The organism is Collinsella sp. wc0583 (genome assembly GCF_046116915.1).
GTDB lineage: Bacteria > Actinomycetota > Coriobacteriia > Coriobacteriales > Coriobacteriaceae > Collinsella.
The window spans coordinates 1-56575 of record NZ_JBJXBN010000010.1 but is presented as its reverse complement, the minus strand read 5'-3'; the positions used below and the strand labels follow the sequence as shown (position 1 = coordinate 56575).

Sequence of the window (56575 nt, the reverse complement as noted above, 5' to 3'; positions counted from 1 at the left end):
CGGGCAAGTGCGTCCGCGTGGGAGAGGTTGCCGTCCATGTTGGAGCTCAAAGGTATTTGCAAAAGGTACGTCACACAGTCGTTTACGCAGGTGGCGCTCGATAACGTGAGCCTGGCTTTTCGCGATAACGAGTTCGTGGCCATTCTGGGTCCCTCGGGCTCGGGCAAAACCACAATGCTCAACGTTATCGGTGGGCTGGACCACTTTGATTCCGGTGACCTGTTGATTGACGGTATTTCGACCAAGGACTTCCGTGACCGCGATTGGGATGCCTATCGCAACAACCGCATCGGCTTTGTGTTCCAAAGCTATAACCTCATTCCGCATCAGACCATTTTGGAAAACGTGGAGCTGGCGCTCACGCTCACGGGCGTGGGGCATGCCGAGCGCCGCCAGCGTGCGCGCGAGGCGTTGGAGAAAGTCGGCTTGGGCGAGCACGTTAACAAGCGCCCGAGCCAGCTATCGGGCGGACAGATGCAGCGCGTGGCCATCGCCCGCGCCCTGATTAACGATCCCGAGATTGTGCTGGCAGACGAGCCGACCGGCGCCTTGGATTCCACAACGTCCGTGCAGGTCATGGACTTGCTCAAGGACGTGGCGCGCGACCGTCTGGTTATTATGGTCACGCACAATCCCGAGCTGGCGTACCAATACGCCACGCGCATCGTCAACCTGGCGGACGGCAAGATCACCGACGATTCCGATCCTTTCGATGTCGCTGACGCCACGCGCCGCGAGGCAAAGCCTACGCGCAAAACCTCGATGAGCTTTGTGACGGCGCTGGGGCTTTCTGCCCGCAACCTCATGACCAAAAAAGGCCGCACGGCCATGACTGCTTTTGCGGGCTCGATTGGCATTATCGGCATCGCGGCGATTCTGGCGCTGTCCAACGGCGTAAACGGCTACATCAAAAAGGTCGAGGAGGATACGCTCTCGAGCTACCCGCTCACCATTTCCAAGCAGGATTACGACCTGTCGTCCATGATGGGCGGACAGGGGGCCACGGATGACGAGGCGTCCAACGGCGAGGATTCGTCCGACGACGGTACCGACGGCAAGGCTCAGGGAACCGATAAGATTCCCGTGGTCACGGCCGTAAAGGATATGTTTGCGAGCGTTAAGTCCAACGACATGACAAGCTTTAAGGCATGGCTTGACGACGGCGGCGATGGTATCGACAAAGAGGTCAACGCCATCCAGTATGGCTACGGTGTATCGCCGGTTGTCTATCGTGCCGGCAAGGGCGATGAGAAGCCTGTCCGGCTGGTGCCCAACGCCATGACCGAGGCCATGAGCGGAGGCGCGAGCTCGGCGGCAACGGTGAGCATGGAATCCATGGGAACCTCGGTCTTTAACGAGATGATTGAAGACCAGAGCCTGCTCGACAGCCAGTACGATGTCGTCGCCGGTCATTGGCCCACGACCGCAAACGAAGCCGTGATGGTGCTTTCGAGCCGCGGTACGGTGGGCGACTATACGCTCTACAGCATCGGTGCGCTGGATATCGATGAGCTCAACGATCTGGTAAACAGTGCCATGACGGCCGACGGTAAGATCGAGACGCCCGAGACCGGCACCGACTTTACCTACGATGATGCGTTGTCCACGACGTTTAAGGTGCTGTCGCCGGCCGATGCCTATCGCAAAAACGAAGAGACCGGCATGTGGACCGACATGTCTGGCGACGCCGACTTTATGGCCGCCAAGGTTGCCGATGGTATTGACGTGCGCATTGTGGGCGTGGTGCGACCTAACGAGACAGCCAATGCGAGTGCGTTGTCTCCGGGCATTGCCTATACGCATGCACTGACTCGCCAGCTTATGGAGCGCGCCGCCGTTTCGCAGATTGTGCAAGAGCAGCTTGCGCATCCCGAGACGGATGTCTTTACGGGCAAGTCTTTCGATGAACTGCAGAGTGAGGCCAAGCAAGGCGTGGATCTGGGCAGCATGTTCAGTGTGGACGAGGCGGCGCTCAAGAGCGCGTTCTCGTTTGATGCGTCTGCACTCTCGGGTGCGGCCGGCGGTATGGACCTGTCGGGTCTTGACTTGTCCGGGCTGGACATTGACCTTTCGGACGTTGGCAAGGATATCGACTTCAGTGACATCATGGCAAAAGCACCGGCCCCAGATTTCTCGGGCATCTTTGACGGTCTGGAGCTCACACCCGAGCAAATGCAGCAGGTGGGAACGCTTGCCAACCAACTGTTTGAGGGCTTTTTGCGGTCTGATCAGTTTAGGGCGCTGTCACCCGAAGATCTTAAAGACGCGTCAAAGCTCGCTGCCGCATTCTCGACGTATCTTGAGAATGATGCCGCAGCCCAGCAATACCTGGCTCAGCTCAAGGCGCTCGGCGGCGATGCCCTGGCCGAGCGCCTGCAGCAGACGATGACCGACTATGTGCAAAAGCAGCTGGCTCCGTATCTGCAGCAGGCTATGGATCAGGTGATGAAGGCAATCAGCGAGCAGATAGCGTCGACGGTATCGTCCCAGCTCAAGGCGGGCGCGGCAGGGCTCATGGACCAGATGGCGACGCAGATGTCTTCGAGTTTTGCCAACCTGGCGAGCGCCATGCACGTGGATGCGAGTGCCTTTGCTCGTGCCATCCATTTCAACATGGACGCCGAGGACCTGAGTTCGCTCATGATGAGCTATGCCAAGGCATCGAAGCTCACCTACGACAACAATCTGACCACGTTGGGCTATGCGGATGAGGCAGACCCCATCTCGGTTAAGATTTTCCCGCGCGACTTTGAGGCCAAGGAGCGCGTGCTCGATCACATCGATGCGTACAACAAGCAGGTCAAAGCCGCTGGCCACGATGAGCAGGCAATCTCGTACACCGACTACATGGGCATCATCATGGGCTCGGTGACCGATATCGTGAACACCATCAGCTTGGTGCTCATTGCGTTTGTGAGCATTAGTCTAGTGGTGAGTTCCATCATGATCGGCATCATCACCTACATCAGCGTGCTGGAACGCAAAAAGGAGATTGGCATCCTGCGCGCGATCGGCGCGTCGAAGCGCAACGTGGCTAACGTATTCAATGCCGAGACCTTTATCGAGGGCCTCATCGCCGGCGTCTTTGCCATTGTCGTGGTAGTACTCGTGAGCTTCCCGGTCAATGCCTGGGCGCTTGCGGCCAAACAGGTCCCCAACCTGATGAGCCTGCCCGTGCAGGATGCGCTGGTGCTCATTGCGATTTCGGTGCTGCTGACGGTTGTCGCTGGCCTGCTGCCGGCCCGCAGCGCGTCCAGGAAGGATCCCGTGGAGGCCCTGCGCTCTGAATAATGTGACAAGGGACGGTCCCTTTGTCACATTGAGCGGCTTGTGAATTCGAGGCCTAATACTTTTCCGAGAAGTGAACGAGTCAAAATGGACCCCCGAAGTATCGACACTTTTAAGATGCAATTTCCTGCGGTTTTGGCGTCAGAAAATGTCGATGCTTCGGGGGTCAAAAAACGGTCGTTCACTTCTTGGAAAAGTATTAGACCTCGAGATATAGACGGCGTTTGCGAGCGGAAATTAGAGCGTAAGCCTTTAGTTCTTCTTTGCAGAGAGCATGAGCCTAATCTCCGGACGGGTGTACTTGTCGAACTCTTCTTTGGGCTTGGTGTCAAAGGTGTAGTACGACTTGATAGATTCGTCCTCCGTCTTGATGCTGATTTCTTCATATAGGGATCCGGCTAAAAATGCTTGCTTAAATTCATCCGACAGGCTGCATGGCGCGAGGAGGCCCGGCGTGGCAACAGAAATGTCTAGCCTGTTGAGCGGGGCGCAGAGCGTCGCGATGTCCTGCTCGGCGCGAGCGAGGTTGTCTGCAAGACTTGCCTCGGGGTCGATCTGACTGGTGTAATCGACGTCCGTGAGCATGCCATCTGCATCGAAAGAAAGGTAGACATAGGCTACTTGAGCGCCGAGGTCATTATCGCGCAGATAGCCGATTATGCGGTAGCCGTAGTCGTGATACGACTCGTATGGGTCGTCTGTTGCGACGCGTTCGCACACGGGCTCCAAGGCATCTTGCGCGATGGCGAGCTGCTCGGCGGCTGCAGCCTTTCTTACCTGAAGCTCGTTATTCCCCTGGACAAACTGCGGGATGTAGACGCCAAGCAGCACAATGGCGGGCGCCACTGCGAGAGCTATGATCTGCTTCTTGACGCTTGGAATCGTCACGTCGTATGCGGCCGCCATGGCCTCGGCATTGCTCGAGGTTTCGGCTAGCACGTCCGCCGCGGTGGCAACTGCCCCTACGGCGCCGGCAATCTCTGCGGCGCCGCCCAGGTTGCGTGCGAGATCGTTGTCACTGTTCTTGAGCAGGCGGCCGGCAGCTTGCGTGGCGAGCACACCGGCGACCTCCGCGGAACGGTCTTTGTTGGTTTGGGCCACCGCAAGCCTGCTCTGCAGCTCCTTCCACTGTTTGCCCTGCATTCCAAAGCGCGGCGCAAGAGCGCAATAGCAAAAGATGGCGAGTTCGATTGCGGTGAGTGCGATGGCGGTATATATGCCCGCGGGTTGGAATTCCTTTTGGTGGAACGCGATATCGTTGATCATTTGGAGTGGCAACATCAGCAGGCATGCTACGAACGACATGACGAGTGCGGTCGCTGCGATTTTGGGGTATGTGCAGTACCGCCGGATGCGTTTCTTTTCTTGTTCGGTGAGCTGCTGCATGGGGCCTCGGCTCTCATCGTTATTCGGGGGCGATGCGCGCATGCTCTTGAGTATAGATGAGTGAAGGACGTCTGTTGTTCATATAGCGGTCAACAGCGTGCTGTTGGTGATCGTTTGATCGCGAACGTCGTCTTTTGGAGCATGAAGCCGCTGCCGATGCCCACAAACAGCAAATCGAAGGTGAATGGTTTCCCGAGAAGTGAACGACCTAATTTGGACCCCTGAAGCATTCGCACTTTTGGATGCAAAAACCGTAGGATTTGAGCGACAAAACCGCAGGAAATGCCTCTCCAAAAGTGTCGATGCTTCGGGGGTCCGATTTCACTCGTTCACTTCGCGGAAAACCATTCGCCTTCGTTGCGTGAGGCGACGGATGGAAGGGTGATTATCGTCAAGCTGCTACCTCTGCCTTGTGAATCATCTGGAGCACAAGGCATAATGCATGTGACAAAGGGGCGGTCCCTTTGCCGCATTGATCTGAGAGCAGATGTTGATGATTCTTTCGCTTGCCCCCATGGAGGGGATTACCGGGCATGTGTTCCGTCGCGTGCATGCGGAGTGCTTCGGCGCGCTCGATTGCTATTACACGCCGTTTTTGCCGCCGCCGCGGGTGGGAAACCGCTTTGGCGGCAAGGCGTTTAAGGAGATCGATCCTGCCAATAACCAGGGGCTCAACGTAGTGCCTCAGCTGATGTCCAAGAACGCGGACGAGTTTGTGTGGGCGGCACAGGTACTCGCCGACATGGGATATCGCGAGGTCAATCTCAACTTGGGTTGCCCCTCGGGGACGGTTGTTGCCAAGGGCAAAGGATCGGGCTTTTTGCGCAACTTGGACGAGCTTGAGGTGTTCTTGAGTGACGTGTGTGAGCGCTCTCCGCTGCCGGTATCGGTCAAGACCAGGTTGGGGTTGGAGAGCGACGACGAATACGAGCGCGTACTCGATCTATATTGCCGCATGCCGCTGGCAGAGCTGATCGTGCATCCTCGCGTACAAAAGGACCGCTATACGGGCACGCCGCGCAAGGAGTTTTATGGCGAGACGCTGGAGCGCGCGCCGTTTCCGGTGGCATACAACGGTGACATTTTTGATCTTGAGGACATGGGTGCGCTGGTGGAGGCCTATCCCGGCACACGTCATGTGATGCTGGGGCGTGGCTTGCTCGCGAACCCAGCTCTGGCTCGCATGGTCAACGGCGGTCCCGCTGCCACGGCAGCCGAACTGCAGCGCTTCCACGACACGCTGTTTGCGGCCTATGCAGAAGAGATCGGCGGCAACGCGGTCTTTCGTATGAAGGAGTGGTGGTTCTACGCCAAGTGCGCTTTCGCCGACCCCGCTACCGTTCACAAGCTCGTACGTAAGACTAAAAAGGTTGACGAATACCGCGCCGCCGTCGAGCGCGTCTATCGCGAGCAGCCACTTGCACCCATAGCCCGCTTCCACGGCTAGTTAGTCGTTGGGGACGTTCTTTAACGACTAGTCATTTAAGAACGTCCCCAACGACTACCCGTGCCGAACCCATACAAAAACTGTACGCCAACATCCAAAGATGTCGAAAAATGTCGACTTTGGATGCTGGCGTACATGTTTGGGTCGGCGGGGGAGTGGAGTCTAGGCAATCATTGCATCGAGCGTGATGAGCTCTCTGAGTCGCTCCGTGCGTGTTTGCCCATGGCGCTTTGCTTTTGCGTCAAACGCATCAAGAACAGACTCACCCACACGTGCCGATAAAACAACGCTTGGCTCATCGGAGATCGACGGCCTTCCCAGCTTGATGGTGCGACCCTTCGGTCACTCATCTTTTTCGTATGCCTCCGCGGCTTTCTCCAACTCTCCGGGGGCAAACCCCATCATCTTTTCGAGCTGCTTAGCGTCCATAGCGCCTCCTATCGATTGGCATAATGTCGAGCGCTGGTTCTCGGAATCTATTTTTGTATACAGTTTTGTAGACAAAAATACAAGCAGTTTATCAAGCTAATTAGCTTGTGTTGACTAGTTTTTCCGATAGGAAATGAGCGTCGATGGCTTCGATATTTCTTCATTTTTCAGTTTGGAACATGAGCGCTCATTGAACTTGCAGGGGGGCACTTTAACAAACTATCGAGATTCTGGCCAGGAGCTTTCACTGGTCTTCGGTGGTGAGACCAGCTTAATTCGCGACACAGTGTGTCGCGAATTGGAGTAGTCGCTGAGTGTTCTTTAACGATTAGTCATTCAAGAAGAGAACGTCTAAGTGCCGGATTTGTCATTTTGAGTCGTCTCTAACGACTATTCAGGAGGGCTGTGTGCAAAAAAGGCAAATATGAGTACTGCTGCCATTATGGTTGCATTTATTCTGCTCAAAAATGAGACCCCTGATGAGATTTAATACCATTAGGAGTCTCTTTTATTGAACATATGCGGAGAAATAACGACGTCTGCGGACGCTTGGGGCGTTGGATGATCCCTGAAATGATTAAAATCGCTGTTACTAAACAAGTAACAGTACTCATATTTGCCATTTTTTGAACACTGTCCTCTAAGGAACCCTTTCCAGAGACGTCAGGCGGCCTCAAACAACCATAATCCAAAGGCCATCTCAAACAACTAGTCATTTAAGAACGTCCCCAATGACTACCTCTGCAAAAAACTGTACACCAGCATCCAAAGATGTCGAAAAATGTCGACTTTGGATGCTGGTGTACATGCTTAGACCGTATGGGGTGGGGCCTTGGACGGACGGGATGCGCGTGCTAGAGCAGGTTCTTCTGTACCCATGCGATGATGTCGCTCGACTCGTAGAGCGGCTTGCCGTCGATGAACAGGCAGGGAACCTGGCGTTTTCCGCCGACGGCGATGAGCGTCTGCTCGGCATCGGGGTCGGTCGAGATGTTGCGCTCAGGGATGGTCACGCCGTTATCGGCCAAAAAGCGCTTGACCTTTATGCAATACGGGCAGCCGGTCATAACGTACAGAGCGAGCTCGTGATCAGTAGCCATAGGTCTCCAATCGGTTGAGGTTTTGATTGAAATACCCAAAGCTGCCGCGGTCTATGCGCGCGTCAACGACGACTCGATGGCCTGCACCAGAAACGCCGTGGCTCCGGTGCCGCAGGGCTTGTCGTAGTAGTCAACAAAGCGCTGGTCGGCAAGATAGCCGTGGGCGAGGCCCAGGTACGCCTCGTCTTGGGGCTCGCATCCCCAGTTGAGAGCAATCCAGCGACGATGCATCGCGACAAGCTTACGAGCCTCGTTGCTCTCTGGGTCGCCAATGCCCATGGCAATCGAAAGCTGGCCCAGAACAGCGCGTTCAAGTTCCTTCATGTCGTTCCATGTCTCGGGGTCCATGTCCAGCAGCGTTTCGTTTGCCGCATCGATGGCCTCATCGCCATAGCGCGCCCGCGCTTCGGCGCCGTAGCGCTCCTCGTTTTCCTGCACGGTGCGCCAGCGCTCCAGTTGCGGCAGGACGGCGCCCATGAGCGAGACAGCTTCGTCGAGCGACATACCGGTGTTTTGTGCCAGGCGCGGGGCACAATCCTCAATCATTGCCTCCATGGTGGTCTCGTAGGTGTACTTGCCGCGGTCGTAGCACCACTTGCAGTAATGATTGGTCGCGGTGCCCGTGGCATCGGTGCCGCAGTCGTCGGGCGTGAGTATCATGCCGCAGCTCTGGCAATAGTGCTCGGGCATTTCGAGCAGGTGGGACAGCGGTTCTCCGGTTACGGCGGCGATGAGCTTCATCATGTCGATGCCCGGGGTGACCTCGCCGCGCTCCCAGCGGCTGATGGCCTGGCGTGTGACGAAGAGCTTAGCGGCAAGCTGCTCTTGGGTAAGGTGATGGGCGCGACGGACAGCAATGAGCTTTTCTGCAAAGGCCATAGCGGCTCCTTTCTGCTGGTTGATGGCTTAAGCATACGCGGCAGCAGGTGCCCTTCCAAGCAACCGTTGGTTGCATGACGGGGGACCGCGGCGAAGAATTGCGCGCAACGCCCCACACCTTCATGCCGTACAATGGCCGGCATGGAACCTATTGCACACATACATACCGACCTGCCGCAGAAGTTCGGCATTCCGCGCAACAGCTTTTTGGCGCCCCATCTGCAGGGACGCATCGTCTTTAAGCCGGAATTTGCCTCCAATGCAGCGGTTGAGGGCCTAGACTCCTTCTCTCACCTGTGGCTGCTGTGGCGCTTCGAAAACGGAACGCCCGGCGGCACGGCTAAGGATATTGCCGTCGACGCTAAAACGCAGGACAGGTCCGGAACCAACGCAAAATGGTCGAAAACCGTGCGCCCGCCGCGTCTGGGCGGAGCCGAGCGCGTGGGCGTCTTTGCCACGCGCAGTCCGTTTCGCCCTAATCCCATCGGTCTCACCTGCGTTAAGCTCGACCGCGTGGAGCTTACCGACGATGGCCCCATCATCCATGTGCTGGGGGCCGATCTGCGCGACGGCACGCCCATCTACGACATTAAGCCCTACATTCCGTTTGCGGACTGTCACCCGGATGCGACCGGCGGCTGGATTGAGGATGCTCCGTGGCAAGAGCTCGACATCGAGTTCCCGCAGACGCTGCAGGATATGGTCCCGCCCACAAAGCTCCCCGGCCTGGTCGAGGTCCTGCGCCAAGACCCGCGCCGCGCAGGCAGCAAGCACGAGCCGAACCGCGTCTATCATCTGGCCTTCGCCGGGCTCGACATATCGTTTACGGTCGATGAAACCCAGCTAACCGTAGTTGCCGTCAACGACGCGCGAGACTAACCGGCCATTCGTCCGCACCCGTCAAATTAAGCGCCAAACCCCATGCCAAAACCGCCCACGCTGGTGGACAATAACGCCTATCGAAACAGTCTACTTTGCACGGGAGCTCAGCATGAAATACGACTTCAGCTCGCTAATCGATCGCCACGGCATGGACTCCATCGCCGTTGACTCCTGGGGCGAGATCCCCGGTATGGCTCCGAACGCACCCGACGAGGGCTACGACCGCATTCCCATGTGGGTGGCCGACATGAACTTTGCCACGGTGCCCACGGTCCAGGAGCACATCATTCAGCGCGCCCAGCACCCCATGTTTGGCTATTTCAATCCGCGCCCCGAGTACTTCGACCGCATCATCGAATGGCAGAGGCGCCGCAATGGCGTTGAGGGCTTGGCACCGGAGCATATCGGCTACGAAAACGGCGTGCTGGGCGGCGTCGTGTCGACGTTGCGCGCGTATGTCCAGCCGGGCGATGCGGTGCTGGTCCACAGCCCCACCTACATTGGCTTTACCAAGTCTATCGAAGCCGCGGGCTATCGCATTGTCCACAGCCCGCTTAAACTCGACGACCAGGGCGTGTGGCGTATGGACTTTGAGGACATGGAGTGCAAACTCGCCCAAAACCACATCCATGCCGCGGTGTTCTGCTCGCCGCACAATCCCTGCGGCCGCGTATGGGAGCGCGACGAAATCGAGCGCGCCATGGACATCTATCGCCAGCACGATTGCGTGGTGATTTCGGACGAGATTTGGTCCGATATCATCCTGCCGGGGCACAAGCACATCCCGACGCAGTCGGTGAGCGAGGATGCCCGCATGCGCACGGTTGCCCTCTATGCGCCGAGCAAGACGTTTAACCTGGCGGGCCTTGTCGGCAGCTACCACATTGTCTACAACGAGACGCTGCGTGACCGCATCTGCGCCGTGTCCAACAAGACCCACTACAACGAGATGAATGTCCTCTCCATGCATGCGCTTATCGGTGCCTACCAGCCGCAGGGCTATGAGTGGGTGGACGAGCTCAACCAGGTGCTTGCCGGCAATATCGAGTGCTTCTGCGATTACGTGGACGGGCATTTTGAGGGCGTGTCCTATTCGCGTCCGCAGGGCACGTACATGGTGTTTCTGGACTGCACCGAGTGGTGTCGCGAGCATGGCCGCGATATTCAGTGGCTGCTCGACGAGGGGGCGCGCGTGGGCGTGGGATATCAGGACGGCCGCCCGTTCCACGGGCCCTGCCACATTCGCGTGAATCTGGCGCTGCCGCTTTCGCGCGTAAAGGAAGCGTGCGACCGCCTGGACCGCTACGTTTTTAATGCACGGTAAGTGAGCACTGCATGCGGGGCCTTCTGCCAAGCCGGCTGGAAGGTCCCGCATGGTAAAACGTCTGTAACCATTGGGCGCAGACCTGCTGCGGAGGTTTATTTTTCTTGAATCTGCTTGCCGCAAAGATGCTCAATCGTAATCTCGTAGAGCTGGACGCCCTTAATGTCCTTGGCGATTTCCTCTTCGACTTTTTCGGCAGAAGGGTAGTACTTAAGCGCGAGCTGGCGAACTTTATCCTCGATAAACGCGGGGGTGTCATTCGCCAGGCGACAACGGCCAAAGACTACGGTACTCATAACGTAGGGAGCCCAGTCACCGTCCTTGTACCACTCGTTGCCGTAAACGGTAAAGCAGACCTTGTCATCGCGCTTGAGTGCGTCGACCTTGTGGCCAGCCTTGGCGCCATGGAAATAAATCTTGTCGTGCTCGGCGTCAAAGAAGTAGTTGACGGGAATGGCGTACGGGTAGCCATCGTCGCCGTTGACGGCAAAGACGCCGCGCTTGCAGGTAGCGAGCAGTTCGCGCGCTTCCTCGTCAGTGATGGCGCGTTTCTTTCGACGTAAGGGCCTAAACATCGTTGGTTTCCTTTCTGGTCGTGCGTGGTGGTTGAGCACAAACTATAGCGAAACGGATCCGTTTTTCTTGATGCGGGCGAGTATGTTTTTGAGCTTGTTAAAGTCGAGCGGTTTGGACAGATGGGCGTTCATGCCGGCATCGTGTGCCGCCTTGGCGTCCTCGGCAAAGGCGTTGGCGGTGAGCGCGATGATGGGGATATCGGCTGCATCGACCTTCTCGCTCAGACGAATCGCGCGGGTTGCCTCATAGCCGTCCATGCCCGGCATCATGATGTCCATCAGAATCGCATCGAAGCTGCCGGCGGGATGTGACAGGTACAGATCGACGACTTCGTTGCCATTGGCGGCGCAGGTGACCACGACGCCCTCGGATTCTAGCAGCGTCTGGGCAATCTCGGCATTCAATTCGTTGTCTTCGGCGAGCAACACGTTCATGTCGGCGAGCGAGCAGTCGAGCACCCTCTCGACCGTATCTGCCCGCGCCTGAGGGTTCTTGTCGATATCGAGCGGAATCTGGACGTTGAACGTACTCCCCACGCCAACCTCACTCGAAATCTCAATCGTACCGCCCATCAGTTCAATAAGCGACTTGACGATTGGCATGCCCATGCCGGTTCCTTGGAACTTGCTGCGCGCATCGTCACCTTCTTGGGCAAACGGCTCATAGATATGCTTTAAAAACTTGGGAGTCATGCCAATGCCGGTATCCGAAACGCTAAAGCAAAAGAGCGCGCGCCCGTTATCGAGTGGCTTGGTCTTTGAGCTAAAGGTGACGGAGCCGCCGTGCTTGTTGTACTTAATGCTGTTGTCTAATAGGTTGATCATGATCTGTCGGATATGGGTGGGACTGCCGATCATGTATGGCCCCGTGGCGTACGGCAGACTATTGTCCTGCATGGTGATGCCGTTACTGGACGCGCGGAGCTTGCACAGCACCAGCGTATTATCACAGAGCTCTTTGAGGTTAAAAGGCGTATGCTCCAGTGTTAGCTTGCGGTCTTCGATTTTGCCCATCTCGAGGATGTCGTTGATCAGCGAGAGCAGGTGATTGGCGGCAACGCGCGCCTTGGCACGGCTCTCGCGGGCGACCTGGATATCGCCTTCCTTCAATTCCTCGATCTCGATAAGGCCCAGGATACCGTTGAGCGGCGTTCGGATGTCGTGGCTCATGCGCGTGAGGAATGCCGTCTTAGCGGCGTTGGCAGCATCGGCTTTCTGCTGTTCTTTCTGCGCGCGGTGAAGCGACCAGACAAGGATGACGATGCCGGTGAGCAAAATGCAGATGACGACTGCCGCAATGACGATGCGGTTGCGGTAGAGAAGTCGAAACGCATCCGATTCTTGCGCCGAGTACGATGTGGGGGAATAACTGCTTGCAGAGAGCGATTCGCCAGCATTGACGATGCCCTTATTAATGATTCCCAACAGCACGGGCTTGCCGCGCGAAATCAAACACGATAGCTGTGCCGTGTCGGTGAGCTCCTGTGTTTGGAAATCCTCGATATCGTAGGTGTCGCGGATGGTTTTCAAGCGCGTGCTGGGGACAATGATGCAACTTGCCTCCCCCTTATTGAGGGCTTCGCGTGCCTCGTTGTCATTCGGATGCTCGGTTACCTTTGCGTCGGGGAATAGGTTTTCGAGCTCAAAACGGTTGACGATCGCGTCTGCTGTGCAAGCGATGTTCTTAAGGTCACTGTTCAGGTTGCTGCTGCTGTGAATGGCGGCTAGGGAAACCGTTCCCATCGGGTTTGACAGGATGACCCCTGCCTGCTCGGCAAGCCAGTAGTCGCGAAACAACGGTAGGGCGACATCGATGGTCCCTGTGGAAAGGGCTTTGGTCATTTGCTCGTTGTTCGAGAACGCTACTGTTGCAACCGTAATGCCAAACTTGTCGTGCAACGTCGTTGCAAGCGAGGCGAGCGACCCTTCCATTTCGCCGTCGTCATTTTGCGTGCAGTAGGGGAGTTTGTTTTTAAGATAGCCGATCGTGATGGTGTTGTCGTTTGCTTTGAGCCAGGAGCGCTCGGGGCCGGTGAGCGATGATGAGCCGCTGTTTTGGGCCGAGTAATTCGCCTTGACCTCGTCGTTATAACGTGGGTTGACGCGGGCGATTGCCGTCATGGCGGCATTGATATCGTTCATCAGGTCGGGGCGGCTTTTGGGGACGGCAAAATAGTAGTCACTCGAGCCAACGTAGAACATGGGCGACGCATCGGGTGACGAGATGGTGTCGTTCATGATGACGGCGTCGACTTCGTCGTTTGCGAGTGCGTCAAAGAGCATGGAGCCTCCGTCATACTCCCTGTATGTGCAGGTGATTCCTTCGTTGGCGAGCCACTGCTGGCCAACGAAGGTTTGCATAACACCGGAGTTGCAACCGATGGTAAGGCCCTGGAGCGCTTGGAGGTCACCCTTGGCCAGGTCGTCGCGATCGGGCTTGGCGTAGATGTAGTAGCGCTCGGTGCCCTCGGGGTTCGAGGAAAAGAGCAGCTTTTGGGTGCGTTCCTCGGAGTAGGAGATGTTGGGCATGAGGTCGATTTCGCCTGCCTCGAGCATGTCCATAAGCTCGGTGAAGGTGCCGGAGACGTATTCGTACCGCCAGCCGGGCGTGTAGTACGACAGGGTCTGGAGGTACTCGTAACCCCATCCCGATAGACGCTCGCCGGGGGTGCCGTCCTGGAAGCCCTCGTTGTTGACGAGCCAACCAACGCGGACCGTCTTGACTGGCTGGCTAGAGTCAGCGGCAAAAGCCTGGACAGGCGCGATAGAACTCAGCACGGCAAGCGCGGCGAGCACAATGGCCAGGGCGCGACATATAACTGAACGAAGGACAGTGGCAGCTCTCACATGCAATCCTAACGAATCGAGACATTACCGCATAAGGATACCAGCCCAGCCTGCCCAGGCGGCAGCTGGTAGTCATTGGGGACGTTCTTAAACGACTAGTCATTGGGGACGTTCTTGTTTGACTAGTCATTTAAGAACGTCCCCAATGACTAGTTTCGTTTGCGGGAGAGGCGTGGGACAATACCGAGCGAATGTGATTGGACGTCTGAGAAAAGGGGTCGCGATGAAAAAGCTGAGGACGCTTGCCGATGTTTTGCGCCAGGCCGGTTTCGTGCGTATCACGGGCCTGTTCCTCGTCTTCTATCTGCTGTGCTCGACGGCTGTCTGGCTGTCCGAGCCCACGACCCTCACGTTTGGCGATGGTCTCTGGTTTAGCTTTGAGACGGTCTCGACCATCGGCTTTGGCGATATCCCGGCCGAAACGCCGGTCGCTCGCGCTATTACCGTCGTCCTGAGCGTCATCAGCATCTTCTACATCGCCATGCTCACGGGTGTGGCGGTGAACTACTGCAATATGCTCATCAAGCTGCGCCAAAAGGACACCATGGCGCGCTTTATGGACGATCTGGAGCATTTGGAAGAGCTCGATCGTGACGAGCTCGCCGACCTGTCGCGCCGTGTGCGCGAATATCGCCGACGCCAACGCTAGAACGGGCGCCGCGCGTCACGACGAGGGGGACTGAATATGAATATCACGGTATACCTGGGCGCCAGCGTCGGCAATGACCCGGCGTTTCTGCCTGCGGTGCAAGAGCTGGGCAACTGGATTGGCTCCAACGGGCACGCGCTGGTATACGGCGGGTCCAAATCGGGCCTGATGGGCGCGCTCGCCGATAACGTACTCGAGGCAGGTGGACACGTGACGGGCGTTGAGCCGAGCTTTTTTATAGAGGCCGAGTTTCAGCACGACGGCATCGATGACCTCATCGTGACGAGCGATATGGCCGAGCGCAAAGCCAAGATGATTGAGCTCGGCGATGCGTTCATCGCCTTTCCCGGTGGGACGGGCACGCTCGAGGAGATTGCCGAGGCCATGTCCGCGGTGTCGTTGGGGCACCTGAGTGCTCCGTGCATCCTGTATAACCTTGACGGTTACTACAACGACCTCAAGGCGCTGCTCGGGCACATGATTGATAAGGGGCTTTCGAGCCCGAGGCGCCAGCAAGGCATCTACTTTGCCGACGATTTGCGCGAGATTGTCTCGATTATCAACGGATAAGTCTTGAGCCTGCCCCACTATGACTCCCAATAGTGCCGTTTGTGGCGCAGATGGTTGGCTTGTCTGGGCAACGCTCGCTCTACAATAAAACATAACTATGTCGACTTTGACCGCGGGAGGACCCGATGGACAACCTTGCCAAACCCACAAACCGCGTGCTGTTTTTAGTTAGCGTTGCCGTGACCGGTGCGTTCGCAGGTGCCGCGGTCTGGCTGTTCTTTTTTGCGATGGAGCACGGTATCGACTATCTGTGGACCGAGATCCCCCACATGCTGGGCGCGGCGTCGCCCGAACTCGCCAGCGGCCCGTTCGGTTTTCTGCCGTATCCGTTTTTCGTCTGCCTGCTGGGCGGCCTGCTGATCGGCCTGTACGAAAAGCTTACGGGCACCAAGACCGACGACCTCAACCAGGTGATGGCTAAGGTTAAGCAAGACGGGCGCTACCCGTACGACAACCTGGGCAAGCTTTCGCTCGCGGCATTGCTGCCGCTGCTGTTTGGCGGAAGTATTGGACCGGAGGCCGGCCTGACCGGCGTTATCGCGGGTCTGTGCAGCTGGGTCGGCGACCGCATGCGCCGCTTTGGCGCCGAGTTCAGGGAGCTCACGCTGTTGGGCACCCAGGCCGCGCTGACGGCGCTCTTTACCGCGCCCGTCTTTGGCTTTGTGGCGCCGCTCGCCGGTAGCGCCGACGGCCAGGGCGAAGACGCCGGCGATGGGTCCGCGTCCGGCGAGATCACCATCAAACTGCCCAAGGCACAGAAGACTGTGGTCTACGGTATTGCGATTGCCGGCGGCCTGGGCACCTATCTGCTGCTCGGCCAGGTTATGGGCGGCGGCATGGGCATGCCCAGGTTCGAGGCCGCCGAGGTGGGCAACCTGGAGCTTGCCTGGCTCATCCCGCTGGCGTTGGTTGGCACCGTTTGCGGCTGGCTGTACTTTGTCTCGGAGCACGCGAGCGAGGCGCTGTCCCATGCAATAGGGGAGCGTCCTGTCGTCAAGGCCATGCTGACCGGTCTGGCGCTCGCCATCTGCGGCACGGTCTTGCCCTACACCATGTTTGCCGGCGAGACCCAGGCCGATGTACTTATGGAGACCTACCTCACCATTCCCGCCGGCGTGCTTATCGCGACCGGTCTTGTTAAGGCCATGCTGACGCCCGCCCTCATCAACCTTGGTTGGCGCGGCGGCCACTTCTTCCCCGTTATCTTCTCGGGCGTAAGCCTGGGCTATGGCCTTGCCATCCTCACCGGCGCAGATCCGGTCTTTTGCGTCGCCGTCTGCACGGCATCGACGATGGGCGCCGTCATGCGCCAGCCTGTCATGGTTGTGGGCCTGCTGCTTATGTGTTTCCCACTCAAGGGTATCGTCTGCATGATCATCGCCGCAGTCATTGCCGCTGGCATTCCACTGCCCAAGCCGCTGCGCAAGTAGCGCGGCAGCGCGCGGTCAGTACAAACATCTCAAGTCCGGTGCGGGCGCTGTGTCACGGATTTGCGGGTGGACTGGATTTCGTTCAGTATCGGCGCTATTTCCAAATCGCGAGCGCGGCGGTGCCCAGTACGATGAGGGCGAGACCGATGGCGCTGCGCCGCGAGACCTTTTCGTTGAATGCCAAGCGCGCAAATAGTACCGATACGACAATCGATAGTTTGTCGATCTGCACCACGACGCTCACCTGGCCTGCGGCGATGGCATAGTAATAGAGCAGCCACGATGCTCCGGTCGCGATGCCCGATGCCGCGAGAAATACGAGCTCGTAGCGGTCTACGTGCACGGCTTGGCCCATCTTGCCTTTAGCTGCCACGATTGCCCATGCCATAACCAGTACCACGCAGGTGCGGATTGCCGTGGCCAGGTTTGACTCGACGCCTTCGATGCCGATCTTAGCGAGGACGGAGGTGAGTGCTGCGAACATGGCGGCGCCGAGGGCGTAAGCGAGCCAGGTCCGGTCTTGCTGCTGCTCGGGTCCGGCGGATTGCTGCTTTTCGGTCATTAAAAACGTGCCGAGGGTAATGACGGCGGTTCCCACGAGCTTAACCGCAAGGTTGCTCGTCTCGCCAAAAAGCACGATGGCGATCAGCGCGGCGAGCACGGTGCTCATCTTGTCGACCGGTACGACCTTATTGACGTCTCCGATGCTCAACGCCTTAAAGTAACAGATCCACGAAGCGCCGGTAGCGAGTCCCGAGAGGACGAGAAAGAGCCAGGATCTGGGTTCGATGCTGCCAATGGTTCCAATGGATCCAGAAATGCCCGCCATTGCCCAGGCGAAAACGAGCACCACGCAGGTGCGAATGGCCGTCGCGACATCGGAGTCGGTCTGCTTGATGCCGCATTTGGCCAAGATGGATGTGATGCCGGCAAAGAATGCTGACGCAAATGCTGCGACAACCCACGACACGGGTGCGGTGCCTCCTTGGATAATGGGTTTATCCTGCGAGTTTTATGGACATGAGGATACCGCCCCACCATGAAGGTTTGATATGGCCGCGGCGAGACGGGGGCCATGTTCCGGGGAACCATTTGGTTGAGGCTCGAATTGTCGATATGCTGTCGGCTTCTCTTTGGTTGCCAAGATTTAAACGGCATGCCGTGAAGGGCGGTAGCGACGTTGTCGCTGCTTCGTCTTATCTAGTAAATGAGGTGGCGTGCAGCCCAAGCCCTTTGGCTGTCGATTACAGGTCGCGTGCCCGATAGACCTTGGTGCTGACGGCGCAGCTGATTGCACATAGCGCGAGGGCAAGTGCGGCGATGCCTGCACACAGACAGCTCAGAACGGCAGGATCGGGATTCGCTCCGGCAATCGACATGAGCCAGTTGCTGATGGGGTTGGAGGAGCTCAGCGTGGCCATGGCAAGGCATCCGAGCATGGCAAACAGACCAACGGACAGGCGCAGTGCCTCCATGTGTCCAAAGCGAAAGAACAGCGGCTGCGCCAAAAACACCATCATGAGGGAGATGAGCATTGATGCTGCTGAGGCTATTGCAATCTCAAAGACAATCTGTCCCGTCAACGGGATACCCGCGCTGTTGAAGAGCGGGAAGGAGACGATGCTCAGAAGCGCGGCGGCGCACGCCATGACGGCGGAGAAGACAATAACGCTCAGGTAGCGTGCGCGGATGATGTCTTTGCGCGAGAAGGGCAGCGTTGCCCGGTAGCGCTCCAACCGTTTTGATTGTCGAAACCGGCCAGTGAGTTCATGACTATGATGGGCGACATGGCACTGACGGCGCAGGCGCCGGCGCTCATACCGGAATCGCCATCCGACGCGTTGACGAGCGTCAGCACAACGAAGATGAACAAGCCGACGCCCGCAATGCTCGGGATGAGCGTGCGAACGATGGCGAGTTCGGACATAAAGGCGCGTTTCATTTCGAAGCCCCTTTCAGTATGAGGCGCAGATAGTCATCAATGGTTGCCCGATCGCAGGGAATCTCGGGAAAGGCCTCGAGCGTTTCGCGACGGTTGGGTACGAGTACGTCCACGCTGTAGGCGTGACGGGCGGCACGGGCGCCTTCGACGCAAGCCATAAGCTCGGCAGCCTGCGATTGGGTGCAGTGGGCGATGCCAGCGCGGTCGGTAATATCCTCACGCGGCAGGTCAAAAATAATCGAGCCATTATCGATGCAGATGACGCGATCAGCGGTGCGATCGAGGTCGGACGTAATGTGACTCGAGAGCAGCACGCTGCGCTGACCGTCGGCGACAAAGGCAAGCAGCTCATCGAGCAGCTCCTCGCGTGCCATGGGATCGAGGCCCGCGGTGGCTTCGTCCAAAACGAGCAGCTTGGCCTTGTGGCTGAGCGCACAGGCAAGCTGAAGTTTCATGCCCATGCCGCGGGAGAGGTCCTTGACCTTTGTCTTGGGATCGAGGCCAAATCGGTTGATGAATCCGGCGAACGTTTCGCGGTCCCACGTGGGGTACGCTGGGCCTACGAGCGACTCGATCTGGCCCACCTTGAGCGTGGAGGGGAAGGGGCACGTGTCCAGGACAAGACCGACGCGGGAGCGTAGATGGCGTTGCGACTCATCGGGCGCGTCGGCGCCACAGCGCTGCCCAAACAGGTGCACTTCGCCGGCATCGAGCTTTATAAGCCCGAGAGCAGCTCGAATCGTCGTTGTTTTGCCAGCACCGTTGGCACCAACAAAGCCGATGATCTGGCCAGGCTCCACGGCAAGCGTGACGTCGCGCAGCGAAAAGCGGTCGCTTACAGCGTGTGAGATGCCTTTGAGTTCAAGCAAGTTTTGCATGGTATAGCCTTTCTTGCAGATGGCTACTGCATGGTTTCGGGGGCTACCAGGTCGAGCATCTCGTGCAGTTTGTCGCGCGTGACGCCCAGGGTTTCGGCTTGGCTCGCCGCTTTCGCAAGTAGCTCTTCGATATGGCAGAGCTGGTTTTCGCGCAAGAGTTCCTGGTTGCCCTCGGCGACAAAGCAGCCCTTGCCCTGCACGGTGCAGATAAACCCGAGTTGCTCTAGGTCGGCGTAGGCGCGCTTGGTGGTGATGACGCTCACGCCAAGATCGCTCGCGAGCGCACGGATGCTGGGGAGTTTGGCTCCCGCAGTGAGCGTGCCCGAAAGGATTTGAGCTTTGACCTGCGAGGATATCTGTTCGTAGATGGGCTTATCGCTCGAATTGGATAGGATGATGTCCACAGCGGCTCCTTAGCTGTTGGGCTACACGTGTATATAACCGGTAAGCACAGTATATATACACTATGCACAGTTATGCAAGAGCTAAATGTGGAATAGACCATCGGCGCCGCGCTTGCTCCAAAACAATCTCAATCTGTAACATCTGGGTCCGTTTTTGGTCGCCAGCTGTTACAGATTGAGATGTTATTTTCCCGCCTGCCTATTTGTCTCAATCTGTAACAGTAAGAGTCGATTTGCGCGGCTAGATGTTACAGAACGAGACATTGGCTGCCTGCCTTTCCGTTTATCTCGATTTGTAACAGCTAGACCCAATTTGGGCGGTCAGGTGTTACAGATTGAGATTGTGCCGGCGGACAAGTTCGTTTGTCTCAATCTGTAACATCTGGGTCCGTTTTGAGTCGCCTGCTGTTACAGATTGAGACAGTCTGCTGCAGAATACTTTCGATAACTAGCCGTTCACGTTCTGACTGATGAATTTGTCCTGATAGGCGCCCTAGAGCGAGATTTCGCGGCTACAATAGTGCGGTTACAACGACGTAATGCACTCAATGCAAGAAAGGATCCGCATGGCAAGCCTGTCGGATGAAATCTCGTCGCGCCGCACATTCGCGATCATCAGCCACCCGGACGCCGGTAAGACCACGCTTACCGAGAAGCTGCTGCTCTATACCGGCAGCATCCAGACCGCCGGCTCGGTCAAGGGCAAGAGCTCGGCCAAGCATGCCGTTTCGGACTGGATGGACATCGAGAAGGAGCGCGGCATTTCCGTTACCTCCTCGGTGCTGCAGTTCACCTACAACGGCGCCTGCGTCAACATCCTCGATACTCCCGGCCACCAGGACTTCTCGGAGGATACCTACCGTACCCTTATGGCCGCCGACGCCGCGGTCATGGTCATCGACGGCGCCAAGGGCGTCGAGGCCCAGACCAAAAAGCTCTTTAAGGTCTGCACGCTGCGCCACATTCCCATCTTTACCTTTGTGAACAAGCTCGACCACGAGGCTCGCGACCCGTTTGAGCTCATGGAAGAGATCGAGAACGTCCTGGGCATCAATACGTATCCTATGAATTGGCCGATCGGCAGCGGCCGCAACTTCCGCGGCGTGTTCGATCGCCAGACCCGTCGCGTCATTGCCTTTGAGGGCGATGGTCACGCCAACGCCACCAAGAAGGTCGCCGAGGTCGAGGCCGAGCTGGGCGACCCCGCCATGGATGAGCTCATTGGCGAGGAGAACCATAAGAACCTAATGGACGATATCGAGCTGCTCGATGGCGCCGGCGACGAGCTCGACTTGGATGCCGTGGCCTGCGGCAAGCTGAGCCCGGCGTTCTTTGGCTCGGCGCTCACCAACTTTGGCGTGGAGCCCTTCCTCAAGGAGTTCCTGCGCCTGGCCCCGACGCCGCGCGCCTATACCGATACGCTCACCAGCGAGCCGGTCGATCCCTGCCGCGACGACTTTAGCGGCTTTGTGTTTAAGATCCAGGCCAACATGGACAAGAACCACCGCGACCGCATCGCCTTTGTGCGCATTTGCTCGGGCAAGTTCGAGCGCGGCATGGATGCCTTCCACGTGCAGGGCAACCGCAAACTCAAGCTTGCTACGGGCACGTCGATGATGGCCGATGACCGTGCCATCGTGGACGAGGCGTACGCGGGCGATATCGTGGGCCTGTTCGACCCGGGTATCTTTAGCATCGGTGACACCGTGTGCTCCGGCAAGCGCCACGTGCAGTATCCGCAGATCCCGACGTTTGCCCCCGAGATGTTCGCTCGCATTACGCAGGTCGACACGCTCAAGCGCAAGCAGTTCGTCAAGGGCATGGAGGAGCTTGCCCAGGAGGGTGCCATCCAGATCTTCCGCGAGCTGGGTGCCGGTATGGAGAGCGTCATCGTGGGCGTGGTCGGCGTGCTGCAGTTTGAGGTGCTTGAGCGCCGTCTCAAGGCTGAGTACCGTGTTGAGGTTCGTCGCCAGCCGCTGCCCTATACAGACATCCGCTGGATCCAGAACGACCCCGACACCATCGATATCCCGGGCCTTTCGCTCACGCGCGACACGCTGCGCGTCGAGGACATGCGCGGCGGCAAGCTGCTGCTGTTCACGAGCCCGTGGAACGTGGACTGGGCAACCGACCACAACCCCGACCTTATCCTGTCGGAGTTTGGCAACGTGGCCTTTTAACGCATCGGCGCGGTGACCCTGCGGGGCTGCCGCGCCATTTACTTGCCTGATGCCGTGTGAGCGGCTATCATACCCACCGTCGTCTCAAGACCGGGGCGTCCGAGCAGTTCGGGTCCGATATCCTGCTCGTTAAACCTAAAACCAAAGGAGTACATAATGATCAAGAAGGTCATGGAGGACTACAAGGTCCTGTTGCGGAGCATTCCCGCGGCAACGGTTTCGCTGTTTTTCGTGAGCGTTATCATGATGAACCTGCTGGCCAACAAAGAGCTTATCAGTCTGCCATATCTGGCACTCGATTGCGGCTTTGTGGTGAGCTGGGTTTCGTTTTTGTGCCAGGACATGATCTGCAAGCGCTTTGGCGCCAAGGCATCCATCAAAATTTCTATCCTCGCACTGCTGGTCAACCTGGCCGTGAGCCTGTGCTTTTGGGCATGCTCGCTCACGCCCGGCATGTGGGGCGCTTACTACGACACGGGCATGATCGAGGTCAACACTGCTCTCAACGCCACCATCGGCGGCACCTGGTACGTGGTGCTGGGCTCTTCGCTGGCGATGCTCGTTTCTGCCGTGGTTAACTCCACGCTCAACCAGTCGCTCGGCCGTATGCTCAAAAAGAATAATTTTGCGAGCTTTGCCTTCCGCTCCTATGTGTCCACGGGTGTTGGCCAGTTTATCGACAACCTGGTCTTTGCCATTGTGGTGAGCCACACGTTCTTTGGTTGGACCTGGGTGCAGGTCCTTATGTGTTCGCTGACCGGCGCTGTCGCCGAGCTGCTGTGCGAGGTCTTCCTGAGCCCCGTGGGCTACAAGGTCGTGCGCGGCTGGGAGCGCGAGAATGTGGGTTCCGAGTACCTCGAGCGCCACGCAACCGCCTAAGGAGCAAGTATGCGGGTTTTGATCACGGGCGCTTCGGGCGGTATCGGAGCCGCGTGCGTGCAGCGCTTTTTGGACGAGGGCCACGAGGTCGTGGGCTTTGATCTGCTGCCGGCGGCGATCGAACACGAGCGCTACCGCCATCTGATCGTTGATGTCCGCGAGCCTGACTCGTTTCCAGGCGACCTTGAACCCCAGGTAATCGTGAACGTTGCTGGTACGCAGGATTCGGCCGACGATATTGCTGCCAACCTGCGTGGCACCATCAACGTGACCGAGCACTACGCCTTTGTGGGGGAGGGGCTTGCCGCCAAGCCGACACTGGCTATCAAATCCGTGGTCAATGTGGGGTCGGCGAGCGGACATACGGGATCGGAGTTTCCTGCCTATGCTGCCAGCAAGGGCGGCGTTATCGCCTACACCAAGAACCTTGCAAACCGCCTGGCACCGCAGGCCATCGCCAACAGTGTGGACCCGGGCGGCGTTATCACGCCGCTCAACCGTTGCGTGATGGAAGACGAACACCTGTGGAACCAGATTATGGAGCTCACGCCGCTTAAACGCTGGGCCACCGCCCAAGAGATCGCCGAGTGGATCTACTTTGTGGGCGTGACCAACCGGTTTATGACCGGGCAGAGCCTGCTGATCGATGGCGGCGAGGCCGGCCGCACACAATTTATTTGGCCCGAATAGGAAACGCGCCCGATGGAAAGCCGTCGGGCGCGTTTTTGATTTACGGGCTTTAGCCTGTGCGGGGCGCGCAGCGCGCCGCATCAGAAACCACCCGCTATGCGGGTGGGGCCAAACGGCTTTACAAAGCCGCCCCCTCGCCGGACACTTGCGATTGTTCAGGCCGCAAGGAATCCGAGTCGAGAGGGCGGTGGTGGCGTATGGCCCAGAAGGCCTACAGCCTGTCGCACACGAAGTGGATGTGCAAGTACCACGTCGTGTTCACGCCGAAGTATAGGCGCAAAGTCATCTACAACCAAATAAGGTCCGACCTTGGGGAGATCTTCAGGAAACTCTGCCAGTACAAGGGGATAGAGATCATCGAGGGGCACCTGATGCCCGACCACGTCCACATGCTGCTGGCGATACCGCCGAAGTACAGCGTATCGAGCGTGATGGGCTACCTGAAGGGGAAGAGCTCGCTGATGATATTCGACAAGCACGCGAACATGAAGTACAAGTTCGGCAACAGGAAGTTCTGGGCCGAGGGCTACTACGTGTCCACCGTCGGCCTGAACGAGGCCACCATTGCGAAGTACATCCGGGAGCAGGAGAAGGCCGACATCGCGATCGACCGGCTGAGCGTCAAGGAGTACGAGGACCCCTTCGATAGGGGGCCGGGGCGTAAATAGCGCCGGTTTGACCGGCCCGTCACGGGTCAATCTGCAGTGCGGCCCGAACCCCGTGAGGGCCGGCGCCTTTAGACGCGTGCCGGAAATCCAAGGGTTATACCCTAAGAGCAAACCACCCCTTTTAGGGGTGGTTTTGATGTATCGATTTTTAGCTGAGGCAAGTCCAGTTGACGGGGGTCGAGCCGTGCTGTTCGAGTAGCCGATTGGCAGCGGAGAAGGGGCGCGACCCCATAAAAGCGGGGAGTTCTGCCGTGGCACGGTTGGCCGAAAGCGGCGAGGGGTGCGTAGAGGCCAGGCAGAACTTGCCGGTTGCTTTGCCCGCGCCGATTGCGGCGAGCTTGCCTTCGACCATCTGCTGGGCAAAGCGACCCCATGCCAAAAAGACTACCGGCTGGGGCAGCTGGCAGCAGCGTTCGATAACGTAGTCGGTCAGGGTGCTCCAGCCCAGTTTGGCGTGCGAGTTCGCGGCATGCTCGCGCACGGTGAGCGTGGTGTTGAGGAGCAGGACGCCCTGTTGTGCCCATGGTGTTAGGTCTCCCGTGGCGGGAATGGGGCAACCCAGATCGGCTTTGAGTTCCTTATAGATGTTGCGCAGGCTCGGCGGCAACTTGGTTTGCGTTGCGGGGACCGAGAACGACAGTCCCATGGCCTGATTGGGACCGTGATAAGGGTCCTGACCCAAGATGACAACTTTGACCTGGTCGGCCGGCGTGTAGGCGAGGGCATTGAGGATGTCGTCTTGTGCCGGGTAGATAGTCTGCTCGGCACGCAAAAGGGCGATGCGCTCGAGCAGCTGGTTCGTAGTGTCACGTACCGGCTGCGGCGCATCGCCCAACCAAGTTGCTATGTTGTGGTCGCGGGTTGCGGTGTCCATGGGGCTCCTTTATGGTAGATGCTCTGTTGGCATCTATTGTAAAGGCGCACCGGTTGCCTTTATGACACGGCTGTATGAAGAACGGGGTCTACGAGACGCGCTCGGGCGCTCCTGCCATACGGGCCTGTCCATGTGCACGGAGGCGCGGAAGCTCGACGGTTGCCACCATGACGCCGGTGAGGATGAGGGTGGCGCCAAAGAAGGCGATGGGGTTCAGGACCTCGCCGACCAGGAAGAACGAAAAGACGGCAGAGCAGACCGGCTCGAGCGAGAAAGCGAAGCCGGTGGTCTCGGCAGGCACGTGGGGCTGCACGAGCGTTTGGGTGATAAAGCCATAGGCAGAGCAGATGAGTGCGAGCGCGACGACAACGACAATCTCGCTCGGCGTGCCGGGAAGCGTGAAACCGCCAAAGGTGAATGCGGCGATACCCGAGAATAAGCAGCCGAAGCCCAGCTGCCAAACGCCCAGGGCCAGCGGGTCGACATCTTCGACAAAGCGCTTCGCCACAATGATATGGCCGGCATAGACAAAAGCGGAGAGCAGCATGATGAGCGCGCCCGGGTTCAGGCTGGTGAAGTCGGCGCCCGAGAGCAGCAACATACCGCAGGTGACGATGGCGGTGCCGACGAGCACTTTGCGCTCGGGGGCACGACGCAGCAGGGCGGCGTTGGCAAACGGCACGATCACGACCGTCAGGCTCTGCAAAAAGCCGGCGGTGGAGGCGGAGGTGAGGCTGGAGCCCAGGCACATGCAGGTGAGTTCGGTTGCCATAATGGCGCCGATGATGGCAGCGCGGACCATAAGGTCGCGGTTGATGCGGAAAGCGCGCTTGTGGAAGAGCAGCAGGCAAGCCACAAAGGCGATGATGCAGCGCAGCGCAACGATGCTCGTGGCGTTCATACTGTCCATGCCGATCTTCATGAGGGGGTACGAAAAGCCCCATGCGACGGGAACGGAAAATGAGAGCGCGATTGCTTTTTTGCGATCCATGGGACTCCTTTTGTTACAGAACGGTTTCGTAAAAAGGATTCTGCTCCCAGATGTGGATGTAGTAAAGCGAATGTATCTTCAGTATGATTAAGAAATGCTAATGTCATTAGGAAAAGCGCTGGCAAAACGTTTTACGGCTGCATTGATGTGGAGGCACGATGGCATCGCGGTATCAGATTGTTTGTATGGTGGTCGATCGCGGCAGTCTTAAGGGCGCGGCGGACGAGTTGGGCTATACGCAAAGTGCGGTGAGCCAGGCCGTCAAGGCGCTCGAGCGCGAGCTGGGCACCACGCTTATCGAGCGCGGAAAGCAGGGCGTTTCGCTTACGCGCGATGGCAAGCAGTATCTGCCGTACCTGCGCCAGATTGTGACCGCCGAGGCCGAGCTCGAGGGCAAGCGCCAGGAGCTGCTGGGGCTTTCGTCGACCGATATTCGCATCGCGACGTTTACCAACGTGAGCCGTACCGTGCTGCCGCGTGTGATCCGCGACTTTGGTACGCTGCACCCGGGCGTACGCTTTACCCTCAAGCAGGGCGATTACACGCGCAACGCTCAGTGGGTGCACGACGGCGTGGTGGATTTTTGCTTTACGGCGCGCGGGTTTACCGCAGGCCTCGAGAAGCGTGTGGTCTATCACGACGAGTTGGTGGCGCTGCTGCCGGCTGCGCATCCGCTGGCGGCAAAGGAAAAGGTGACGCTCGCCGACCTGGCGTCCGAGCCCTTTGTGCTGCTGGATGAGGGCGAACAGAGCCTGGTGCTCGATGCATTTGCGACACATGGGCTGTCGCCGCACGTGACGAGTGAAGTGACTGACGACTACACCATCATGGCGATGGTGGCGGAGGGCCTAGGCGTGAGCATGCTCTACCGTCGTACTGTGGAGGGCATGCGAGCCGATATTCGTGTGCGACCCATCGTGCATGCTCCCTCGCGCGACGTAGTGGCAGCTTGGCGCAGCTGGGATACCATGCCTATCGCCACGAGGCGCTTTATCGACTATATGAGCTCGCATATTGTCAATTAATGACTGGCGTGGCGTTGAGTGCGGTGTCTAGCGGGCTGTCGCTTTGGCTTGGGTGGCGCGATAGGTGCGTGCCGGGTGGCAAAGTAGTACCGCCACGACCATAAAGAACGCCGTGGTGCCCAGGCTGATGGGGTAGACCATCATGATGTTCGCAAAGGTGCGGAAGTGCGGGAACACGCAGAACACCCAATAGAAGCGGATGCCGCAGACGCAGATCATGGTGATGAGGGCGGGCGTGAGCGAGATACCAAAGCCGCGTAGGTAGCCGGACATGTTTTCGTAGAACATGCTAAAGGCGTACGCCGGGAAGATCGAACACACGCGGATATAGCCGATCGAGACGATGTTGGGATCGCTGTTGAACAGCGACAAGATCTCGCGCCCCAGGCCGACAATGACGACAATCGTGGTGAGTGCAACGATACCGCCTTCGACCAGGCAGACCTTGAGCGTTTTGGTGCAGCGGTCGATCTGGCGGGCACCGTGGTTTTGTCCCACAAAGGTTGTGCAAGCCTGGCTAAAGCTGTTGAGCAGGTTGTAGCATACGTACTCCAAGCTCATAGCGGCGCTCGATGCCGCCATGACCTCGGTGCCCAGGCTGTTGATAGCAGACTGGATGATGATGTTGGCGACGGCAAAGACGGCGCTCTGGATGCCGGCGGGCAGGCCGATCTTGACGATGCGCTTGAGGGCGACGGGGTCGATAGCCAGGTCGCGCGGGGTGACGCGGACGACGGAGTCGGTCTTGAGCAGGCGGATAAAGAGCGTAGCGGCGCTGACGGTGTAGGCGATGGCGGTGGCGATGGCGACGCCCGCGACGCCCCAGTGGAGTACGGGGACAAAGATGAGGTCCAGGCCAATGTTGAGGACGGTGGACACGGCAAGCGCCTGCAGCGGCATGCGGGTGATGCCGACGGAGCGGAAGATCGCGGCCTCAAAGTTGTAAAGCAAGATCGAGGGCATGCTGAGCAAAAAGACGCGTAGGTAGAGCGAAGCGAGCGGCATGGTTTCGGCGGGAACGTTGAGCGCGGCGAGCATGGGCTCGGCAAAGATCTCGCCCAGTGCGATGACGACAAAGCCCACAAGTGCCATAAGAATCGAGGTATGGACGGCGCGTTTGACCATGTTCTGATCGTTGCGGCCGATAGCGTTGGCGATGACCACGTTGGAGCCAAGCGACATGCCAATAAACAGGTTGAGCATAAGACTGGTAAGCGGAACATTGGAGCCGACCGCCGCCATGGCGAGGGTTCCCTGGTCGCCCGAGAAGTTACCGATGATGACCGTGGCGATGAGGTTCGACAGTTGCTCCAAGATGCTCGTGGCGGCCACAGGGAAGGCGAACAGGGGAACATTGCGCCACAGCGATCCGGTGGTCATGTCAATGTGCTTAGATACGGTGTCAGCCATACGCTCTCAATCTCTAACATGCTCTTTTGTGCTTATTTGCGCAGACGATGATACTCCTAATCGCCTAGTCATTGGGGACGTTCTAAAACGATTACTCATTCAAGAACGTCCCCAATGACTAGGCGGGGAAGGCGTGCGACAATGGTGGGCGTTGTGTTGTTCGCGCTAAGGAGTTGCCATGTTGTTGTGTCCCGTTTGCCATGAGCCGCTGGTGGATGACGAACGCGGTGCTGCATGCGCGGGTGGGCACCGGTTTGACCGTGCGCGCGAGGGCTATCTATATCTCCTGCGCTCGTCCAAGAGCGGCGACTCCATGGGCGATCCCAAGTCGCAGGCACGCAGCCGTCGCGACTTTCTGAACCGCGGTTACTATGCGCCGTTGCGCGATGCGATGGTCGAGCTGGTGCACGAGCGGGCGGCAGAGCACGGGGCGTATACGGGCAAGCAACTGACCTTGCTCGATATTTGCTGCGGCGAGGGCTACTACACCAGCGCCATGGGCGCGGTGCCGGGCGTGGATGCTTACGGCTTTGACCTGGGCAAAGAGATGGTGCGCCTTGCCGCCAAGCGCGGCGATGCGACCTACTTCGTGGCCAACATGAAGGACATCCCCGTGGCCGATGGCGCCTTCGATATGGTGACCGAGCTCTTTGCTCCCTTTAACGAGCGCGAGTTTGCCCGCGTGCTGGCGCCGGAGGGCTCGCTCTACACCGTGGTGCCGGGTGCCCGTCATCTGTTTGGGCTTAAGGAAGTGCTCTACGATACGCCGTACCTTAACGACGAGAAGCTGCCGAAGACTACCGAGCTCGAGTTGGTCGGAACGCAGCGGGTATCTGCGAATATTACGCTCCAGACCCAGGCCGACATCGAGGCGGTGTTCCAGATGACGCCGTACTACTACCGCACACGCCCTGCCGACAAAGAGCGCCTGGCAAATTTGGACACGCTCCAGACCGATATCGACTTCATCATCGCCGAGTACCGCCACTGCTAACCTACCAAAAAGGGACAGGTTTATTTTGGCAGGTTTTATCTGGGCAAACGCAAAGGGCCGACCGCGGAGATGCGCGATCGGCCCTTTTTAGTTGCTTGGCTGCAGAGGTTATGAGAAGCGAGCGCTTACAGGCGGTCCTTGTTCTCGGCCTTAACGGCGTGTGCCTGCTGAACAAAGAACAGGTCGTACACCACGATGACAAAGGCGACGATATTGACGGCGCTGCCGCCGAGCGCGGGAAGCGTGAGCGCGGCCTGCGCAATCGTGGCGATTGCGGCAACGATGCCGAGCTTAAACGCAGCATCCACCTGCGAAGGCTTGTTGGCGCCCTTGATGCCCGCAACACCTGCGGCGAGATCGATGAGGCCCTTGGCGACCAGCACGACCGCGGCGAGCATGGCGTTCGACCCGTACGTGGAATCGAGGTTGCCGGTCGCGATGCCGGCGATTCCAATGACGAGACTGGCGATGCCCAGAACAAAATAAATCAGGGCAAGGATTTTGAGTGTCTTGCGAGCGGCGCTCATAGCTGGTCCTTTCGATGCGGGCGCGGAGAATCTGTCGCACCCAGGTTGCGGCACATATCGTGAAGCACATTGTAGTTCAACGGGGCGATGCATGCGTTTGAAAGCGTCTCTTGCCTGTACGGTCCAACCTTTCAAAAAGGAAAGCTGGACGTAAGCCAAATCGATGGCAGCCCATGTGCGGCGCTGCGATGATGAGGCCGTAACAAGGAGCTGGTCTCAAGGAGGAGTCATGATGTACGGAGCAGGGCAAGTGCGTGAGCCGCAGTCGTTGGGAAGGCGCATGGGTGATTCTGTGATCGCTGCCGTGTGCACGGGATTGATGGCGGTGCTTTGCATTGCGATGCTGTGGACCATGTCGCATGTGGGACAATAGCGGACGGTTGGGTGCTGGCATAAACGGCACTCGCGTATTCGTTTTGCTTGCTAAGGAGTGCCCATGGGCGTCGTCGATCCCTTTTCTGTTGCTCGGGCCGCGGGGCTTGAGCTGATCGGGAAGTCCGAGGGCCTCACGCTCACCGACGGCACGATGGAGCTGCGTGCCGATTTTGACCGCATGCTTCCGCGGCTCAAGCAGGGCCGTCTGCAGCAAGAGCTGTTGGTAAAGGCTGCGCGCGCAAAAGGCATCGAGTGCCCATGGGCGATTGATGCCACGGCAGGCTTTGGCGAGGATTCGCTGCTGTTGGCGGCCGCGGGCTTTACCGTCGATCTGTATGAGCAGGATTGCGTGATCGCGGCGCTCCTCAAGGATGCCCTGGATCGCGCGGCAGATGATCCGGCGCTTGCGGCTGCCGTGTCGCGCATGCGCTTACATGCGGGCGAGGACAGCATTGCCGGCCTTCGCCATACGGCTGAGCTGATCGGGCGGGGCGAGCTTGCCGCCCCCGACGTGGTATATCTGGATCCCATGTTTCCCGAGCGCACCAAGAGCGCGGCGGTGAAAAAGAAGTTCCAACTCTTGCACCATCTGGAGCAGCCGTGCGCCGATGAGGAGACGCTGGTCGAAGCTGCGCTTGCGGCGCGCCCGCGCAAGGTCGTTATCAAGCGGCCGGTGAAGGGGCCGCTGCTTGCCGGCGTTAAGCCGAGCTATCAACTTGCGGGCAAGGCCGTTCGCTACGATGTGTTGGTGCCGCCGCGCCCGTAGCTTGCGTGCGATGGCTGGCGCTCCGTCAATGCCGTGCCGATGCGGCGCCTATTTCCAAGGGTGCGACGTCAAGTGCCAGCCGCCGCAGTATTCGCATTTGTAGCAGGCCAGCCCGCGGCGTCCGCGGTTTTCGCAGTCGGCCATAACTGCCTCGGCCTCGGCGCGCGTGTCGTAACGGTTTTTGCGCTCGCACGATTTGTAGCGCCAGGCTTCATCGCGCTCGGCGTCCAGGGCGTCGCGGCGCTCGTCCTCGCGTGCAAACAGGTCGCTCATATCGCCGCCAGTAGCAGCGCTCAAAAACTCGCTTTTGGCCTTTGACCAGGCGGCTCGCTTTTTGCTTCCCATCTGCTTCGCGCCCTTCTCCAAACGTTGGTATCATTGCTCAATCAAAGTGATACCAATAAACGTGAGGTCGCCGCGTGATGATCAGAAAAACCCTCGATACCGACATTCCCGCCGTCATGGCCATCTATGACGCGGCCCGCGCCTTTATGCGCGCACATGGCAACACGACGCAGTGGCCCGAGGGCACGCCTTCGGGCGAGCAGCTGGCTGCCGATATCGCCGCCGGTGGCAGCTATGTGTGCGAGGAAGACGGACGCGTGGTGGCGACGTTTGCCATTCTGCCGGGGCCGGACAGTTCCTACGATGTGATCGAGGGCGGCCAGTGGCGCAGCGACGCCCCGTATGCTGTGCTGCACCGTGTGGCGTCCGATGGCACCGCGCACGGTATCGCGGCTGCGATGTTTGCCTTTGCCAAGGAACGCGCCGATCACCTGCGCATCGACACGCATCAGGACAACCTACCCATGCAGGGAGCCATCGCCAAGGCCGGGTTTAAGCGCGCCGGTATCGTATATGTGTCGGACGGTACGCCGCGCGTCGCGTTTGATTGGCTGCGCGAGGCATAAAGGCCGAGCCACATACCAGCGTTTTACCAAAAATGGCCCCGAGTGGGGCCATTTTTGGTAAAACGCGTTGTTGTGGGGCTCGCGTTGTTATCGCCCCAGATGAGCCCGGGCAGACAAAAAGGGGAGGTGCCGGCTTTCGCAAGGCGCGAACCTACGAAAATCGCTGCGCGGCAACGCGGGGCGATGAGCTCGGTCGGGGGATAGGGCTCGCTTCGCCCGCCGGCCCGTACATTGTATCATCCAGTTTGGAACGAGGATGCCCGTTGCCGCGTGCGATGGGCTTGCAATAAGAGGAGAGCCATGTCGAAGCAAGCGGTCGTTGGAATCTTGGCGCATGTCGATGCCGGCAAGACCACGCTGGCCGAGGCCATGTTGTTCAACGCGGGTCGCATTCGCAAGCGCGGCCGCGTGGACGATGGCGATTCGCATCTGGACACGAACGCGATCGAGCGTGAGCGTGGCATTACGATCTTCTCGTCGCAGGCCGTGCTCGACCATGGCGATACCCACGTCATGCTCGTGGATGCACCGGGGCATGTCGATTTTTCGGCCGAGGCGGAGCGCACATTGCGCGCGCTGGACTACGCGATTTTAGTTGTGGGCGCCAACGACGGCGTGCAGGGGCACACCGAAACCCTGTGGCGCCTGCTTGCGCGCTATGACATCCCGACGTTCATCTATATCAATAAAATCGATTTGGAGAATCCCGGCCGCGATGTTTTGCTGGCACAACTTGGGCAACGTCTCTCCGAGGGCTGCTTGGATGCCAGCGAACTGCTGGCGGGCGGGGCCGTTCAGGAGGACGCTGCCGCGTTAGACGAAGAAGCGCTCGAGGAGTTTCTTGAGGCGGGCGAGCTTTCTGTCGCAACGCTGTCGCGCATGGTTGCCGAGCGCAAACTCTTTCCCTGCTTTGCCGGGTCGGCGCTCAAGGACCAAGGCGTGGACGAGCTGCTGGACGGCATATGCGCGCTGATGCGTGAACAGGCATGGCTTCCGGAGTTTGCCGCGCGCGTCTATCGTGTCAGCCGCGGGGATCGCGGCGAGCACTTGGCTTGGGTTAAAGTGACCGGCGGCACGCTGCATGCCAAGCAGATGATTGACGGACGTTCCGGCGCCGAGGCATGGGAGCAGAAGGTCGATCAGGTACGCATCTATAACGGCGAAAAGTATGAGCTTGCCCAAGAAGTTGCTGCTGGCGGTATTTGTGCTGTGACGGGTCTTGCGCATGTTCGCCCAGGGGACGCCCTGGGCGCGGAGCCCGCGGGCGATGCGCCCGTCATTGCGCCGGTTCTCACCTATACGGTGCTTCCGGGCGAACACGATGTCCATGCGGTGTTCAAAGCGTTGACTGAGCTGGCGGACGAAGATCCCATGCTCGGCGTAAGCTGGAATACGCATCTAGAGCAGATTCATTTGCAGTTGATGGGCGCTGTGCAACTCGAGGTCGTGCAGCGGGTGTTGACCGATCGTTTTGGCCTTTCGGTTGCGTTTGAGTCTGGCGGCATTCTCTATAAGGAGACTATTTCGCAGCCGGTCGAGGGCGTGGGCCACTTTGAGCCGCTGCACCACTATGCCGAGGTGCATCTGCGCCTGGAGCCGTTGGCAGCGGGTTCGGGCGTGCAGTTTGGCACCGTGACCTCGACCGACGAGCTCGATCTTAACTGGCAGCGTTTGGCGCTCACCAACGCCATGGAGCGCGACCACCTGGGCGTGCTGACGGGCTCGCCCATCACCGATGTGCGCATTACACTCACGGGCGGCCGCGCGCATGCCAAGCACACCGAGGGCGGTGATTTTCGCCAGGCCACGTATCGCGCGATTCGCCAGGGGCTCATGCAAGCGAGTGAGGCCGGCGCGGCGGTGCTGTTGGAGCCGTGGTATCGCTTTGAGCTCGAGGTGCCGGGGGAGTGCGTGGGCCGGGCGCTCTCGGATGCCACGCGCATGGGTGCCGAGTACGAGCCGCCGACGATGGCGGGAGACCGGGCGAAGCTTATGGGTCGCGTGCCGGCATCCGAGGTGCAGGATTACGCGCTGGAGGTGGCTGCCTACACGAGCGGTCGCGGACATCTGTACCTGGAGTTTGCCGGCTATGCGGCTTGCCATGATGCCGAGCGCGTAATCGAGACTGCCGCTTATGAGCCCGAGGCCGATCTGCCCAACACGCCCGACTCGGTCTTTTGCTCTCACGGCGCCGGTTACACGGTCAAATGGTACGACGTGCCCGCCGCGGCGCACGTAAAGATCAATCCCGCCACCTTCCGCCCCTGGCGAGCAGCAGACGCCGAGTTTTTCGGCCACATGTGACAAAGGGACAGTTTCTTTGTCACATGTTATTGGTATAACTCGGTATAAGTTGGTATAACTATTACCAGGGTTTGCCAATCCGAGGAGACCGACATGAATCCAAATCCCTTTAAGCCCACGGCTGGCAAGCGGCCTCCGATACTCATCGGTCGCGAGTCGGTCATCGAAGATTTTGCGGAAGGGCTCGATAACGGCGCCGGAGCGCCGGGCAGGCTCATGCTCATTACGGGAAACCGCGGCTGCGGCAAGACAGTTCTCCTGCGGGAGCTGCAACGTCTGGCCAGCGAGCGCGGATGGGCGGTTGTCTCCGATTCCGCTTCGCTTGGCTTATGCGACCGCTTGGCCGACGCGCTTCGCTCGAATAAACCCGTTGTAACGTCAATGGAGTTCGGTCCGTCGTTTGGGCGGATGTCAGTCGAGGCGGCGCGAGCAAAGGGCGAGACGTTGCGAGGGCTGGTCAACGAGCGCCTCAAGAAGCTCGGTCCAGGCAAGGGCATACTGTTTGCGATTGACGAGGCTCAATCTGCGTCTATCGAGGAGCTGGCGGCTCTTGCCGTTCTCTATCAGCAGGTGCTCGGAGACCAGGATGCCACGGGCTTGTCCGATAGCGACCAGCGCGGCCTTGCGCTTGTTTTTGCCGGCTTACCCAGTATGGTTGACGATCTGCTCGAAGAGCCGAGCGTGACGTTTTTGCGGCGTGCCCAGCAGCGTACGCTGGGGGCGATATCTTTGCCCAAGGTGCGCGATTCGTATATCCAGACGGTCAAAGACGCTGGTCTTTACGTTGACGCGGAGACGGCGGACCTTGCGGCGCGCAAAAGCATGGGGCATCCCTATATGGTTCAGCTGGTGGGCTATTACATGTGGCGGTCTGCTGTCCGGCGCAACTCGCAAGTCATTGAAAGGCGCGATGTCGAGGCTGGCTACGCCGATGCCGTCTCCGAGTTCTATGAAGCGGTCGACGCTCCCTTGTATTACGGGTTGCGCAGTCCGCAGCGCCTCTTTATCGAGGCCATGGCGGCTGACGAGGGTAAACCGACGCGAATGGCGGACATCATTGAGCGCTGCGATCGCACTCAGAGCTGGGCGAGTAAATATCGCGCAAGCCTGATTCGCGAGCGCGTCATCGAGGCTGCCGGATACGGCCTCGTCCGGTTTACCGTGCCCATGCTGGGCGCGTACGTTCGCGATCGAGTTTTATGGCATGAGTAGGGTGATAAAGGTGACGGAACAGAAGATGAGCCCGCAGGCTATCGAGGTGCGTGGCGCGCGCGTCCATAACCTTAAGGACATCGATATCGATATTCCGCTGGGAAAGCTTGTGGGCATTGCCGGCGTGTCGGGTTCGGGCAAGAGTTCGCTGGCGCTGGGGGTTCTTTATGCCGAGGGCTCGCGCCGTTACCTGGAGGCGCTCAGCACCTATACCCGCCGTCGCCTGACGCAGGCCGAGCACGCTCAGGTGGATGAGGTATTGCACGTGCCGGCGGCACTCGCATTGCATCAGCGCCCCAGCGTGCCGGGCGTGCGGTCCACTTTTGGCACCATGACTGAACTCAACAATAGCCTGCGTCTGCTCTTTAGCCGTTGCGCCCATCATGTGTGCCCGCATTGCGGGGCGCGTGTGGAGCCGAGCCTTAACGTTGCCGCAGGCCTGTCGCTCGCGTGCCCTGCATGCGGTCGTGAGTTCTACGCGCCGAGCGCCGAGGACCTTGCGTTTAACAGCGGCGGCGCGTGCTCTACCTGCGGCGGCACTGGTGTCATGCGCGAGGTGGACGAGGCGAGCCTGGTGCCCGACGAGGCAAAGACCATCAACGAGGGCGCGGTCCTTCCTTGGGGTACGCTCATGTGGGATCTGATGAAGCAGGTAGCCGGCGAGATGGGCGTACGCACCGACGTGCCGTTTAACCAGCTCACGCCTCAAGAGCGCGACATCGTGTTCCATGGTCCAGCGGTTAAAAAGCACATTCTCTACGTTCCAAAAAACGGCGAGGGCGCCACGCCGCTCGACTTCACCTATTACAACGCCGTCTATACCGTCGAGAATGCGCTCGCCAAGGTTAAGGACGACAAGGGCCTCAAACGCGTTGCGCGCTTTTTGCGCGAGGGGCCATGCCGCGACTGTGGTGGTACGCGTCTTTCCGAGGCTGCGCGCCAGCCCCAGGTGCGCGGTATCAATCTGGCGCAGGCGGCGGCCATGACGCTGGGTGAGGCGATTGAGTGGGTGCGCGGGGTGCCCGCATCCTTGCCAGCCGAGATGCGGCCCATGGCGACGGATATCTGCGATTCGTTTTTGAGCGCGGCCCGCCGCCTGGTCGACCTGGGTCTCGATTATCTTTCGCTCGATCGCGCCGGTGCCACGCTCTCCACGGGTGAGCGCCAGCGCGTGCAGCTTGCCCGCGTGGTGCGCAACCGATCGACAGGCGTGCTCTATGTGCTGGACGAGCCCTCGATCGGCTTGCATCCTGCCAATGTCGATGGCTTGGTGGGCGTGATGCGCGATCTGGTGGATGACGGCAACACCGTGGTTGTTGTCGACCACGACACGCGCGTGCTGGCGGAAGCCGACTATCTGGTCGAGATGGGCCCCGTTGCCGGAGCAGGCGGCGGTAACGTGATCGCTGCCGGTACGGTAGACGAGGTCGAGCAATCGCAGGACAGCCGCATCGCACCGTTTTTGCGCGCAGATCCCAAGCGCTTGCGCCCGCAGGTGACTGACGAGGAAATGTTTGATCAGGGCCACATCCGCATGGCAACTAATGCCATCCATACCGTCAAGCCGCTCGAAGTCGATATTCCGCGCGGCCGTCTTGTCGCGGTGACGGGCGTTTCGGGTTCGGGCAAGACGACGTTGGTGCTCGAGACGCTCATTCCGGCGCTTAGAGCCCAGGCAGCTGGCGAGCGCCTGCCAAGCCATGTGCGCTGGGTCGACGCCGAGGGTATCGCACGCGCCAACCTGATTGACGCCACGCCTATCGGCGCCAACGTGCGCTCGACGGTGGCGACCTATGCCGACATCCATGATGAGCTGCGCCGCGCCTTCGCCCGTACGCCCGAGGCCAAGGCAGCCGGCTACAAGGCGGGTGCCTTTAGCTACAACACTGGCGCCTTGCGCTGCCCTACGTGCGATGGCACGGGCTCGATATCGCTCGACGTGCAGTTTCTGCCCGACGTCGAGATCGTCTGCCCGGCATGTCGTGGTTCGCGTTATGCAGACGCGGCTTCGCATATCCATCGCGAGGGCAAGGACGGGAGTCTGCTTACGTTGCCGCAGCTCATGGACATGAGCGTGGACGAGGCCATCGACGCCACACTGGGACTCAAGAAAGTTCAGACGCGCTTGCAGACCTTGCACGACCTGGGATTGGGTTATCTCACGCTTGGTGAGCCCACGCCGGCGCTTTCGGGCGGCGAGGCGCAGCGCCTTAAGCTTGCGAGCGAGATGGGCCGCGTGCAGGACGATGCCGTATTCGTATTTGACGAGCCCACGATCGGACTACATCCGCTCGATGTTCAGGTGCTGTTGAACGTGTTTGACGGCCTTGTTGCCAAGGGCGCCACGGTTGTCGTGATCGAGCACGACCTCGATCTTATCCGTAACGCCGATTACGTGATCGACATGGGCCCGGGCGGTGGCGACGCGGGCGGGCAAATCGTCTGCGCCGGCACGCCGGGCGACATCGCGGCCTGCTCCAAGAGCATTACCGGCCGCTATCTATAGGCGATGCGACAAAGGGGCACCCCTTTGTCGCATTGACTTCTATTTCACGCGTTGAGCTGCGAGATAGTCGCGGAAGAATGGCAATTCAAAAGCGACGATTCCGCGCCCGCGTTCTCCAATGATGCCGGCATCTATCATGCGGCGTCGGTAGCGGGAGACCTGCTGCGGCGAACGCTTAAGGCGCTCGACAAGGTCAGCGGTGGTGGACTCTTCCTCGTCATCGAGCATGGCGATGAGGAATCGCTTGTCCTCTGCAGTGAGTTCCCGATAGGTTGCCGCAAGGATTCGGTCGTCCATCTCGTCACGCGCGATTTTGATTCCCAGGTCAAAGTCGCGTGACGAGATTTCCTTCGAATCGCTTGTGAGATCCCAGGCACGGTAGCCTACGAGTTGCAATAGGAAGGGAAAACCAGAGATCGAGCGAACGGCTCTATCGATTCCCTCAGCATCTGCCAGGCGATCGTTTTCCTGAATTGTGCGAATCAAGGCCTCGCGTACGTCATAGTCGGCAATGCGACCCAGATGATATTGTTGGGCGCGGCGAAGGAACGAGACCGTCTTGTGGTTCAGCAACGTCGAGACGTTGTTGGGAAGTCCCGCCATGAGCAGGGCGACGCGTTTCCCATCGGTCACAAAGTGCTGATACGTCGCTGCAAGCTGAATCATCTCGTCGAGTGTCGGGTCCACCTCGTCAACCGTGACGAGCAGACCGGTGCCCGCCTCGTTGAGCTGGTCGATGATGTCGCTCATGCGATAACGCCAGGTTGAGGCATCGTGAACGCGATTGACCTCGATGCTGCCGAGCGGTGCAATTCCGAGGCCGGTGACTTCGAAGTGGGTGGACGAGTCGATGAGATGGGCTGCGGCACGTTTCGTCCCGAGCTCGATTTCCTCAAGCATTCCCGGGAGCGCGGTCGTCTTTACGGCTATCCAGCCGTGGGATTCCGCCCTTGTCGCGAGCGACGACATGAGAGCGGTTTTACCGGTTCCACGCGCGCCCGAGAAGATCGAGGTCAATTCTGGGCGCCTGCGCTGGCTCAAGAAGGCACGGTCCAAATCCCGAATAATCTGTTGTCTGCCAGCGAGATGGGCAGGAACCTCGCCAAAACTAGGGGTAAACGGGTTTTCGAGGTATTTCACAAGGCTCTCCTTTCACACCGCCGTTTAACTTCATTTTACTTTAGTTAATTCTGATTAAAAATGAGGGCTCTTTATCTAGAGCATCAATTAGGCGTGCGTGCCATCGGCGTGGCGCTTAAATGTAACAAAGGGAAAGTTCCTTTGTCACATTCCCGGAAAGCCTGTTTGGCGCAGAGCCTCGTAGAGGACGATGGCGGCGCTGTTGGAGAGGTTGAGTGCGCTGATGCGGTAGTCGTTCGGATTGACGAAGTTGCCGCAGATGTCCTGTTGAAGGATGGCCTCGTGGCTGTCCTCGGTATGCCCCAGCGATTCCTCGTGGGTTTCCCAGGCCTCGGCGTTGTCAAGCGAATCGCAATCGCGCAGCATCGGGATGCGCTCGCAGCACGTGGGCGCTGCAGCGAGTAGCTCCTCGGGAATGCCCGAGCTCTCGCTGCCAAAGACCAAGTAGTCGCCATCGCGGTAGGTACTCTGCGCATAGGTGCGGCGTGCCTTTTTGGTCAGCAGATGCAGGCGTTCGTCGGCAGGGGAGAGGTCATTGCGCGCAAGGAAGTCCTCCCAGCCGGCATAGGTCGTCACGTCCAAGTTTTGCCAGTAGCCCAGGCCGGCGCGACGTACCGTCTTGTCGTCGAGCGAAAACCCCAGCGGCTCCACCAGATGCAGGCGGGTGCCGGTAACCACGCAGGTGCGGCCGATATTGCCCGTATTGGCCGGAATCTCGGGCGCATACAGCACAATGTTGAACATGAATCTCCTTGGCTCAGAACGAAAAACCACCACGAAGGGCACCTTCGTGGTGGTTTGGCAGTTACATAGGCGGAAAAATGCCCGCTTGGATAAACCTAGGCGCGGTGCCAGTCGGTCAGGCAGGCATCGAGGGAGGCGATGAGCGCGTCCTTGTCCACGTGACGGCCGATGATGCACAGGCTCGTCATGCGGTCGCCCGTCTCGTCGTCCCAAATTTGCATGATCTCGGGGTTCTCGTCGATGATCTTCTGCTTCTCGCCCTCGGGCGCGGAGTCAACGAACAGGCCGTTCTCCATCAGGCGCATCTGGTGGCCGGCCTGCTCAAACATGTAGCACATGTCCGGATCACCGGTCTGCCACAGCGGACCCTTGACGCGGATGACCTCGTCGGGCCACTCCTGCTCAACAAAATCAGTGAACTTCTGCAGGTCAAACGGCTTGCGGCGCGAGTACACAAAGGTCTCGATGTCGTACTCGAGCACTTCGGGGTCGTCGTGCTCCTCGGGATGCTCCATGGCCTCGATCCAGGCGGCGGAGTTGTAGGCGCGCATAAAGTCGAAGCGGTCGGTATCGAGCAGCTCCTCCATGGGGACCTCGCCGTTTTGGGCCTCGACGATCACGGCGTCCTTCTGCAGGCTGCGCACGATGGCCTTGAGCTCGGCGATCTGCTCGGGCGTCACGGTATCGGTCTTGTTAAGGATCAGCGTGGAGCAGAACTCGATTTGCTGGATGAGCAGGCTTTCGATGTCGTCCTCGTCGATATCCTCAGCCAGCAGGTCGCGACCGCCGTTGAACTCGTCGTACATGCGGGCGCAGTCGACCACGGCCACGATGTTGTCGAGCGCGAGCTTGGGCTCGCCGCCCACCTTGGCCTCGTCGCAGAAGCTCGAGATGGTGTAGGCGATGGGGATAGGCTCGCAAATACCCGATGCCTCGATGATGATGTAGTCGAACTTGCCCGAATCGGCAATGCCCTGCAGCTGGTTGGCCAGGTCGTCCGAAAGCGTGCAGCAGATGCAGCCGTTGGTGAGCGGGATGAGGTCGTCGTTCTCGGAAAGGCCGCCGTCGGCGATAAGACTGGCGTCGACATTGATCTCGCCGATATCGTTGACGATCACGGCGGCGCGGATGCCGCCGTCGTTAGCGAGGATGTGGTTGAGCAGCGTGGTCTTGCCGGCACCGAGGTATCCGGTAAGCATGATGATCTTCACGGGTTTGTTGGGCATGTGCCCTCCTTTGTTAGACATGGCTTACAGTTGAATCTTATGCCAAACGCCTGCTCTTATACCCACGCGCCGGCAAATAACACAGGCTACTCCCAGGCTCCCCATACATCGGGGCAATAACCGACGGTGGCCTTTTTGCCGTTGCGCACGATGGGCTCGGCCAAGACCTGCTGATTCTCGAGCAGTTTGTCGAAGCGCTGACTGGGGGTGAGGTGCTGGATGAGCGCGAGCGTCTCCTCGTCCTTGGCCTTGGGGTTGAGCAGCTCGTCGATGCCGCCGACCGCTTGCATCACGCTCGTGAGCTCGCCCTTGCTCATCTCCTTTTCCTTAAGGTCGATAAACTGCACCTTAATGCGGCGCTCTTTGAAGAAGCGCTGGGCCTTCTTGGTATCGAAAGACTTTTTGGTTCCAAAAATCTGGATATTCATGCTCCGCCGCTCTATCGAATGAAGTTGGTCGTTGCTCGATCTGCCTCGGGTGCGTTGATACCGGCGGCCTGTCCTGCCTCGATACAGCGCAGGAGCCAGGCCATGTTTTTGCCGATGTTTCGCATGGTGGCAAGGCCCTCGGCGTCCCCATCGGCGTCGCCGGGCACGCGGCCAAACACGTTGTTCCAGTAGGTGGAAGCAACTACGGGCATCTGCTTAATGGTGAAGTACTTGTTGAGCACATCGAAGGTGGTCGACGTGCCGCCGCGACGGGCGACGGCGACCGCGGCGCCGGGTTTGTGCTCAAAGGCATGTCCGCCTGCATAGAAGGCGCGATCGAGGGCCGAAAGGATGCGTCCGCTGGGGTGCGCATAGTAGACGGGCGAGCCAAAGACGAAGCCATCTGCCTGCTCGGCGGCAGCGATCAGCTCGTTCACCACGTCGTCGTCAAAGGTGCAGCGGCAATCGAGCTTGCCGCACTGGCCACAGCCAATGCAGTCGCGAATGGGCTTGGCGCCCAGCTGGAACACCTCGGTATCGATACCCTCGGCGTTGAGTTGCTCGGCGACTTCGGCGAGTGCGCGGGCGGTGTTGCCGTTTGCCTTGGGACTGCCATTGACCAAAAGAACCTTCATCACAAACTCCCTCTGCTGTTGGTGACTTCTGCAGAGGATTATCGCACGATGGGGGAGGCGGTGCGGGCGCGGTGCTAATCCAGTTTGGTACCTGGAACCTGCACGGCTTTACCGAGCAACGCTTTGAGCTCGTTCAAAATGGAAACGGGCTGTCGGCCAACGCTGTTCAGATGGAGCGTGGCCACGCGAATGGGCGGCTGATATTCAAGCGAGCCGATGAGTACGGGAGAACCCAGGAATCGTTCGATTTCGTTTGCGAGCTCGTCGATTGCCTCGGGGCCGAGCTCATCGAAAAGCGCCACGAACATTGGTCCCGTTGAGCGGAACAGGCGACCCTTGCCGCGCGAGCATTCCATAAGGCAGGCGGCGCTTTCGGCGAGCACGCGGTCGCCTGCATCGAATCCAAAGCGGGCATTGACCTCGGCGATATCGTCAACCTTAATGGCAATAAAGCCTGCCTCGCGCGCCACGCGGCGCATCTCTCCAATGGCGTTGACCAGGGCGTGAATATCGCCCAGACCGGTCACGGAATCGGTCGTATCCGCTAGGCTTCGGTTGATGATAATGCCCACATACATGCTGGGCTCGGTATCGGTGCCGTCCAAACGGTAGCCCGTGCAGTCGCAAAGCACGTATTTTCCGGTGGCATCCATTACGCGATACTGCATGAAGTGGAAGTGCCACGTGCCGTTTATCACCATGTCGAGCTCGGCGCGTACGTTGTCGCGGTCCTCGGGATGAACGCGGGCGAGCCACATGTCGAGTGAGTTAAAAGGGTGCTGGGAGGGCAGGTCAAAATCGCGCACGGCGTTAACCGACCATTGCGATTCTCCAGTATCGAGGTTAAGGATGAACGGATAGCGCGTCTCGGAGCTCATGGAGATCGCTTGGAACACCCGGTCGTTGCAGGGAAGCTGATCGACGATTGGGCGTTGCGGCACGTCATTGTCTTTCGGTTGCTGCACACGATGCATAAGCTTATAGCGATACATCTTGCGATCGGCATCCATTGTCATCTGGCGACGCGAATCGCCTGCAAGCGGATCGACGCGCGAGCAGCCAAAGCTAAAGCTGGCGATCATGGGCGCCTTGCCACCTGAGCTCGCCTCGATCAGCCCGGTACGTACCTGCTCCAAGCGCTGCTCGAGTTCAGTCTCGTTTGCAAAGAGCGAGATAAGCACAAACTCGTCTCCACCGATACGGAACAGCATCTCATCATGCTTCATGGTTTCGGAGAGCGTGCGGCAGATGCTCAGAATATAGCGATTGCCTTCGGCGTGGCCAAACCTATCATTACAATGCTTGAGATGGTCGATATCAATATAGGCGCAGGTGAAGGGGTCGCCTTTGCGCCAGAGCTGCTCGACGTGACGGTCGAGTCCGCCGCGGTTGCCCAAATTGGTGAGCGAATCGATATAGGCGTTGCACTCAAGCAGCTGGCGCTCTTGTTGCAGGATGGCATGCGTCTTTTGCAGTTGCTCACCAACGGCGCGTAGCCCAGCGGGCAGCGCGGCAACATCGAGTTCGGCGGTCGAGACGCCATTCGCAAGTCGCTGAAGATAGACAATAATCGATTGCTCGCCCATGCGATACGACTCGTTCATGATGGATAACCTCCTTGGGCGGAACAGTGGTTTGTATCATATCCCCAATTCGGCTTGGATTGGGGATATAAGTTAGCTAATGGAGACAATGCCCCCTTCGACGGTGGCGTTTTGCGCGCGAGCGTATCAGTCGTTATTGCCACCATCGAGCAATGCCTCAAAATCCTTCGCCGGCATGGGGCGGTAGTAGAGGAAGCGCTGAGCGTAGCGGGCGCCCATGTGGCGTAGCATGTTTGCCTGCTCATCTGTCTCGACGCCTTCGATTACAACGGGCAGATGGAGCGACTGCGCCATCTCGAGCATCGATGACACGATCTGCGCGCTGCGGCCTTGATCACGGTCGGTGGGCACAAAGGTACGGTCGAGCTTGATGACGTCAACGTTCACGTTCTTGAGCATTGCGAGCGTGGACTGGCCGGTGCCAAAATCGTCCATATAGGTCGAGAAGCCGCGGGTGTGCAGATCTGCGGTCAGCTTATCCACGGCCTCGGACTCTCCGGTATAGGCGGTCTCGGTGATCTCGATACGCATGAGCTCGGGTGGTAGGTTGTATTGGGCGGCGAGCGCCCCTATATGTTCGGCAACGTCGCAGGCAAGAATGTCTACGCGCGACACGTTGAGGGAGACCGGAACCACGCGAAGACCGCGATCGAGACGCTCGCGAAGCCATGCGGCAACGCCCTGCCAAACATATTTGTCGAGCGTTACTACAAAGCCGCTTTCCTCGAGAGCGGGGATAAAGGTTGCAGGTGAAATGAGGGAGCCATCCTTGTCAATCCAGCGTGTGAGCGCCTCGGCGCCAATGATCTCGCCGGTTTCCATATCGACCTGGGGCTGCAGGTAGTAAGTGATGCGGCCGTTTGAGAGCGCATACTGGAACTCGGTTAGCGTGTGGTGGAACGCAACCCCATGCTCATATTCCTCGGGGCGGAAAATGGCAATGCGCTCCTTAAAGTCGTTTTTGGCGCGTCGATTGGTAAACATGGCCTTGGCCTGGGCATCGATGGTGATTTCCTCGCTAGCGTCGATGGGGCATACGCCCATGGACGGCCAAAAGCCTACGCCGTCGTCGTGCTTGGCTACAGCCTCGCGCACGCGCATATAGACTCGGTGAACGAAATCGTGCTCAAAGGGTATGAGCAGACAAAAGTCGTCTTGCCCCCAGTATCCCGCGACGCCCATGTCGGCGTTCTCGATATCCTTGAGCACCGTGCCCACATCGGCAAGCATCCGGTCGCCTTCGGCCTGTCCATACCATTCGTTAAATAGGCGCATGTGGCCCATGTCGACGGTGGCGATACACCAAGCGCCGTCGCGCCTCGCCTCGATGAAGGCATTGGCACGGCGCATAAACTCGCTGGGTCGGTAGAGACCGGTGAGCATATCGATGCGTTCGGCGATTGCGCTTTTGCGTTCGACCTCGGGTATAGGGAGGCTGTCGTTGGGGACAAGCCCGCCAGCTGTGCGAAGGCGACGGTCGAGTTCGCACAAAACAGCAGATGTTTGGTAGTCCAGGCGCTCGTAAAAGACCGGGGCGACAATACAAACGGGAGTGATGGTGCCGCCCGCGATCTGAACGGGGGCAAAAATGGTCTCTTTTAGACGATGGATCAGGAGTTCAAATGCCCCGTGGTCCAAAGCGTTGCTGAGCACGACGAACTGGACACTTCGTGAACGGAAGACGCGACTCCTACCGCGGGTGATCGACAGCATACGGCCTGCGTATTCGGCAAGCATGCTGTCGACCGCCTCGGCTCCATAGAGCTCGTTGAGCTTCGTCGTGCCGCGAACGCGCACGGCGATGAGCCCTGTTTTGCAGTGGTCACGGCGACAGGCATCGATAGCGTTGACCAGCATACGTTGCGTTCCAAGCCCCGTGGCGGCGTCGACGGTCTCGGCAAGGGAATGATTGACGAGTTCGCCGACATAGAGCGAGGGCTCGTTTTCGTCCCCATCGATGCGAAAACCGCGAGCACGGCAGAGCACGTAGTCGCCTGTGGCGTTACGTACACGATACTGCATGACTCGATGGTGCTTGGAGCCGTTATAGACTTGGTCGATGTCGTCGGTAAAAGCCTCAAGGTCATCGGGATGGACGCGCGTTTTCCAACAATCGCGACAGTTGTCTATGTGCTCTGAAGGAAGTCCGAGATCGCGCAAAGCGTTTTGTGACCAAAGGGTGCGATGTTTATCCAAGTTCTCGATAAAGAAATAACGGCCTTCGTTGAGCATCGAAAAGGCGTCGAAAATGCGATCGCTTATTTCGAAGTCGTCGGTGTGGACTTGCGAGATATTGCGCCGATCAAGGTGTACGGCATGACGTAGCTTGTAGTCGTACATGCGATGGTCGGCATCGAGCGTCATGCGATTGGGGGCCTCGCCCAGGGCGGGGTCGGCATGTGACACCCCGTAGCTAAACGAGTGGGGCATCTCGGAATCGTTGTTTTTGAGCAGGACCGTTCGGCAGTGTTCCAGACGTTCGGCGAGGTCGTCCTCGGTCGCAACCGTAGACAGGATGGCAAACTCGTCGCCGCCTATGCGAAACGCCGCCTCGTCCACCTTCATATACAGCTTGAGATAGAGGCTTACCTGCAAGATATAGCGGTTGCCCTCGTCATGCCCAAAGATGTCGTTGCAGTGCTTAAGGTTATCGATGTCGATAAACGCCATGGTCACGGGCAGTTCCTGCTCCCAGATTTCCTCTAAGGAGTGAGCAAAGCCGCCGCGGTTGCCAAGTCCGGTAAGCTGGTCGGTAAAGGCGGTCCTAATCAGATCATCCTGACGCTCGAGAAGGTCGCGAACGGTCTTTTCGAGCGTTTCGGTGTAATTGCTGACAGTATCCATGTCGTAAGCGGCTTTCTGAGGTCGGGCGGATTGCGTCGGGCGAGCTCGTTGTGCACACGCGTTGTTGTCCGGCGCTTTGCGTGTATCCAGGCCCCGCCTTGCTGCGTTGTTGGGCTACTTTACCGGCTAATGTTCGCTGTTGATAACTACTGCGTAGTATAAACAACAGTACACAATTATATATGGGTGCACATGCTGTGGGCGGCCATTATTCGACAAACGGCAGCGCGACGATGCGATGTCCGATAAAAATGCGACTGAGACGATATATGTTGACGGGTATACTTGTCCCGTTTTAAAACGCAGGAACGGAGATGGTCGCATGGCACAGCCGGATACGACGCGCACGGTGGGGCTCGCGCTCGAGGGAGGCGGCTACCGCGGTATGTATACGGCAGGCGTGCTCGACGTTTGGATGGAGCACGGTTTGACCTGCGACCATATGGTGGGTGTCTCGGCGGGCGCGGCGTTTGGCTATAACTTTAAATCGCGGCAGATCGGGCGCGCCATTCGCTACAACAAGGCCTATTGTGCCGACAAGCGCTATGCAAGCGTGACAAGCTGGTTGCGAACCGGCGACATGTTCAATGCCGATTTTGCCTATCACGAGGTGCCCATTGAGCGCGATCCCATCGACCTGGAGACATATCGTGCCTGCCCCATGCGGTTTACGTGCGTGTGTACCGATATCGAGACGGGCAAGGCCGTCTACCACGACCTGCCCTATGGCGACGAGAGGGATATCGAGTGGATCCGGGCATCGTCGGCGATTCCTGTGGCGACGCGTCCTGTTGCCATTGAGGGCCGTAAGTACCTGGATGGCGGCGTGGCTGATTCCATTCCCAGCGCTTGGTTGTTTGCGCAGGGGTATGACCGCAATATCGTGGTGCTCACACAGCCGGCGGGCTTTGTGAAGCAGCCCAACAGTGTGATGCCCATGCTGCGGCGCGTGTTCCGTCACTACCCGGAGTTTGTCGCAGCGCTTGAGCATCGGCATGAGGTCTACAATGCCACGCTCGATGACCTGGCGCGTCGCGAGGCTGCCGGCGAAATCTTTGTGGTGCGGCCGAGCGAATCGGTGAAGGTGCCGTCGCTGTGCCGCGAACCGGATGAGCTCGAGCGCATCTACCAGGTCGGCCGCCACGATGCGGAGGCGACTTTGCCGGCGTTGGAAGCGTATCTGGCGGGGTAGGGCAAACTGCCGTGGACTCGGCGGAAAGCGCATCCCGGAATGGAGGTCCAAACTGGGATGCGCTTTCCATTGCTGAAGATATGAGGGTGCTGATCAGCTGCTCGGCTTAGACTTACGCCTGCTGCCAGGTGTCGACAAGCTCCTTGGCCGCGGCGCAGGGGTCGTCGGCACTGCAGACGGCGCTCACCACAAAGAAGCCGTCGACGCCGGTGGCCTTAAGCTGTGGCAGGTCGGCCGTCTTGACGCCGCCGCCCACCACGATGGGCACGGGGCTTGCCGCGTGGAGTGCGGCCAGATCCTCAAAACTTTTGGTGATGATGGAGCCATCTGCTGCGCGTCCGCAGTCGCGCTTGGTCTCGGTCTCGTGGAGCGGGCCGATGCCCAGGTAGTCGACCAGGCTCATGTCGGCGGTCTTGACGTACTCGAGCATCTCCTCGCAACGGGCTGAAAGGCCCACGATGGCATCGGGGCCCAAAAGTTTGCGGCAGACCTCGACGGGAATATCGCTCTGACCGACGTGCACGCCGTCGACAGCAATGCCCTGCTCGCGTGCGGCGAGTACGCAGTCCAGGCGGTCGTCGATCAGCAGGGCGACCTGACCGGTCTTGCCGGCCTGTGCGATTGCCTGCGCGGCGTCGCCGGTCAGCGCGATGATCTCGCGGGCGCTTGCCACCTTGGAGCGCACCTGGATGCAGGTAAAGCCTGCGTCGAGCGCCTGGGCCACCACATCGCTCACGGGACGCCCCAGCGTGTTTTCGGGGCCGAGTACCAGATAGGCCGAGATATCAAGGTTGTCGCGGATGCTCATCGTGCTTCCTCCTGCTTTTTGATCTGTGCTTCCATGCGCTCGAGCTTGCCGGTCATGTTGTCGGTAAATCCGGGTCGAATATCGGCTTTGAGCACGACTTCGGTGCGGATGCCCTTGCTCGCCAACACAAAGGTTGCGTCGCGCACGACCTGCATGACCTCGTCCCAGTCGCCCTCGATCTCGGTGAACATCGAGGTGGTGTGGTTGGGAAGGCCGCTCTCGCGAATGACGCGCACGACCTCGGCGACCTCGGCGGACAGTTCATCGCCGGTGCCGCACGGGGCGATGGCCACGGCGACGAGTGTGTTCATGCCGGCATTGGTTGCGGGCTCGGACATGGCTTATGCCTCCTCGAGCTCGAGTTGGTTATCGGCAATATCCTGGGCGGTCGCGCGGCAGAGCTCGTCGATAAAGGCGACCTTAAAGCTTGCCGGGGCATCGGCGACAGCGGCGGCACGCGTGCCGGCAACGTTGTAGACGGCGGTGCCGCAGATGGCTGCCGTAAACGGATCGGCAGCGCAGGCGTACACAGCCAGCACGCCACCCTGCGAGCAGCCGCAGCCGGTGATCTTGGACATGAGCGGACTGCCGCCGTGGGACTTGGCCACCGTCGTGCCGTCGGTAATCAGGTCGACTTCGCCCGAGACCACTACGGCTCCGCCGGTGTAGCGGGCGAGCGCCACAGCGGCATCGCGGGCGGCGTCGACCGTGTCGGTGGTATCGACACCGCGCACGCGGCTCAGATCAGCTGCCTCGCCCTCAAGACCCCACAGGCCGGCGAGTGCGATGATCTCGGAGGCGTTGCCGCGCACGATGGCAGGCTTGTACTGCTTGAGCTCGTTTACCAGCTGGGTTCGCAGGCTACCGATGCCCAGGCCCACCGGATCGAGCACCCAGGGCTTGCCGGCGTCGTGTGCCGCCTTGGCCGCGCGGGGAATCGTCTGCTCGTAGATGGGGAAGAGCGTGCCCATGTTGAGATAGATGGCGCCGCCGCCGGCAACGAGCGCCTCGCCCTCGTCGGGCAGATAGACCATGGCGGCCGAACCGCCCACGGCGAGCTGAGCATTGGCGACAAAGTCGATCGTCACCGTGTTGGTGATGGAGCCGGCCATCGGATTGGTGGCGCGAATCTCCTCCACGGCCTTGACCACATTTTGCTTAAGCTGTTCCGAATCAATCACTGCACATGCCTCCTTGGCATAGAAAAGGGGCGCTGTGCATAGACAGCGCCCCTGTAAAGGCGGCATGCTCCCTACGCCAGCATTAACTGACAGGTTCAAAGGATTGGGCCCCATGCCCTCTCAGCCTTGTGGTTTGCACCGCCGGCACTCCCGCATCGAATCTGTTGTTCCCTATACTAGCGCACCTGCCAAAAAGGGACAGGTTTATTTTGGCAGGTCGTTACAATAGGTAGGACCGATACGAATGGGGGCCTTATGATTAAACTTGTGCTGACCGATATGGACGATACGCTGATTCCAGCCGGGCATGACGGCGCCAGCGACTACGCCATCGAGGGCATTCATGCCATGCAGGCGGCGGGTCTGCACTTTGGCCCGGTTTCGGGTCGCCAGCCGTCCGCGATGGGCTGGATGTTCCGCAATTGCGTCGAGTGCTTCTCGACCGGCGTGTTCTGCAACGGCCAGGTAATGTTTGTCGACGGTCAGGCGGTCGCTTCGCGCGCGACCGACAACGCCGCCCTTATGCGTTTGGCTGACTACTTGGAGCAGGAGACCGACGATACGTATCTGAAGGTCTACAGCCTGGGTGATGACTTTTGGAATAACGATGCCTACTGCGTGACGAGCGATCCCGAGCGCGTACGCCGCGCCATGGAGTCGGGCGGCAACGCGTGGCTCAAGGGCGAAGAGGCCCCGTGCCGTCCCGTCGTCGATGATGCGCCGGTGTTTAAGGCGAATATTTGGAGTGCCCGTTCACGTGAGGAGCTCGTGGAGCTACGCGAGCGCGTTGCCGCTGAGGTGCCGGAACTCTCGCTTGTGTTTCCCAACAATCGAGTGCGCCTGCTTGACATCCTTCCGGCCGGTTGGGACAAGGGCTGCGCTGCACTGGAGCTGGCGCGCGCTTTGGGCCTGACGACCGATGAGGTGGCCGTATTTGGCGATTCCGATAACGATCTGCCCATGATCGATGCCGTTCCCAACTCCGTTGCAGTCGCCAATGCCAACGAGGCCGTCACGGCTGCCGCGCGCTGGCATATCGGCGCTGCGGCAGACGATGCGGTTGCCGGGGCTCTGCATCAGATTGCCGCCTGCGCCGCGACGGGGGAGATGCCGCCGTTTATGCGTCAGATGGATGCGACGGGTTTCGACGTCACGAACGTCTAGGGAGAAAGCCATGAAGCTTCAGCAGCTCAGGTATGTCGTCAAAGTTGCCGAATGCGGCAGCATCACCGAGGCCTCGCGCCGGCTCTTTGTGTCGCAGCCTTCGATTACCGCATCAATCCGCGATCTCGAAAACGAGATGGGCGTGCACATCTTTGAGCGCACCAACAAGGGCGTCATTGTGTCCGAGGAAGGCGAGACCTTCTTGGGCTACGCGCGCCAGGTGCTCGACCAGGCCGACCTGCTCGAGGGCAAGTACAAGGGCGCGTCCGAGCAGGTGCCGCACTTTAGTGTGAGCTGTCAGCATTATTCCTTTGCCGTTAATGCGTTTGTCGATGTGATCCGTGAGTTCGATGCCGCGCGCTACGACTTTACCCTGCGCGAGGAGCAGACTCACGAGATTATCGAGGACGTCGCGCATATGAAGAGCGAACTGGGCATCCTGTACTTATCCGAGCACAATCGCGAGGTTATCGAGCGCATGCTGGCGGCCAACGAGCTCGTGTTCGAAGGACTATTCTGCGCCACGCCACACGTCTTTGTGTGTGCCGACCATCCGCTGGCGGGCCGCTCCAGCGTGACGCTCGAGGACCTGGAGGACTATCCCTTCCTGTCCTACGAGCAGGGCAGCTACAACTCGTTTTACTATTCCGAGGAACTGACCTCGACGTTTGAGCGCCGCAAGAATATCCGCGTGCGCGACCGTGCGACACTGTTCAACCTGGCCATGGGCCTCAACGGCTACACGGTGTGTTCGGGTGTGATCAGCCATGAGCTTAACGGTCCCGGCATCATCTCGATTCCGCTTGATGTAGACGAGTACATGGAGATTGGCATCATCACGCGCAAGAACACGACACTTACGCGCTACGGGCAGGCCTATATCGACGCGATTCGCCAGCATATCTAGGCTGCTGTGCTCCGCGCGGGTCAAATCTCTTTATGGCAGTCCAGACTGATATAGGAAACGTCTATATCAAACTGATATAAACGTATATTTTACGATGTCCATATGAGCGCTCATACTCTGTCCCAGTAAAGCAACCAATGCAAAGGGAGATATCTATGAGCACTTCAATTCAACCGAACGCGCCGTTTCGCGCCGATATCGTCGGCAGCTTTCTTCGTCCGCAGGCCGTAAAGGACGCCCGCGCTGCCTATGCGGCAGGCACGCTTGATGCCGAGGGGCTTAAGGCCGTCGAGGACGATGCCATTCGCGATTTGGTGGCAAAGCAGAAGGCCGCCGGTCTGCAGGTCATCACCGATGGCGAGTTTCGCCGCAGTTACTGGCACCTCGACTTTATGTGGGGGCTCAACGGCATTGAACGCCGTACCTCGCGTACGGGCTATATGTTCCACGACGAGGAGACCACGGCCGATACCGCCGTGGTAACCGGTCCCATTAGCGGCGAGAACCACCCATTCGTCGAGCACTTTAAGTTTGTCAAGGCGCTTGAGGGGGAGGGTCAGGTCGCACGTCAAACCATTCCGGCGCCGATCCAGACGTTCTCTGAGGTCACGCTCGATCGCTGCGACGGCCAGCAGGAGAGCCTGCGCGCTGTCTATAAGACCGATGAGGAGCTTGCCGACGCCATTGCAGCCGCTTATCGCACGGTGATCGCCGACCTGTACGCTGCAGGCTGCCGCAACATCCAGTTTGATGACTGCACCTGGGGCATCTATTGCGATACCGACTTTGTGTCCAAGACCGGAATGAGCCCGGTTGATCTGCAAAAGGTGAGTGAGCTGGGCGTGGCGCTCAACAACGCCGCCATCGAGGGCAAGCCCGACGACCTGGTCATTAACACGCACGTGTGCCGTGGTAACTACCACTCTACCTATGCCTTTGAGGGCGGTTACGATCCCATCGCGCCGTACCTGTTTGCGCATGAGAATGTCGATGCGTTCTATCTGGAGTTCGACACGCCGCGCGCCGGCGGTTTTGAGCCGCTCAAGTACGTTGCCCCGGGCAAGAAGGTCGTGTTGGGCCTGGTGACCACCAAGGCCGCTGAGCTTGAGGACGAGGATGCCATCGTCGAGCGTATTCACGAGGCTGCAAAGTATGTTCCGCTCGAGAACCTGTATCTGTCTCCGCAGTGTGGCTTTGCCAGCTGCGAGATTGGCAACAAGCTGACCGAGGACGAGCAATGGGCAAAGATCGCGCTGGTCAAGCGTATTGCCGAGCGCGTTTGGAAATAGCGGTAACGTTCGCAGGTGACGGCGCGTGCGAGACATGGCGCATCGCGTACAATGGTTCGGATCGTATCGTTCGGGCAGGTAATCCGCTATGCTCGAGCGCCCTTCCATTTTGAAAGGACTCTCATGTCCCAGTCCTCGACGCCCGCCGCCAGCGATGCCATCTACGATGCGTCGTCGCTCGGCCGCCCGCGCATGTTTTTGCTCGGTCTGCAGCACCTGTTTGCTATGTTTGGCGCCACCGTGCTGGTGCCCGTGCTCACCGGTCTCTCGGTTTCGGCAACGCTTTTGTTTGCCGGTTTGGGTACGCTGCTGTTCCACTTCCTGTCGCGTGGCAAGGTGCCGGCATTTTTGGGCTCATCGTTTGCCTTTATTGCCGGTTATGCCGCAATCGCGCCCAACGGCGAGACCGAGCTTTTGCCCTACGCCTGCCTGGGCGTAGCTTGTGCCGGTCTGCTCTATCCGGTGCTGGCGGCGCTCTTCCGCGCGTTTGGCGCCAAGCGTGTCATGCGTTTCTTTCCGCCGGTGGTGACTGGCCCCATCGTCATTTCCATCGGCTTGATCCTGGCAAGTTCCGCTATTGCTAACTGCCAGACCAACTGGCTTGTGGCTGTCATTGGCGTTGCCGTTATCGTCATCTGCAACATCTGGGGCCGTGGCATGGTCAAGATCGTGCCGATTTTGCTGGGCGTTGTGGTGAGCTATGCCGTTGCGGCTGCGCTCGGCGAGGTTGATTTCTCGGGCGTTGCCGCCGCTCCGTGGGTCGGTCTGCCCATCGTGTGGGACAACACCGTGTTTGCACTCTTTGGGCCGCAGTTCGATAGCGGTCTTGCCACGACGGCCATCATCACCATCATGCCGCTGGCCTTCGCGACCATGATCGAGCATATCGGCGATATCTCTGCTATCGGTTCGACTTGCGAGCGCAACTACATTGCCGATCCCGGTCTGCATCGCACGCTGCTCGGCGACGGCCTTGCCACGATTCTGGCTTCGCTCTTTGGCGCTCCGGCCAACACTACGTATGGTGAGAACACCGGCGTGCTCGCCCTGACGCGCGTGTTCGACCCGCGCGTAATTCGAATTGCCGCGTGTTGCGCCATCGTGCTTTCGTTCTGCCCCAAGTTCGCGGCTGTCATTGCGGCCATGCCGGCGTGTGTGATCGGCGGTGTGTCGCTCGTGCTCTACGGCATGATCAGCGCTGTGGGCGTCCGCAACCTCATCGAGAACCAGGTCGATTTCCAGAACAACCGCAATGTGCTGGTGGCGGCTCTGGTGCTCGTGCTTTCGCTCGGCATTGCTTACAGCACCGCCAGTGCCATCGTGCTGGAGCTGGGCGGCGTGACCATTTCGCTGTCCGGCATTGCCGTGGGCTCACTGGTGGGCATTGTGCTCAACGCCATCCTGCCGGGTAACGACTTTGAGTTTGATGTCTCCGAGCTTGAGGAGGCTGCTGAGTAGCAGCTGCGTTCAGCTAAAACAAGATATGGTGCCCATGCGTATATGCGTGTGGGCACCATTTTTAATGTGTCAGTATCCAGTGGATGCCGCGGGCCATGCGTAAGTCGGTTTGGGCAAAGTGATTGCCGGGGTTGAGCTCCAGCGTTGTTGGAATGCCGCGCTCGACGAGCAACACTTCCATCGCGCGTGTGTCGTCGAGTACATGCCGCATCATGCGGTTGGGCGTCTTGGTTTCCTTTTTGCCGAGTGACAGGTAGACGGCTTGCGGGCTGCCGGCAAAAGGGGCCGTGCTGGCACGGTCGACAAAGTCGGGAAACCATAGCGACCCCGATGCGCTCGCGGCGCGGTCAAAGGCGTCGGTTTGCCAGAGGGACCAGAGTGCGAAGAGGCCCGCGAGCGAGTAACCGGCAATGCCGCGCCAGGTGGGCGGCTGAGGAAGCGACGACTCGACCTGGGGGATTATCTGATTCAGCAGCTCATCAAGAAAATCGGCAGCTTGGCCGCCGAAAGGCTCGGCATCGCGTACGGTCCCGTCGCATGCCCAGGGGCTCAGCTCGCGATTCCAATCGAGCCCGCCAATGGTGACGAGGGCGAATGGCGGACAGTCGAGCTCTCGGCAACACTTATAAACCTCGCTGCCGTCGCCCACGACCACAGGAAGGTAGATGACAGGCGCGCTTTCCGTATGATTCGAATAAACGGTTATCTGCTTTTGATGCGCTTCCATGACGGGCTTCTCTCAGTGTTGTGATATCGGCAGCCCCAATTGTCGCACGCCAGCGTATGCCGGTTGGGCTAGACCAAAGACAATCTCGTGCATCCCCTGCGGACGCATATGGAAAACGCCACCGCCGGAGGGGAGCTCGGCGGTGGCGTTGTTAAACGGTGCTGGGGCTCGGGGCCTTCGCGGGAGCTGCCATGTGCGCAGAGGCGTCTAAGAACGCTTACGGCTCGCCATGGTGCCTGCGGCGATAGCGGCTGTTCCCGCAAGGACGGTTGCCACGATGGCCGCACCCGAGGTGTCGCCGGTTGCCGCGAGCACGCCGGTAGTCTTGGCTTTCGTGGTTGAAGCCGCAACGGCCTTGGTCGGCTTTGAGCCCTCAGGCTTGGGGTTCTGCTTGGACTCCGCGGGCTTGCTTTCTGCGGGCTTGGTCTCGTCGGGCTTGGGGTCTTCCGGCTTGGCTACCTCGGGAGGTGCGATGGTCGTACTTTTGGCGACTGCTTTGATATAGAGGGAGTCGACCGTGGCGTCGCCCGTGCCGATGGCTTGGCCTGCCTCGTAGATGCCGTCACGGAGCTTGCGATAGTCAATGACCTTGCCGCCTTCGGGCGTCTGGATGGCGGCGTTCTCAATTTTGATGGTGCCGATTGTCTTGCCGTCAGCGCTCATGGCATGGGCAAAGATTGCCGCTGTATCTCCTTCGGCCGTTACCTTGCTGCGGATGATCGAGATGACTGCGGGTGTGATGCCCTCGCTGGTCTGGGCGATGATGCCGATGTTCTCGCCTTGGGGTTCGCGCCTCGTCTCGCCATCTTGGTTTTCGCTCATATGACCCAATCCGCTGTCAAGAGCCACAATGGCCCCGCCGACCGCTTGCAATCGGTCGGCGGGG

General features: G+C 59.2%; 51 protein-coding genes, 2 pseudogenes and 1 riboswitch. Of the genes and pseudogenes, 24 read left to right on the top strand and 29 right to left on the bottom strand.

Features of this window, described 5'->3' with window-relative positions:
* Positions 1–36: 36 nt before the first annotated feature.
* A complete protein-coding gene (locus tag ACKUUJ_RS09560) occupies positions 37–3291 on the top strand; it encodes an ATP-binding cassette domain-containing protein (protein WP_409065422.1) in 3255 nt (1084 codons plus the stop codon).
* Between the two features lie 249 nt (positions 3292–3540).
* On the opposite strand, the gene ACKUUJ_RS09555 is transcribed toward ACKUUJ_RS09560, so the two are convergent.
* Positions 3541–4593 (bottom strand): hypothetical protein, encoded by a 1053-nt coding sequence (locus ACKUUJ_RS09555; RefSeq protein WP_409065421.1) that lies wholly within the window; start codon positions 4591–4593, stop codon positions 3541–3543.
* A 574-nt stretch (positions 4594–5167) separates the two neighbouring features.
* Here ACKUUJ_RS09555 and ACKUUJ_RS09550 point away from each other — a divergent pair.
* Positions 5168–6121, top strand: coding sequence for a tRNA dihydrouridine synthase (locus ACKUUJ_RS09550; protein WP_409065420.1), 954 nt, complete (start codon positions 5168–5170; stop codon positions 6119–6121).
* A gap of 162 nt (positions 6122–6283) precedes the next feature.
* On the opposite strand, the gene ACKUUJ_RS09545 is transcribed toward ACKUUJ_RS09550, so the two are convergent.
* The 3 genes from ACKUUJ_RS09545 to ACKUUJ_RS09535 all read right to left on the bottom strand — a co-directional run bounded on the left by ACKUUJ_RS09545 (position 6284) and on the right by ACKUUJ_RS09535 (position 8529).
* Complete coding sequence (locus ACKUUJ_RS09545; protein WP_409065419.1) at positions 6284–6391, bottom strand: hypothetical protein; 108 nt, start codon at positions 6389–6391, stop codon at positions 6284–6286.
* 1013 nt (positions 6392–7404) lie between these two features.
* Entirely contained in the window at positions 7405–7650 is a 246-nt protein-coding gene (locus ACKUUJ_RS09540) for a glutaredoxin family protein (RefSeq protein WP_409065418.1), read from the bottom strand.
* A gap of 51 nt (positions 7651–7701) precedes the next feature.
* Positions 7702–8529 (bottom strand): TipAS antibiotic-recognition domain-containing protein, encoded by an 828-nt coding sequence (locus tag ACKUUJ_RS09535; RefSeq protein ID WP_409065417.1) that lies wholly within the window; start codon positions 8527–8529, stop codon positions 7702–7704.
* A 141-nt stretch (positions 8530–8670) separates the two neighbouring features.
* Between ACKUUJ_RS09535 and ACKUUJ_RS09530 the strand changes: the two genes are divergently transcribed.
* Complete coding sequence (locus tag ACKUUJ_RS09530; RefSeq protein WP_409065416.1) at positions 8671–9408, top strand: TrmO family methyltransferase; 738 nt, start codon at positions 8671–8673, stop codon at positions 9406–9408.
* A gap of 112 nt (positions 9409–9520) precedes the next feature.
* A complete protein-coding gene (locus ACKUUJ_RS09525) occupies positions 9521–10735 on the top strand; it encodes a MalY/PatB family protein (protein ID WP_409065415.1) in 1215 nt (404 codons plus the stop codon).
* 95 nt (positions 10736–10830) lie between these two features.
* On the opposite strand, the gene ACKUUJ_RS09520 is transcribed toward ACKUUJ_RS09525, so the two are convergent.
* The gene (locus ACKUUJ_RS09520) at positions 10831–11310 is read right to left on the bottom strand and encodes a pyridoxamine 5'-phosphate oxidase family protein (RefSeq protein WP_409065414.1); all 480 of its coding nucleotides are present in this window, start codon (positions 11308–11310) and stop codon (positions 10831–10833) included.
* A 42-nt stretch (positions 11311–11352) separates the two neighbouring features.
* Positions 11353–14157 carry an ATP-binding protein gene (locus ACKUUJ_RS09515; protein WP_409065413.1) on the bottom strand — a complete coding sequence of 935 codons (2805 nt, stop codon included), beginning with the start codon at positions 14155–14157 and terminating at the stop codon, positions 11353–11355.
* Positions 14158–14380: 223 nt separating this feature from the next.
* Here ACKUUJ_RS09515 and ACKUUJ_RS09510 point away from each other — a divergent pair, with 223 nt between their 5' ends.
* The 3 genes from ACKUUJ_RS09510 (at position 14381) to ACKUUJ_RS09500 (ending at position 16806) form a co-directional block, all read left to right on the top strand.
* Positions 14381–14806 (top strand): potassium channel family protein, encoded by a 426-nt coding sequence (locus ACKUUJ_RS09510; RefSeq protein WP_409065412.1) that lies wholly within the window; start codon positions 14381–14383, stop codon positions 14804–14806.
* 36 nt (positions 14807–14842) lie between these two features.
* A complete protein-coding gene (locus tag ACKUUJ_RS09505; protein ID WP_409065411.1) occupies positions 14843–15376 on the top strand; it encodes a TIGR00730 family Rossman fold protein in 534 nt (177 codons plus the stop codon).
* A 125-nt stretch (positions 15377–15501) separates the two neighbouring features.
* Positions 15502–16806: a chloride channel protein gene (locus ACKUUJ_RS09500; protein WP_409065410.1), complete on the top strand. Its 1305-nt coding sequence runs from the start codon at positions 15502–15504 to the stop codon at positions 16804–16806.
* Between the two features lie 94 nt (positions 16807–16900).
* Here ACKUUJ_RS09500 and ACKUUJ_RS09495 read toward each other — a convergent pair.
* The 6 genes and pseudogenes from ACKUUJ_RS09495 to ACKUUJ_RS09470 form a co-directional block, all read right to left on the bottom strand.
* A pseudogene (locus ACKUUJ_RS09495) lies at positions 16901–17305 on the bottom strand (EamA family transporter); the annotation flags it as partial.
* Between the two features lie 60 nt (positions 17306–17365).
* Positions 17366–17776, bottom strand: a pseudogene (locus ACKUUJ_RS09490) (EamA family transporter); the annotation flags it as partial.
* Between the two features lie 274 nt (positions 17777–18050).
* On the bottom strand, positions 18051–18542 hold the full coding sequence (locus ACKUUJ_RS09485; RefSeq protein ID WP_409065409.1) for an ABC-2 transporter permease: 492 nt from the start codon (positions 18540–18542) through the stop codon (positions 18051–18053).
* Positions 18479–18748 (bottom strand): hypothetical protein, encoded by a 270-nt coding sequence (locus ACKUUJ_RS09480; protein ID WP_409065408.1) that lies wholly within the window; start codon positions 18746–18748, stop codon positions 18479–18481. Before ACKUUJ_RS09480 ends, ACKUUJ_RS09485 begins: the two co-directional genes overlap by 64 nt.
* On the bottom strand, positions 18745–19626 hold the full coding sequence (locus tag ACKUUJ_RS09475) for an ABC transporter ATP-binding protein (RefSeq protein WP_346977500.1): 882 nt from the start codon (positions 19624–19626) through the stop codon (positions 18745–18747). The genes ACKUUJ_RS09480 and ACKUUJ_RS09475 overlap by 4 nt, the downstream gene beginning before the upstream one ends.
* Before the next feature lie 23 nt (positions 19627–19649).
* Complete coding sequence (locus tag ACKUUJ_RS09470; RefSeq protein WP_055309996.1) at positions 19650–20030, bottom strand: GntR family transcriptional regulator; 381 nt, start codon at positions 20028–20030, stop codon at positions 19650–19652.
* A 566-nt stretch (positions 20031–20596) separates the two neighbouring features.
* Here ACKUUJ_RS09470 and ACKUUJ_RS09465 point away from each other — a divergent pair.
* The 4 genes from ACKUUJ_RS09465 to tnpA all read left to right on the top strand — a co-directional run bounded on the left by ACKUUJ_RS09465 (position 20597) and on the right by tnpA (position 24447).
* A complete protein-coding gene (locus ACKUUJ_RS09465) occupies positions 20597–22210 on the top strand; it encodes a peptide chain release factor 3 (protein ID WP_055252215.1) in 1614 nt (537 codons plus the stop codon).
* Between the two features lie 156 nt (positions 22211–22366).
* A complete protein-coding gene (locus ACKUUJ_RS09460) occupies positions 22367–23089 on the top strand; it encodes a VUT family protein (RefSeq protein WP_022093974.1) in 723 nt (240 codons plus the stop codon).
* Positions 23090–23098: 9 nt separating this feature from the next.
* A complete protein-coding gene (locus tag ACKUUJ_RS09455; protein ID WP_195363950.1) occupies positions 23099–23779 on the top strand; it encodes an SDR family NAD(P)-dependent oxidoreductase in 681 nt (226 codons plus the stop codon).
* Positions 23780–23976: 197 nt separating this feature from the next.
* Positions 23977–24447, top strand: a complete 471-nt coding sequence (tnpA, locus tag ACKUUJ_RS09450; RefSeq protein WP_346964807.1) for an IS200/IS605 family transposase — start codon at positions 23977–23979, stop codon at positions 24445–24447.
* A 148-nt stretch (positions 24448–24595) separates the two neighbouring features.
* Here tnpA and ACKUUJ_RS09445 read toward each other — a convergent pair whose 3' ends face one another.
* Together ACKUUJ_RS09445 and ACKUUJ_RS09440 are read right to left on the bottom strand one after the other, a co-directional pair.
* Positions 24596–25321 carry a uracil-DNA glycosylase gene (locus ACKUUJ_RS09445; RefSeq protein ID WP_195503453.1) on the bottom strand — a complete coding sequence of 242 codons (726 nt, stop codon included), beginning with the start codon at positions 25319–25321 and terminating at the stop codon, positions 24596–24598.
* Between the two features lie 88 nt (positions 25322–25409).
* Positions 25410–26312, bottom strand: coding sequence for a DMT family transporter (locus ACKUUJ_RS09440; RefSeq protein WP_409065407.1), 903 nt, complete (start codon positions 26310–26312; stop codon positions 25410–25412).
* A 158-nt stretch (positions 26313–26470) separates the two neighbouring features.
* Here ACKUUJ_RS09440 and ACKUUJ_RS09435 point away from each other — a divergent pair, with 158 nt between their 5' ends.
* Entirely contained in the window at positions 26471–27337 is an 867-nt protein-coding gene (locus ACKUUJ_RS09435; RefSeq protein WP_409065406.1) for a LysR family transcriptional regulator, read from the top strand.
* A 27-nt stretch (positions 27338–27364) separates the two neighbouring features.
* Here ACKUUJ_RS09435 and ACKUUJ_RS09430 read toward each other — a convergent pair whose 3' ends face one another.
* The gene (locus tag ACKUUJ_RS09430; RefSeq protein ID WP_409065405.1) at positions 27365–28747 is read right to left on the bottom strand and encodes an MATE family efflux transporter; all 1383 of its coding nucleotides are present in this window, start codon (positions 28745–28747) and stop codon (positions 27365–27367) included.
* Between the two features lie 178 nt (positions 28748–28925).
* On the opposite strand from ACKUUJ_RS09430, the gene ACKUUJ_RS09425 reads away from it, so the two are divergent.
* Positions 28926–29741, top strand: coding sequence for a putative RNA methyltransferase (locus ACKUUJ_RS09425; protein ID WP_409065404.1), 816 nt, complete (start codon positions 28926–28928; stop codon positions 29739–29741).
* A gap of 125 nt (positions 29742–29866) precedes the next feature.
* Here the strand turns inward: ACKUUJ_RS09425 and ACKUUJ_RS09420 are convergent, their stop codons facing one another.
* Positions 29867–30268, bottom strand: a complete 402-nt coding sequence (locus ACKUUJ_RS09420; protein WP_117820863.1) for a hypothetical protein — start codon at positions 30266–30268, stop codon at positions 29867–29869.
* 229 nt (positions 30269–30497) lie between these two features.
* Here ACKUUJ_RS09420 and ACKUUJ_RS09415 point away from each other — a divergent pair, with 229 nt between their 5' ends.
* Entirely contained in the window at positions 30498–30641 is a 144-nt protein-coding gene (locus ACKUUJ_RS09415) for a hypothetical protein (RefSeq protein ID WP_409065403.1), read from the top strand.
* 63 nt (positions 30642–30704) lie between these two features.
* Positions 30705–31409 carry a class I SAM-dependent methyltransferase gene (locus tag ACKUUJ_RS09410; protein WP_118081367.1) on the top strand — a complete coding sequence of 235 codons (705 nt, stop codon included), beginning with the start codon at positions 30705–30707 and terminating at the stop codon, positions 31407–31409.
* A 48-nt stretch (positions 31410–31457) separates the two neighbouring features.
* Here ACKUUJ_RS09410 and ACKUUJ_RS09405 read toward each other — a convergent pair whose 3' ends face one another.
* Positions 31458–31754 carry a hypothetical protein gene (locus ACKUUJ_RS09405; RefSeq protein ID WP_118081365.1) on the bottom strand — a complete coding sequence of 99 codons (297 nt, stop codon included), beginning with the start codon at positions 31752–31754 and terminating at the stop codon, positions 31458–31460.
* A 77-nt stretch (positions 31755–31831) separates the two neighbouring features.
* Between ACKUUJ_RS09405 and ACKUUJ_RS09400 the strand changes: the two genes are divergently transcribed.
* The 4 genes from ACKUUJ_RS09400 to ACKUUJ_RS09385 all read left to right on the top strand — a co-directional run bounded on the left by ACKUUJ_RS09400 (position 31832) and on the right by ACKUUJ_RS09385 (position 38342).
* A complete protein-coding gene (locus ACKUUJ_RS09400; RefSeq protein WP_409065402.1) occupies positions 31832–32320 on the top strand; it encodes a GNAT family N-acetyltransferase in 489 nt (162 codons plus the stop codon).
* Between the two features lie 300 nt (positions 32321–32620).
* Complete coding sequence (locus ACKUUJ_RS09395) at positions 32621–34624, top strand: GTP-binding protein (protein ID WP_409065401.1); 2004 nt, start codon at positions 32621–32623, stop codon at positions 34622–34624.
* Between the two features lie 93 nt (positions 34625–34717).
* Positions 34718–35836, top strand: coding sequence for an AAA family ATPase (locus ACKUUJ_RS09390; protein ID WP_409065400.1), 1119 nt, complete (start codon positions 34718–34720; stop codon positions 35834–35836).
* Positions 35829–38342 carry an excinuclease ABC subunit UvrA gene (locus ACKUUJ_RS09385; RefSeq protein WP_409065399.1) on the top strand — a complete coding sequence of 838 codons (2514 nt, stop codon included), beginning with the start codon at positions 35829–35831 and terminating at the stop codon, positions 38340–38342. The genes ACKUUJ_RS09390 and ACKUUJ_RS09385 overlap by 8 nt, the downstream gene beginning before the upstream one ends.
* Before the next feature lie 39 nt (positions 38343–38381).
* Here ACKUUJ_RS09385 and ACKUUJ_RS09380 read toward each other — a convergent pair whose 3' ends face one another.
* The 7 genes from ACKUUJ_RS09380 to ACKUUJ_RS09350 form a co-directional block, all read right to left on the bottom strand.
* Entirely contained in the window at positions 38382–39482 is a 1101-nt protein-coding gene (locus tag ACKUUJ_RS09380) for an ATP-binding protein (RefSeq protein WP_409065398.1), read from the bottom strand.
* Between the two features lie 144 nt (positions 39483–39626).
* Positions 39627–40226 (bottom strand): tRNA (cytidine(34)-2'-O)-methyltransferase, encoded by a 600-nt coding sequence (locus tag ACKUUJ_RS09375; RefSeq protein ID WP_117820871.1) that lies wholly within the window; start codon positions 40224–40226, stop codon positions 39627–39629.
* Between the two features lie 95 nt (positions 40227–40321).
* On the bottom strand, positions 40322–41452 hold the full coding sequence (locus ACKUUJ_RS09370; RefSeq protein WP_409065397.1) for a CobW family GTP-binding protein: 1131 nt from the start codon (positions 41450–41452) through the stop codon (positions 40322–40324).
* Between the two features lie 86 nt (positions 41453–41538).
* Positions 41539–41880, bottom strand: a complete 342-nt coding sequence (locus ACKUUJ_RS09365; RefSeq protein ID WP_409065396.1) for an arsenate reductase family protein — start codon at positions 41878–41880, stop codon at positions 41539–41541.
* An 11-nt stretch (positions 41881–41891) separates the two neighbouring features.
* Positions 41892–42515: a flavodoxin family protein gene (locus tag ACKUUJ_RS09360; protein ID WP_195535824.1), complete on the bottom strand. Its 624-nt coding sequence runs from the start codon at positions 42513–42515 to the stop codon at positions 41892–41894.
* A gap of 74 nt (positions 42516–42589) precedes the next feature.
* On the bottom strand, positions 42590–44119 hold the full coding sequence (locus ACKUUJ_RS09355; RefSeq protein WP_409065395.1) for a diguanylate cyclase domain-containing protein: 1530 nt from the start codon (positions 44117–44119) through the stop codon (positions 42590–42592).
* A gap of 126 nt (positions 44120–44245) precedes the next feature.
* The gene (locus tag ACKUUJ_RS09350) at positions 44246–46963 is read right to left on the bottom strand and encodes an EAL domain-containing protein (protein ID WP_409065394.1); all 2718 of its coding nucleotides are present in this window, start codon (positions 46961–46963) and stop codon (positions 44246–44248) included.
* A 322-nt stretch (positions 46964–47285) separates the two neighbouring features.
* Between ACKUUJ_RS09350 and ACKUUJ_RS09345 the strand changes: the two genes are divergently transcribed.
* Entirely contained in the window at positions 47286–48155 is an 870-nt protein-coding gene (locus ACKUUJ_RS09345) for a patatin family protein (protein ID WP_409065393.1), read from the top strand.
* 112 nt (positions 48156–48267) lie between these two features.
* Here the strand turns inward: ACKUUJ_RS09345 and ACKUUJ_RS09340 are convergent, their stop codons facing one another.
* From ACKUUJ_RS09340 to thiM, 3 genes are read right to left on the bottom strand one after another with little or no spacing between them, the layout of a single operon-like run.
* On the bottom strand, positions 48268–48963 hold the full coding sequence (locus ACKUUJ_RS09340) for a thiamine phosphate synthase (RefSeq protein WP_409065392.1): 696 nt from the start codon (positions 48961–48963) through the stop codon (positions 48268–48270).
* Positions 48960–49301, bottom strand: coding sequence for an MTH1187 family thiamine-binding protein (locus ACKUUJ_RS09335; RefSeq protein ID WP_409065391.1), 342 nt, complete (start codon positions 49299–49301; stop codon positions 48960–48962). The genes ACKUUJ_RS09340 and ACKUUJ_RS09335 overlap by 4 nt, the downstream gene beginning before the upstream one ends.
* Before the next feature lie 3 nt (positions 49302–49304).
* On the bottom strand, positions 49305–50144 hold the full coding sequence (thiM, locus tag ACKUUJ_RS09330; RefSeq protein WP_409065390.1) for a hydroxyethylthiazole kinase: 840 nt from the start codon (positions 50142–50144) through the stop codon (positions 49305–49307).
* A gap of 51 nt (positions 50145–50195) precedes the next feature.
* Positions 50196–50306, bottom strand: a riboswitch (TPP riboswitch).
* A gap of 93 nt (positions 50307–50399) precedes the next feature.
* Here thiM and ACKUUJ_RS09325 point away from each other — a divergent pair.
* The 4 genes from ACKUUJ_RS09325 to ACKUUJ_RS09310 all read left to right on the top strand — a co-directional run bounded on the left by ACKUUJ_RS09325 (position 50400) and on the right by ACKUUJ_RS09310 (position 54962).
* Positions 50400–51308 carry an HAD-IIB family hydrolase gene (locus ACKUUJ_RS09325; RefSeq protein WP_409065389.1) on the top strand — a complete coding sequence of 303 codons (909 nt, stop codon included), beginning with the start codon at positions 50400–50402 and terminating at the stop codon, positions 51306–51308.
* 10 nt (positions 51309–51318) lie between these two features.
* On the top strand, positions 51319–52215 hold the full coding sequence (locus ACKUUJ_RS09320; protein WP_148331535.1) for a LysR family transcriptional regulator: 897 nt from the start codon (positions 51319–51321) through the stop codon (positions 52213–52215).
* Between the two features lie 155 nt (positions 52216–52370).
* A complete protein-coding gene (locus tag ACKUUJ_RS09315) occupies positions 52371–53504 on the top strand; it encodes a 5-methyltetrahydropteroyltriglutamate--homocysteine S-methyltransferase (protein ID WP_409065388.1) in 1134 nt (377 codons plus the stop codon).
* A gap of 123 nt (positions 53505–53627) precedes the next feature.
* Positions 53628–54962, top strand: a complete 1335-nt coding sequence (locus tag ACKUUJ_RS09310; protein ID WP_409065387.1) for a uracil-xanthine permease family protein — start codon at positions 53628–53630, stop codon at positions 54960–54962.
* A gap of 61 nt (positions 54963–55023) precedes the next feature.
* Here the strand turns inward: ACKUUJ_RS09310 and ACKUUJ_RS09305 are convergent, their stop codons facing one another.
* Both ACKUUJ_RS09305 and ACKUUJ_RS09300 read right to left on the bottom strand, forming a co-directional pair.
* Positions 55024–55689 carry an alpha/beta hydrolase gene (locus ACKUUJ_RS09305; protein WP_409064109.1) on the bottom strand — a complete coding sequence of 222 codons (666 nt, stop codon included), beginning with the start codon at positions 55687–55689 and terminating at the stop codon, positions 55024–55026.
* Between the two features lie 207 nt (positions 55690–55896).
* On the bottom strand, positions 55897–56575 hold a 679-nt coding region (locus tag ACKUUJ_RS09300), incomplete at its 5' end, for a hypothetical protein (RefSeq protein ID WP_409065386.1).

Excerpts from the sequence above, each read along its gene's own strand:
- ACKUUJ_RS09560 (WP_409065422.1), top strand. The coding sequence starts at position 37 with ATGTTGGAGCTCAAAGGTATTTGCAAAAGGTACGTCACACAGTCGTTT.
- ACKUUJ_RS09555 (WP_409065421.1), bottom strand. The coding sequence starts at position 4,593 with ATGTCGTTCGTAGCATGCCTGCTGATGTTGCCACTCCAAATGATCAAC.
- ACKUUJ_RS09550 (WP_409065420.1), top strand. The coding sequence starts at position 5,168 with ATGATTCTTTCGCTTGCCCCCATGGAGGGGATTACCGGGCATGTGTTC.
- ACKUUJ_RS09540 (WP_409065418.1), bottom strand. The coding sequence starts at position 7,650 with ATGGCTACTGATCACGAGCTCGCTCTGTACGTTATGACCGGCTGCCCG.
- ACKUUJ_RS09535 (WP_409065417.1), bottom strand. The coding sequence starts at position 8,529 with ATGGCCTTTGCAGAAAAGCTCATTGCTGTCCGTCGCGCCCATCACCTT.
- ACKUUJ_RS09530 (WP_409065416.1), top strand. The coding sequence starts at position 8,671 with ATGGAACCTATTGCACACATACATACCGACCTGCCGCAGAAGTTCGGC.
- ACKUUJ_RS09525 (WP_409065415.1), top strand. The coding sequence starts at position 9,521 with ATGAAATACGACTTCAGCTCGCTAATCGATCGCCACGGCATGGACTCC.
- ACKUUJ_RS09520 (WP_409065414.1), bottom strand. The coding sequence starts at position 11,310 with ATGTTTAGGCCCTTACGTCGAAAGAAACGCGCCATCACTGACGAGGAA.
- ACKUUJ_RS09510 (WP_409065412.1), top strand. The coding sequence starts at position 14,381 with ATGAAAAAGCTGAGGACGCTTGCCGATGTTTTGCGCCAGGCCGGTTTC.
- ACKUUJ_RS09505 (WP_409065411.1), top strand. The coding sequence starts at position 14,843 with ATGAATATCACGGTATACCTGGGCGCCAGCGTCGGCAATGACCCGGCG.
- ACKUUJ_RS09500 (WP_409065410.1), top strand. The coding sequence starts at position 15,502 with ATGGACAACCTTGCCAAACCCACAAACCGCGTGCTGTTTTTAGTTAGC.
- ACKUUJ_RS09480 (WP_409065408.1), bottom strand. The coding sequence starts at position 18,748 with ATGAAACGCGCCTTTATGTCCGAACTCGCCATCGTTCGCACGCTCATC.
- ACKUUJ_RS09475 (WP_346977500.1), bottom strand. The coding sequence starts at position 19,626 with ATGCAAAACTTGCTTGAACTCAAAGGCATCTCACACGCTGTAAGCGAC.
- ACKUUJ_RS09465 (WP_055252215.1), top strand. The coding sequence starts at position 20,597 with ATGGCAAGCCTGTCGGATGAAATCTCGTCGCGCCGCACATTCGCGATC.
- ACKUUJ_RS09460 (WP_022093974.1), top strand. The coding sequence starts at position 22,367 with ATGATCAAGAAGGTCATGGAGGACTACAAGGTCCTGTTGCGGAGCATT.
- ACKUUJ_RS09455 (WP_195363950.1), top strand. The coding sequence starts at position 23,099 with ATGCGGGTTTTGATCACGGGCGCTTCGGGCGGTATCGGAGCCGCGTGC.
- tnpA (WP_346964807.1), top strand. The coding sequence starts at position 23,977 with ATGGCCCAGAAGGCCTACAGCCTGTCGCACACGAAGTGGATGTGCAAG.
- ACKUUJ_RS09445 (WP_195503453.1), bottom strand. The coding sequence starts at position 25,321 with ATGGACACCGCAACCCGCGACCACAACATAGCAACTTGGTTGGGCGAT.
- ACKUUJ_RS09440 (WP_409065407.1), bottom strand. The coding sequence starts at position 26,312 with ATGGATCGCAAAAAAGCAATCGCGCTCTCATTTTCCGTTCCCGTCGCA.
- ACKUUJ_RS09435 (WP_409065406.1), top strand. The coding sequence starts at position 26,471 with ATGGCATCGCGGTATCAGATTGTTTGTATGGTGGTCGATCGCGGCAGT.
- ACKUUJ_RS09430 (WP_409065405.1), bottom strand. The coding sequence starts at position 28,747 with ATGGCTGACACCGTATCTAAGCACATTGACATGACCACCGGATCGCTG.
- ACKUUJ_RS09425 (WP_409065404.1), top strand. The coding sequence starts at position 28,926 with ATGTTGTTGTGTCCCGTTTGCCATGAGCCGCTGGTGGATGACGAACGC.
- ACKUUJ_RS09420 (WP_117820863.1), bottom strand. The coding sequence starts at position 30,268 with ATGAGCGCCGCTCGCAAGACACTCAAAATCCTTGCCCTGATTTATTTT.
- ACKUUJ_RS09415 (WP_409065403.1), top strand. The coding sequence starts at position 30,498 with ATGATGTACGGAGCAGGGCAAGTGCGTGAGCCGCAGTCGTTGGGAAGG.
- ACKUUJ_RS09410 (WP_118081367.1), top strand. The coding sequence starts at position 30,705 with ATGGGCGTCGTCGATCCCTTTTCTGTTGCTCGGGCCGCGGGGCTTGAG.
- ACKUUJ_RS09405 (WP_118081365.1), bottom strand. The coding sequence starts at position 31,754 with ATGGGAAGCAAAAAGCGAGCCGCCTGGTCAAAGGCCAAAAGCGAGTTT.
- ACKUUJ_RS09400 (WP_409065402.1), top strand. The coding sequence starts at position 31,832 with ATGATCAGAAAAACCCTCGATACCGACATTCCCGCCGTCATGGCCATC.
- ACKUUJ_RS09395 (WP_409065401.1), top strand. The coding sequence starts at position 32,621 with ATGTCGAAGCAAGCGGTCGTTGGAATCTTGGCGCATGTCGATGCCGGC.
- ACKUUJ_RS09390 (WP_409065400.1), top strand. The coding sequence starts at position 34,718 with ATGAATCCAAATCCCTTTAAGCCCACGGCTGGCAAGCGGCCTCCGATA.
- ACKUUJ_RS09385 (WP_409065399.1), top strand. The coding sequence starts at position 35,829 with ATGAGTAGGGTGATAAAGGTGACGGAACAGAAGATGAGCCCGCAGGCT.
- ACKUUJ_RS09375 (WP_117820871.1), bottom strand. The coding sequence starts at position 40,226 with ATGTTCAACATTGTGCTGTATGCGCCCGAGATTCCGGCCAATACGGGC.
- ACKUUJ_RS09370 (WP_409065397.1), bottom strand. The coding sequence starts at position 41,452 with ATGCCCAACAAACCCGTGAAGATCATCATGCTTACCGGATACCTCGGT.
- ACKUUJ_RS09365 (WP_409065396.1), bottom strand. The coding sequence starts at position 41,880 with ATGAATATCCAGATTTTTGGAACCAAAAAGTCTTTCGATACCAAGAAG.
- ACKUUJ_RS09360 (WP_195535824.1), bottom strand. The coding sequence starts at position 42,515 with ATGAAGGTTCTTTTGGTCAATGGCAGTCCCAAGGCAAACGGCAACACC.
- ACKUUJ_RS09355 (WP_409065395.1), bottom strand. The coding sequence starts at position 44,119 with ATGAACGAGTCGTATCGCATGGGCGAGCAATCGATTATTGTCTATCTT.
- ACKUUJ_RS09350 (WP_409065394.1), bottom strand. The coding sequence starts at position 46,963 with ATGGATACTGTCAGCAATTACACCGAAACGCTCGAAAAGACCGTTCGC.
- ACKUUJ_RS09345 (WP_409065393.1), top strand. The coding sequence starts at position 47,286 with ATGGCACAGCCGGATACGACGCGCACGGTGGGGCTCGCGCTCGAGGGA.
- ACKUUJ_RS09340 (WP_409065392.1), bottom strand. The coding sequence starts at position 48,963 with ATGAGCATCCGCGACAACCTTGATATCTCGGCCTATCTGGTACTCGGC.
- ACKUUJ_RS09335 (WP_409065391.1), bottom strand. The coding sequence starts at position 49,301 with ATGTCCGAGCCCGCAACCAATGCCGGCATGAACACACTCGTCGCCGTG.
- ACKUUJ_RS09325 (WP_409065389.1), top strand. The coding sequence starts at position 50,400 with ATGATTAAACTTGTGCTGACCGATATGGACGATACGCTGATTCCAGCC.
- ACKUUJ_RS09320 (WP_148331535.1), top strand. The coding sequence starts at position 51,319 with ATGAAGCTTCAGCAGCTCAGGTATGTCGTCAAAGTTGCCGAATGCGGC.
- ACKUUJ_RS09315 (WP_409065388.1), top strand. The coding sequence starts at position 52,371 with ATGAGCACTTCAATTCAACCGAACGCGCCGTTTCGCGCCGATATCGTC.
- ACKUUJ_RS09310 (WP_409065387.1), top strand. The coding sequence starts at position 53,628 with ATGTCCCAGTCCTCGACGCCCGCCGCCAGCGATGCCATCTACGATGCG.
- ACKUUJ_RS09305 (WP_409064109.1), bottom strand. The coding sequence starts at position 55,689 with ATGGAAGCGCATCAAAAGCAGATAACCGTTTATTCGAATCATACGGAA.